The organism is Paenibacillus sp. N22P23, assembly GCF_059383735.1.
Genome location: NZ_JBXENT010000002.1, coordinates 1,038,089 through 1,095,759 on the forward strand (window position 1 = coordinate 1,038,089; position 57,671 = coordinate 1,095,759).

General features: G+C 49.6%; 45 protein-coding genes (1 of these 45 cut by a window edge). 4 read left to right on the top strand and 41 right to left on the bottom strand.

Annotated elements, in window-relative coordinates:
- From AC506A_RS15220 to AC506A_RS15235, 4 genes are all read right to left on the bottom strand, one after another.
- Nucleotides 1-406: the 5' portion of a YdcF family protein gene (locus tag AC506A_RS15220; RefSeq protein ID WP_495461828.1), read on the bottom strand. Its footprint begins 161 nt before the window's first position; 406 of the gene's 567 nt are visible here — the first part of the coding sequence; it begins with the start codon at nt 404-406; its stop codon lies off the left edge, out of view.
- Between the two features lie 153 nt (nt 407-559).
- On the bottom strand, nt 560-1,405 hold the full coding sequence (locus AC506A_RS15225; protein ID WP_495461829.1) for a DNA-primase RepB domain-containing protein: 846 nt from the start codon (nt 1,403-1,405) through the stop codon (nt 560-562).
- Nucleotides 1,406-1,550: 145 nt separating this feature from the next.
- Nucleotides 1,551-2,390, bottom strand: a complete 840-nt coding sequence (locus tag AC506A_RS15230) for a phosphotransferase enzyme family protein (protein WP_495461830.1) — start codon at nt 2,388-2,390, stop codon at nt 1,551-1,553.
- 421 nt (nt 2,391-2,811) lie between these two features.
- Entirely contained in the window at nt 2,812-3,648 is an 837-nt protein-coding gene (locus AC506A_RS15235; protein WP_495461831.1) for a GNAT family N-acetyltransferase, read from the bottom strand.
- Between the two features lie 259 nt (nt 3,649-3,907).
- Between AC506A_RS15235 and AC506A_RS15240 the strand changes: the two genes are divergently transcribed.
- Entirely contained in the window at nt 3,908-4,909 is a 1,002-nt protein-coding gene (locus AC506A_RS15240) for a LysM peptidoglycan-binding domain-containing protein (protein WP_495461832.1), read from the top strand.
- 65 nt (nt 4,910-4,974) lie between these two features.
- On the opposite strand, the gene AC506A_RS15245 is transcribed toward AC506A_RS15240, so the two are convergent.
- The 8 genes from AC506A_RS15245 to AC506A_RS15280 all read right to left on the bottom strand — a co-directional run bounded on the left by AC506A_RS15245 (nt 4,975) and on the right by AC506A_RS15280 (nt 12,631).
- Entirely contained in the window at nt 4,975-5,706 is a 732-nt protein-coding gene (locus tag AC506A_RS15245) for an AAA family ATPase (protein WP_495461833.1), read from the bottom strand.
- A 37-nt stretch (nt 5,707-5,743) separates the two neighbouring features.
- Nucleotides 5,744-6,406 (bottom strand): hypothetical protein, encoded by a 663-nt coding sequence (locus AC506A_RS15250; protein WP_495461834.1) that lies wholly within the window; start codon nt 6,404-6,406, stop codon nt 5,744-5,746.
- Nucleotides 6,403-7,089 (bottom strand): hypothetical protein, encoded by a 687-nt coding sequence (locus tag AC506A_RS15255; protein WP_495461835.1) that lies wholly within the window; start codon nt 7,087-7,089, stop codon nt 6,403-6,405. The genes AC506A_RS15250 and AC506A_RS15255 overlap by 4 nt, the downstream gene beginning before the upstream one ends.
- The gene (locus AC506A_RS15260; RefSeq protein WP_495461836.1) at nt 7,090-7,902 is read right to left on the bottom strand and encodes a VanW family protein; all 813 of its coding nucleotides are present in this window, start codon (nt 7,900-7,902) and stop codon (nt 7,090-7,092) included.
- 141 nt (nt 7,903-8,043) lie between these two features.
- Nucleotides 8,044-9,030: a phosphotransferase gene (locus tag AC506A_RS15265; protein WP_495461837.1), complete on the bottom strand. Its 987-nt coding sequence runs from the start codon at nt 9,028-9,030 to the stop codon at nt 8,044-8,046.
- Between the two features lie 115 nt (nt 9,031-9,145).
- Nucleotides 9,146-9,835, bottom strand: coding sequence for a hypothetical protein (locus AC506A_RS15270; protein WP_495461838.1), 690 nt, complete (start codon nt 9,833-9,835; stop codon nt 9,146-9,148).
- 83 nt (nt 9,836-9,918) lie between these two features.
- A complete protein-coding gene (locus tag AC506A_RS15275) occupies nt 9,919-11,040 on the bottom strand; it encodes a hypothetical protein (RefSeq protein ID WP_495461839.1) in 1,122 nt (373 codons plus the stop codon).
- A gap of 4 nt (nt 11,041-11,044) precedes the next feature.
- Nucleotides 11,045-12,631 carry a copper amine oxidase N-terminal domain-containing protein gene (locus tag AC506A_RS15280; protein WP_495461840.1) on the bottom strand — a complete coding sequence of 529 codons (1,587 nt, stop codon included), beginning with the start codon at nt 12,629-12,631 and terminating at the stop codon, nt 11,045-11,047.
- A 167-nt stretch (nt 12,632-12,798) separates the two neighbouring features.
- On the opposite strand from AC506A_RS15280, the gene AC506A_RS15285 reads away from it, so the two are divergent.
- Nucleotides 12,799-13,665, top strand: a complete 867-nt coding sequence (locus tag AC506A_RS15285; RefSeq protein ID WP_495461841.1) for an immunoglobulin-like domain-containing protein — start codon at nt 12,799-12,801, stop codon at nt 13,663-13,665.
- Between the two features lie 11 nt (nt 13,666-13,676).
- Here the strand turns inward: AC506A_RS15285 and AC506A_RS15290 are convergent, their stop codons facing one another.
- The 11 genes from AC506A_RS15290 to AC506A_RS15340 form a co-directional block, all read right to left on the bottom strand.
- The gene (locus AC506A_RS15290; protein WP_495461842.1) at nt 13,677-14,693 is read right to left on the bottom strand and encodes a phosphotransferase enzyme family protein; all 1,017 of its coding nucleotides are present in this window, start codon (nt 14,691-14,693) and stop codon (nt 13,677-13,679) included.
- Nucleotides 14,694-14,728: 35 nt separating this feature from the next.
- Nucleotides 14,729-15,646, bottom strand: a complete 918-nt coding sequence (locus AC506A_RS15295; RefSeq protein ID WP_495461843.1) for an aminoglycoside phosphotransferase family protein — start codon at nt 15,644-15,646, stop codon at nt 14,729-14,731.
- A 2-nt stretch (nt 15,647-15,648) separates the two neighbouring features.
- Nucleotides 15,649-16,221, bottom strand: a complete 573-nt coding sequence (locus AC506A_RS15300) for an AAA family ATPase (protein WP_495461844.1) — start codon at nt 16,219-16,221, stop codon at nt 15,649-15,651.
- 15 nt (nt 16,222-16,236) lie between these two features.
- The gene (locus AC506A_RS15305; protein ID WP_495461845.1) at nt 16,237-17,649 is read right to left on the bottom strand and encodes a stalk domain-containing protein; all 1,413 of its coding nucleotides are present in this window, start codon (nt 17,647-17,649) and stop codon (nt 16,237-16,239) included.
- 656 nt (nt 17,650-18,305) lie between these two features.
- Nucleotides 18,306-19,649 carry a DUF4179 domain-containing protein gene (locus tag AC506A_RS15310; RefSeq protein WP_495461846.1) on the bottom strand — a complete coding sequence of 448 codons (1,344 nt, stop codon included), beginning with the start codon at nt 19,647-19,649 and terminating at the stop codon, nt 18,306-18,308.
- Nucleotides 19,642-20,181, bottom strand: a complete 540-nt coding sequence (locus tag AC506A_RS15315; protein WP_495461847.1) for a sigma-70 family RNA polymerase sigma factor — start codon at nt 20,179-20,181, stop codon at nt 19,642-19,644. The genes AC506A_RS15310 and AC506A_RS15315 overlap by 8 nt, the downstream gene beginning before the upstream one ends.
- Nucleotides 20,182-20,315: 134 nt before the next feature.
- Entirely contained in the window at nt 20,316-21,119 is an 804-nt protein-coding gene (locus tag AC506A_RS15320) for a class I SAM-dependent methyltransferase (protein WP_495461848.1), read from the bottom strand.
- Nucleotides 21,112-22,011 (bottom strand): SPL family radical SAM protein, encoded by a 900-nt coding sequence (locus AC506A_RS15325; RefSeq protein ID WP_495461849.1) that lies wholly within the window; start codon nt 22,009-22,011, stop codon nt 21,112-21,114. Before AC506A_RS15325 ends, AC506A_RS15320 begins: the two co-directional genes overlap by 8 nt.
- Nucleotides 22,012-22,127: 116 nt before the next feature.
- Complete coding sequence (locus AC506A_RS15330) at nt 22,128-22,850, bottom strand: hypothetical protein (RefSeq protein WP_495461850.1); 723 nt, start codon at nt 22,848-22,850, stop codon at nt 22,128-22,130.
- Nucleotides 22,851-22,866: 16 nt separating this feature from the next.
- The gene (locus AC506A_RS15335; RefSeq protein ID WP_495461851.1) at nt 22,867-23,763 is read right to left on the bottom strand and encodes a phosphotransferase; all 897 of its coding nucleotides are present in this window, start codon (nt 23,761-23,763) and stop codon (nt 22,867-22,869) included.
- A 275-nt stretch (nt 23,764-24,038) separates the two neighbouring features.
- Nucleotides 24,039-24,704 (bottom strand): formylglycine-generating enzyme family protein, encoded by a 666-nt coding sequence (locus AC506A_RS15340; protein ID WP_495461917.1) that lies wholly within the window; start codon nt 24,702-24,704, stop codon nt 24,039-24,041.
- A 178-nt stretch (nt 24,705-24,882) separates the two neighbouring features.
- Between AC506A_RS15340 and AC506A_RS15345 the strand changes: the two genes are divergently transcribed.
- Entirely contained in the window at nt 24,883-26,394 is a 1,512-nt protein-coding gene (locus tag AC506A_RS15345; protein ID WP_495461852.1) for a peptidase G2 autoproteolytic cleavage domain-containing protein, read from the top strand.
- A 458-nt stretch (nt 26,395-26,852) separates the two neighbouring features.
- On the opposite strand, the gene AC506A_RS15350 is transcribed toward AC506A_RS15345, so the two are convergent.
- From AC506A_RS15350 to AC506A_RS15360, 3 genes are read right to left on the bottom strand one after another with little or no spacing between them, the layout of a single operon-like run.
- A complete protein-coding gene (locus AC506A_RS15350) occupies nt 26,853-27,230 on the bottom strand; it encodes a nuclear transport factor 2 family protein (RefSeq protein WP_495461853.1) in 378 nt (125 codons plus the stop codon).
- 37 nt (nt 27,231-27,267) lie between these two features.
- Complete coding sequence (locus tag AC506A_RS15355) at nt 27,268-28,191, bottom strand: ROK family protein (RefSeq protein WP_495461854.1); 924 nt, start codon at nt 28,189-28,191, stop codon at nt 27,268-27,270.
- 13 nt (nt 28,192-28,204) lie between these two features.
- Nucleotides 28,205-29,953, bottom strand: a complete 1,749-nt coding sequence (locus AC506A_RS15360; protein ID WP_495461855.1) for a class I mannose-6-phosphate isomerase — start codon at nt 29,951-29,953, stop codon at nt 28,205-28,207.
- A 208-nt stretch (nt 29,954-30,161) separates the two neighbouring features.
- On the opposite strand from AC506A_RS15360, the gene AC506A_RS15365 reads away from it, so the two are divergent.
- Nucleotides 30,162-32,252 carry a stalk domain-containing protein gene (locus AC506A_RS15365; protein ID WP_495461856.1) on the top strand — a complete coding sequence of 697 codons (2,091 nt, stop codon included), beginning with the start codon at nt 30,162-30,164 and terminating at the stop codon, nt 32,250-32,252.
- A gap of 103 nt (nt 32,253-32,355) precedes the next feature.
- On the opposite strand, the gene AC506A_RS15370 is transcribed toward AC506A_RS15365, so the two are convergent.
- The 15 genes from AC506A_RS15370 to AC506A_RS15440 all read right to left on the bottom strand — a co-directional run bounded on the left by AC506A_RS15370 (nt 32,356) and on the right by AC506A_RS15440 (nt 57,648).
- Nucleotides 32,356-33,504 carry an acyltransferase domain-containing protein gene (locus AC506A_RS15370; RefSeq protein ID WP_495461857.1) on the bottom strand — a complete coding sequence of 383 codons (1,149 nt, stop codon included), beginning with the start codon at nt 33,502-33,504 and terminating at the stop codon, nt 32,356-32,358.
- A 216-nt stretch (nt 33,505-33,720) separates the two neighbouring features.
- On the bottom strand, nt 33,721-35,214 hold the full coding sequence (locus AC506A_RS15375; RefSeq protein ID WP_495461858.1) for an arylsulfatase: 1,494 nt from the start codon (nt 35,212-35,214) through the stop codon (nt 33,721-33,723).
- A gap of 11 nt (nt 35,215-35,225) precedes the next feature.
- The gene (locus AC506A_RS15380; protein WP_495461859.1) at nt 35,226-36,488 is read right to left on the bottom strand and encodes an alpha-L-fucosidase; all 1,263 of its coding nucleotides are present in this window, start codon (nt 36,486-36,488) and stop codon (nt 35,226-35,228) included.
- A 40-nt stretch (nt 36,489-36,528) separates the two neighbouring features.
- The gene (locus tag AC506A_RS15385; RefSeq protein WP_495461860.1) at nt 36,529-37,401 is read right to left on the bottom strand and encodes a sugar phosphate isomerase/epimerase family protein; all 873 of its coding nucleotides are present in this window, start codon (nt 37,399-37,401) and stop codon (nt 36,529-36,531) included.
- 25 nt (nt 37,402-37,426) lie between these two features.
- A complete protein-coding gene (locus AC506A_RS15390; protein WP_495461861.1) occupies nt 37,427-38,431 on the bottom strand; it encodes an asparaginase in 1,005 nt (334 codons plus the stop codon).
- 61 nt (nt 38,432-38,492) lie between these two features.
- Entirely contained in the window at nt 38,493-39,185 is a 693-nt protein-coding gene (locus AC506A_RS15395) for a copper homeostasis protein CutC (RefSeq protein ID WP_495461862.1), read from the bottom strand.
- A gap of 64 nt (nt 39,186-39,249) precedes the next feature.
- Nucleotides 39,250-42,669 (bottom strand): endo-alpha-N-acetylgalactosaminidase family protein, encoded by a 3,420-nt coding sequence (locus AC506A_RS15400; RefSeq protein WP_495461863.1) that lies wholly within the window; start codon nt 42,667-42,669, stop codon nt 39,250-39,252.
- A complete protein-coding gene (locus AC506A_RS15405; protein WP_495461864.1) occupies nt 42,669-45,068 on the bottom strand; it encodes a hypothetical protein in 2,400 nt (799 codons plus the stop codon). The genes AC506A_RS15400 and AC506A_RS15405 overlap by 1 nt, the downstream gene beginning before the upstream one ends.
- An 84-nt stretch (nt 45,069-45,152) precedes the next feature.
- A complete protein-coding gene (locus AC506A_RS15410; RefSeq protein ID WP_495461865.1) occupies nt 45,153-46,802 on the bottom strand; it encodes an extracellular solute-binding protein in 1,650 nt (549 codons plus the stop codon).
- 57 nt (nt 46,803-46,859) lie between these two features.
- Nucleotides 46,860-47,756: a carbohydrate ABC transporter permease gene (locus tag AC506A_RS15415; protein ID WP_495461866.1), complete on the bottom strand. Its 897-nt coding sequence runs from the start codon at nt 47,754-47,756 to the stop codon at nt 46,860-46,862.
- A gap of 24 nt (nt 47,757-47,780) precedes the next feature.
- A complete protein-coding gene (locus tag AC506A_RS15420; RefSeq protein WP_495461867.1) occupies nt 47,781-48,746 on the bottom strand; it encodes an ABC transporter permease in 966 nt (321 codons plus the stop codon).
- Between the two features lie 174 nt (nt 48,747-48,920).
- On the bottom strand, nt 48,921-50,621 hold the full coding sequence (locus AC506A_RS15425) for a cache domain-containing sensor histidine kinase (protein WP_495461868.1): 1,701 nt from the start codon (nt 50,619-50,621) through the stop codon (nt 48,921-48,923).
- On the bottom strand, nt 50,618-52,183 hold the full coding sequence (locus tag AC506A_RS15430) for a response regulator (protein WP_495461869.1): 1,566 nt from the start codon (nt 52,181-52,183) through the stop codon (nt 50,618-50,620). Before AC506A_RS15430 ends, AC506A_RS15425 begins: the two co-directional genes overlap by 4 nt.
- 632 nt (nt 52,184-52,815) lie before the next feature.
- On the bottom strand, nt 52,816-53,385 hold the full coding sequence (locus AC506A_RS15435) for a TetR/AcrR family transcriptional regulator (RefSeq protein ID WP_495461870.1): 570 nt from the start codon (nt 53,383-53,385) through the stop codon (nt 52,816-52,818).
- 90 nt (nt 53,386-53,475) lie between these two features.
- Nucleotides 53,476-57,648, bottom strand: a complete 4,173-nt coding sequence (locus AC506A_RS15440; protein WP_495461871.1) for a S8 family serine peptidase — start codon at nt 57,646-57,648, stop codon at nt 53,476-53,478.
- Nucleotides 57,649-57,671: the final 23 nt, after the last annotated feature.

Sequence of the window (57,671 nt, forward strand, 5' to 3'; positions counted from 1 at the left end):
TTGGCGGGAAAACAGTCTGGTATGTCATTAATGCCCTCCTGGCAAAGAAGGACTTGCATACAATGACTGCATTCTTAACGTTTAGTTGGCTCTCATTTATTACATGCCAAGAATTTCTGGCATTGTCAAATGTATTTCTCGCTTGGTCTTCCTTCAGTATGGCGCTTTCAGGCACACCAAGAGACAATCCTATTCTCTGCAGGTGCTCCCATTCTGTTACCTCAATTTTTGAGTTTAAGCCACCAGAAGGTAATATGTAAGGCGCAATCCCAGCAAGATACAATTCTGAAGCCATCTCCATTGGTTTAATATGACTTCCACCAGGCACCAAGATAATATCGGATGGAAATATCTCTTCTTCTTCAACAAATACAAGGTCGGTTATGCAATCAAATGGATATTTCAAGAAAAATCCTCCCTAAGCAAATAACTCCGTTCCTCGCTTGCGTAATTACTTTGAAAACACTCCATTATCCATGAATCGATAAGTCGCATACTTCGTAATATACCGTTTTTTCATATGTAAGACGGCAAGGCCGTCAGTCAAGTCAATGGTTGCTCATAAGGATAATGCTAAGCTCCGGATGAGCTCGGCCTGCGTAAAAGGCTGCTTCCTCCCCCAGCGCTTCACGCGAACGAGATAAGGGCTTGTCGGGTTCTTCCGGTGATAGAAGCCGGGAACGCGCATGACGCGAGCGAGGTCCGTGATTTTGGGATCGGAGTTGAATTTGCGGACGAGTGCTTGCTGAATGGGCACGAACCAGCCGATCGATCCTTTTCGGATTGTCCAGTAGATATGGTAGCCGTTTTTGGTTTCGATGATCATCGAACCGCGAATGAGCTTCCGATGCTTGGCAAGAAACTTGCGTTTCAGCTGCCACACTCTTCGCCTGCCCCGCTGGGCGAGCAGCCGATAGAGTCCTTGCTTGGTGCGCGTTACGCTGATGGATTCAATCTGCTCCACGGGGTCCGCTTGCAGCTCCTGCTTGCGGCGCTCCACCTCTTCGCTCGTATGCAGCACTTCGGAGATCTTGTTGAGGTCGACATCAATGAAGTGGGCGCGAACCGCCTGGAAGTCGCCACGAGCCTGCTCCCTATAATTGACGGTCATGAACACCGCATAACCTTCACCGTTTTTGCGCAGCAGTGGAACGGGCCGCTTTGCACGGGTCAGCAGCGTAATCCGCGACAGCTGGCGCTCTAGCTGATTCATCGGCTTGTGCAGCGTCATCGCCCGCGTCTTGCTCTGCGAAGTGGGCTGAGCGGGCTTGCGCGCCATCGTATCGTGGACTAGCGTAAAATGTAAAGTTTGGCTTCTTTTGCAGCCGAGCTTCTGGATAAAATACCGGAATTGACGGGAACGCAACCGCATGCGGCTGGCATGCAGGATCAAACGCCGCTCCATTGAATCACACCTCTCTATTAGGCTGACATCACACGCCGCTTCTTTACCTACACAATCTTATTCAGCCGATATGCCGTGCGTGTGGTTACTCGTACCCGCTTTAAGAGGGGAAGTGTGAATATTGGTCGCAGCTATGAGGCGGTTTTCACCTGAATTCGGCTGAATCCTGCCCCATCAGTGGAGAACGTCTCCGTAAATGCTTGATGACCCATCCGTCGCAGTCGATGAGAATGCCTTTCGCTATATCCCGGCAAGCACCTTCAATGAGCCAAGCCCACCACATTGGCGTAAGCAGCTCCCACTCCTCAGGTTCAAGTGGCGAAACATCATTATATGCATTAACGACCTCGTCATGCGCGCCACGCCACGAAAGCGCAAAGTCGCCGATTCTATGATTCCAATGGGCGAGTTCAAAATCAAGGATACCTGAGAGATGCCCATCTTTGAAACGTAGGTTCCACGGCGTAAAGTCTCCATGGATAATGATGCCTTTCATAGATTGAGGCTTTAGTCCAAAAACCCGCTTGCGTGCTCGTTCAAGGTGCCATCGTAATATACGAGTTTCCTCTGGTCGCTTCCGCTCATGCTCAGAAAGGATACGATCCAGTGTTAAGTCCCCAAGAATCTCTTCACAGCGGCGCCAATCGCCGCGCTGCCCGAACCCGGTAAGTTGTGCAAGATGGGTGTGGAACTTCGCCAGAAGTCGCCCCCGTGTCCTTTGTTCCGTACTCCGGTTTTCTTCTGATGGCGGATCACCAGGCAGATAAGGAAAGAGGCACCAGAAATGACCGCCCAGTTCAATGGGCCCATCGACAGCGGGCGCGACCGGCCACCCCAGCCTAGCAATACTTGTTAGCAGGCGTATTTCGTAGTCGATATCTTTAGCCGACTTGGACGACCAACGGCGCAGGACAAGCTGTTCTCCCCGAAAGTGTACAAGCCAGTGCTTATTGAGACTCCCACCCAAGCAGGCGACTATACTCACTCCAAATCTCTCCAATACCTCGTCACTCGGCGAAATTGTCTCGAATCTATCATCCATCATTCTTCCCTCCTATACCGCGAACCACGATATTAACTAAAAGAAAAGATTCTGAATTGTACAATGAAATAAACGGTAATGAGTACATTTGTTGCTAGTATAACAATTGCACTTAGACTAACGGAGTATTTCAATAAAACTCGACGATACACAAACGATAGTAAGGTCATAATTACACCGTATGCAATTGGGACAACGAAACTATAAAATATTTTCTCTGAATCGCCAATGTCACCTGGAGGAGCATCAGCTGCTGTGAAGCGTCCCATTGCGATCCATATCCTTAATACCCAGTAAAATAAAAATGATAGGGTCAAAAAAACGAATAGATACGCTGCATAACTGAGTACACTAAGGCCATTCTTCAAATGACTACCTCCTCATCACAGTGATAGCTATAATAATCCTGCGCATGAACCACTTTGAATCCAACCGATTCATATAATCTTAGCGCATGGTCGTTTTTCGTTTCCACTTCTAAATGGACCGAGTATCCGGCCGCACTTTGCTCTTTAATGACTCGGCGCAATACTTTGCTGCCAATCCCTTTACCTTGACGTTCGGGTAGAATGGCGAATCCATAAATCCACGCTTGCCCCTCTTCGCGGCTTACTCGAATTTTTCCTACCGTTGCTTCGTTCACGTCAATCATGAATATATCCGTGTTACCCGAATAATTGTTACTTTCCATCGCTCGGGCATCTGCTTCGTCATCTCCAAAAGCCAAAACGGATATGCGTACACGCATTTCGTAATCTTCAAGCGTCGCTGGCCTCAGCATAATCCCCTCCGTTTCGCCAAGGGGCTTTTCCTGCCACTCCATTTGATGCTCCGAGAATGCGTACTCAGCGCCTTGCTTCTTCAGAAAAGCTTTTGCCGATTCAGATCCCGCAGGTGCGTTCAACAGGATTCTCTTGAATCCGTTCTGTCGGACTGTCTCCATGGCTTGCCGGAATAAACGCTGGAAATGCCCCTTCCGTCGTTCACTAGGTTTCACCATGCCGCATACTTCGACTGTAGAACCAAAAGCATACAAACCTACAAATGCTGCAAGCTGATCATTTTCATAATAAAACAAATCCAGTTGGTCCGATTCGCGTTCTCTAAGCATTTCCCAGTTGAGCTTCAGCTGTACATGATCATGTGTTTCACACTCGTTCTGCAATTGTTCAATATCTTGTAATTGTTTAGTCGTTAACATTGATTTCTCCTTTGTAGAAAATAATAGCCGCCGATCAATCTTTCATACCCAATATGACTACTTCAAATGCCCGAGTTGCTTCCTTTTGTCACATGATTATCGGCTTCAGAATCAGATGCCCGCTTAGAATTAGGTGCATTCTCCTGCCCCGGTATAGTGCCAATCACCTGATTTCCCTGATGTTTCGTTTCGAGGCAGATTCTTATAGTAAGATATAGGAAATGATAGAGAATTCTGAACACGAAAGGAAGAATGCGCTTTGAACAGAAACTCATCCAGCAACAATATGCAGCCCCGAGCCGCTCGTACGAAGAAGAAGAAAAACACCTTGTTGATTCTCCAGGCAACAGCGGGCATCCTAATTATTAGTGGAATCCTGTATAGCATATATGCTGCACAATCCGGCTCCGATCCGAAACAAGCTGCGACAGGGAACGATCCCGTTGGCATGCAAGTGATCAAGACCGATACGACAACCAAGAATGACGGAGACAAGGTTGTTCATGAGTTAGCACCTGCTCCAGGCAAATCCTCCAGCAATACCACGAAGCCCGAAACTTCGGTCGAAGGTGATCAAGACGCTGCTGCGGACCCGGTTGTCACTCCGGAGAAACCGTCCATTCCGAAACCGGAGATCAAAGTCGTCCAAGCTAGTAAACCAGCTAGTAAACCATCTTCCAACACAGCTGCCAAACCTGCAAAGTCCCCGATCAGCTACGTTGTCAAAGAAGGGGACACACTGTCCTCTATATCGATGAAATTCTATCATTCGAAGCTGCACGTCGCTCGTTTGGCGGAATACAACCATATTGTGTTTATCAATGATATGGTCGCAGGGGATATCATCAAGATTCCAGCGTTATCTTCTGCTGCCGGTTCATCACCTGCTAAACCGCAGAACATGGACTACTCCAAGGTTACACTTCCGGCAACCTATCTGGTGCGCACAGGCGATACCTTGTATAACATTTCACTGCAATTCTATCAAACGAAGAACTATGTAGAGTTGATCGCGAAGCAAAACAAGCTGGACCCTACCAAGAATCTTATCGCGGGAAGCTCCTTAATCATTCCGGCCATTCCGGTCACAAAGCCGATTGCCAATCATACGGTGAAGCAGGGAGAGACGCTCTCTAGCATTTCCATGAAACACTACGGTTCCGCTAAATTCGCAGTCAACATTGCACAAAACAATCATCTGAAAAATAACGACGACATTAAAGCCGGCGATGTGTTGAAAATTCCTTATCTAAAATCGTAATACGAGTTAAAGTACGAGGGCTGCCAGCTATATGGGCAGCCCTTTCTTTTCATATCGGAGCACCATTACTCATCGTAATCTTCATCCGAATCCGAAAACAACTCATTCAGAACCGTCTTTCTATTCTCAAGAAACCGCCTTGTGAGAATATAGTGCAGCGTATCCTCATACCTGATTTCCTCAATCGGATGCACATCAAAGTTTACAATCTGCGCATCCGGGTATCCAAGAAGGATCGGAGAGTGCGTCGCGATAATGAACTGAGCATCCTCTTCTAAATCCTTAATCACTCGCATTAAGGCCAGCTGCCTTGCAGGTGATAACGCTGCCTCCGGCTCATCGAGCAGATAGATCGCCTTCTTGCCAAAACGATGCTGGAACAGCGATAGGAACGCTTCACCATGTGATTGCTTATGCAAAGAACGACCACCATAAGAACCGAAACTATCCGGCATCGTATCAATATGGGAAGCGAAATGATAGAACGTTTCTGCTCGCAGGAAGAAGCCATTCGTAATCTTCGGCATCCACGACAGGCGAATATGTTCCCCAAGAATCGAATGCGAGGCATCCACATCATAGTTATTGTTCCGTCCGCCACCGGCCGTATTAAATCCACATTGAAACGCGATCGCTTCAAGAAGCGTGGATTTCCCCGAACCATTCTCCCCCACCAGAAAGGTCACGTTTGTCCGAAAAGACAGTGACTTCAAATATTTCAACGCAGGTATGGAGAATGGATAGCGCTTCGGATCTGTTTCCTCATTCTTGATCAGTTCGAGACTGCGCAGGTACATCGATTTCAACTCCGTTAGATTTCGTTATTTCTATGCTCTACGAAGAACTACCTATAAAATCCTCGGTCGAGAACCCCTCTGGTGATGCGCTGCTGTAAACTTGCTTATAAGCGTCCCGCTCCCAGCTGCTTAGCACCGGTGCTTCGACAACAGTTTGATCCAACAATTGCAGAAACTCCGGATGATGCTGCTGCACCCATTGCCGCGCTTGTTTGAGATCATCAGCATGGGGAATGACGATGGATTGCGGGACAATGTCAGCAAGGTTATTATAGACTTCACGTTTCTCAAGCAATCTCGTGAATACAGAAGTATCATCGTTTATCGCTTCAAGCGACTCGTCCACTAGCCGATAATAGAAGCCTTGGACCTGTGCGTTTTGTTGTTCTGGAAATGGTCTCTCAAAGCGGAGGATCTTCACGATGTGCGGATTCTTGTTGAACCATCTACTCTGCTTATAAACGACGGAATATGTAATGTTCACATAGGAATCATCACTTAGTGTGTTGAGCTGTTCATAGCTGCAAGGTATTGCCCGTTCACCATAGGGGCCAATTAATATACTGTTCCCATCAGGAGATGTGCCAGAACCATAAACCGTAGCTACCTCTATTTCTGTCTGCTGTAATGCAACTATTATACCCGCTGTAGCAATAACAAGCGCACAGATGAATCCGATCCCGTATAACCACTTTTTCATGAATTGCTCTCCTTGTTTGCCTCTGCTTTACTTACCCTTCCCGAGAAGTAATCCCCTTCGTATATGCCTGTTTTCCAAATGACTTGACCGTCAGCTCCGTATGCTTCAATTTTCAGAGGGTCTGGTCCATTCACAGGGGGAGCTTCGAGCTCGTCGAAATAGACGAACCAATAGCGTCCTTGTTGGGCTGAGATGATTTTAGCCTGCTTACTTACTGTTATCTGCTTAACCACTACATTCTGTATATCGTCATCCGTAATGACCCCTGCAAAAGTAAGCTTAGGTATATACGGAGCATTAATCATTCCCCAATCAAACCCTTCTACAGGGTTTACCTCTCCATTACCGCTACTATTCCAATCATTTCGTTCATCGGAGTAGAACGCATGCCGGAAACCTGTTTCATCACTGTATAGGAGCAGTGTTCCTAATGGTATTTCTTCCTGGTAAATAAATTCAAACGACTCCGGATTAGACATTTTCACAAATAATCTATCCATCTTCTCCTCGTCAGTCTCCGTACATCCCGCGCAGAGAAGCATTACCAGCGCCATGAGACATAGCTTTTTCACATGATCACCTAGTACACTGGGCCTGATAAAATCCAACAGTACCCCCGCGAGAAACACCAGAATCAAAATAACAACGAGCACCGTAACAATCATTAATCCAATGCTCTCCATTTAACGGTTTGGACCTCCTTCCGCTAATAAAGGTGCGTACATCATCAGCGCATGATTCTCGGTGATATACTCATCGTTTATCATTTCACGTTCAAGATTATAGACACGCCGATGAAGCACGTTACGCCGAACGTAACCGCCCCAATACTGCTGCTCGATCCGATGCTCCTTCTCATAAATTTCGTAGGTATGCAGCGGTCTCTCGCTCGCGCGCCACTCTCCCTTTAGAACATGGTCCTTCAACTCAAGTACGAGTTGATAGGGAACTGATGTCGGATTCAAAATCATAAGGTCTAAGTAATTATAAGAACAAGTCGCCCCACTGCCGAAGGGCTGGGTACGGTTCGCATCCGGAAATACATCATAGCTGTGTCGATGACGCTCCACGACAGTTAGCGGTGTATGCAGCGTCATCCAATAAATTAAATTCGATAGCTGACAAAGTCCTCCGCCCAGCCCCGGCTTGAATGTGCCGTAATGCAGAACCATCCCCGGCACATAGCCTTTTCGCGCGGTAGTTCTTCCGATCAGCTTCCAATAAGACATGGTCTCACCCGGAGCAATGACGAGCCCATGAAGTCGTTGAATCGCAAGCGCCAAATTAATCTCTTTATTATGCTGCAGCCACATATCCACGTCCTTAAGCTTCCGCAGCGTTGGCGTTGTATGATGGAATACAACATGTTCCAGCGGTTCCACTGCGAATGTTTGCGCGAATGAGATACCTCCGAACAGCCACCGAGCATATCTTCGCCATGTAAAATAGGCAGTCCCAACCCTAAGCCGCAGCCTAGATCGCTGAATGGGTTTCATCCAAACTGCCCCTTCCTTAAATGGTCTCAGTTTCTATATTTTTACACTTACTTATGACGTGCGACACAGCAAAAAGTTGCAGCGCAAAAAAGACTGCCGAGCGGCAGCCTTCAGCTTAGGCGCACAGATATCCGTTAGAATTCATGCTTGAGTTCCAGTGATAGCATGATGCTCGCACCAATTTCGTAGAAACTTCAGGTTCGTATTAAAATAATGATCGTCCTGCCAAGCGCCCCAGACATGCGCGTTACCGGTATGGAGACCCATTAACCATATCTCCCGAATCGCTATGAATATTGGGATCGCTTTAAGATCGAATTCACCCAGTCCTTTAACCTTCTGGTAGGCTTCAAGGAAACCAACCCATTGTTCATTCTCATAATGTTCCTTCTCTTTCCCTCTAACTTTGGCCCACAAGAACACAGACACATCGTAAGCTCTCCATCCGAAGCCTCCGCAGTCAAAGTCGAAATGGGTTAAAGCGTTCTCATGAAAATGCACGTTGGCTCCATGAAGATCGCCGTGACATACACCCCACTCCAGCTCGGATGAGATTTCATCGATGCGGCTCGACAATACTTGAGACAATGATTCCAGATAATTCATATCCTCCGGCTTGTGGGATAATGATTTTCGAATGTTGTGAAGAGGTTGCTTCAACAAATGCTCCAAGTCAATCGTGAATCTTTCCTGATCACTGTTGAAATCATCCATTGCCAGATGCATCTTTGCTACCTGCTCCCCATACAAATCTGAGCTCGCTTTGGTATCGGAGTAGCCGCCTTCTGCAAAAGTAAACAGAACCGCGAAGCGTTCTCCCTCAGGCGCATCTAGTTCCATAACGTACCTTCGATCCTTAGTAAGGACTGGCGCCGATACAGGGATTTCCTTACTCTTCAAGTGATTCAGTAATTCCACTTCGAACTCGGCGTCATGTTTATTACGCCAATGCTCTTTATAAATCCGAAGAACGTATTTGCTTGTACTGGTCTTCAGACTATAAGTATCATTGAGCCCATTCGATAGAAACCGGCATTCCAACACGTCCCCTATTTCATAAAGATCATTTATTACGGGAGCTAATGCATCAGAAGATATTACAGAATGATAGACAGGAAGTTTTAGCATACCGATCCCCCATTTTCATTGTTCTTATCATAGACGATAGAACGTATCCGGTCCTCACTTAGACCGAACTGCCGTGATAACTGCTCGAATGTTTACGACTAATTGGTCTGCATTATTAGTTTAAGGAAGCTATCTTTTCAAATAGAAGATTAGTTAATTCCGTTGCCTTCTCTTCCATGCTAGACAAGAAGGTTAATGCTTCTTGATGAATGACAACAAAAGTTTTCATCTCAGACGTATCTTGAGTTTCCGCATAGTTCTTGAGATGACCTAATGCTTGAATGAATAAATCGCAGACGTGTTCGGTGTTGTATAGCACATAGGGAAACTCAAGTCCTACTTTAATTTCTCTAAGCAGTCCATACATTTCATTACTTTGATTAAGTTTAAATAAATCAATAGCTTTCACAATTGAATCGATTTGTTTGGTGTCCGAATTATTAAGCAGTAACTGTTCAAGTATCGAAGAAATATCCTGATCAAATTGATGCAAACGTTCAATATGATCATGCTTTAATCCGCCTAATGTCCCGATCATTCTCAAGTAATCCAACCGTTCATCTGTAATTTTTACAGTTGCTCCTATTTTCTCCGCATGAATGCCTACCTGGCTTAGGAGATTAATTGGCAGCATCGTACGATTGTTCATAATGATCGGAGGCACATCTTGATCAGTATGTAGTGCTCTGGATTCCCATATTACGTGTACAGTTGAGTAGCTTTTATATGTGTTGCCCTGGGCCGTGGCGGTTGTAACAAAAGCTAGCCATAATACTGAGAGTATGACTGCTACTTTTCTAGACATTTACTCACTCCCGTATCGAATTAATCTTGAACATTCTCAGCAACCACTCTTATCCCCCTTGTATTACAAGGCTGCCGATTTCCTCAGGTTGACGTATTTTTAGCCCCTTCCTGAATCTCCACCTGAATAGGGAATGATCTCCCTGCTAGTTCGTAGATCTCCTGTTTGAGCTTATTTACACTTTCTTCTATAATCACCTGAGTGTTCCCGGACTTCTTACGCATGATAAGAGTAACCTCATCCGGTTCGACGCGAAAAGAAACTAAATCTAAACCATCATACTGGGAGATATCTATCCTTTCGAACACCTTCGCCAATGCAATCGTCATCGCCGTTTCAAGCTTGTAACCGGTAGGATATACAGGCTCGTCTTTGAAGATGGGATTCGCTTGTGCAAGCACATAGGAGGATCTATTCGGTACATCGAAGACAACGGTTCGAACCTGTCCATCCTCAGGTGCAAACTCCTTCTCCACTCTGGTAGCTGCACCATTCTTGTCCACGGATATAAGCTCCAAGGTGATAGCTTCCATTAACTCGCCCAATCCATCGCCTCGATCCAAAGTCATCGTCATGCGATACGCTGCTTTGCCTCCATTCGTCTTGATTTCTCGCTGTGTTAGCGATGTTGGAATGAGCGGATAAGGCGTATCGGATAAAATAGGAGGATAACTAATTTTCTGAGCATCCACTACCTGCTCTAACAGGCGGTGTACATGGGGCTCCATAATGGCGAGCATCTTGTGCCCCCTTACTTGTCTTAGCTCATACTGAAACTTACGTTCACTCATCCCCCACAATATTGGAGTAATCGGAATGAATAATTCTCCGGCGCGATGTTCAGGGGCAGCTCCGATGCCCCATCCCATGTCTCCACCAAACACGGCCCAGTCCACACCTGGTCTCAGAAGACCGACGTTCTGCCCAATAGTATAGTAAGGTTTGTTTTCATATTGCTTCTGTTCCACGAAAGAACCAATTGTATCCGCGAATGTCTGCATAGGAACCATCAGTCGATTGTTCTTGAAGAACGCCGCCTTCTCGCCCGGAAAGAGTACAAAATAATTGTTCATAAGCAGTGGCATCACTTGCTTTCCTGCCTGATCAGGTTTCGCCTCAGGCGCGGCCGCTCCTACAGATGAAAGCGATAAGGTTCCTATCAGGAATAGTACAGTGAGTAATAGAAGTGTTCTTTTGCTCCACACCCATTCAACCCCCGTCTCTTGGCGGTAATATCTTCAGATGCATGAAATCCTTATAGGCCTCAAGGTCGTCCAGTACTAACTGTTTGCCCCGTCCTATTCCTGTTCCCAGGCTGCTTTGCCCCGCTTCGTACACTTGTAAGTAACTCCCGTCAACGAAACTGATCGCCATGCCGTGAAAAAACGTCTCGACCTCTGATGTGGGAGCAGGCTCTTCGACGCCTTTTGCAACGAATAGCTTCAGCATCCGGCAGACCTTGTTAATGGATTCATGATCGGCTTTATTGGTATTGTTCAGTGGGACGTATGCAAGATCCCCGTCTGCTAGATTCACGGACGATACGGTTTCCGGGCTGCAGATAGGTGCCAGCTCGCTTAGATTCTTGTTCTTTGGCAGTTGGCTTCGTTCCTCCTCGTAAGAGGGCCGATCATAGGTTAATCGAACCGTGCGATTCGTCTTATCGAGGGGACTGTAGTAGATGAAATCAAGCGATCCATGTCCCATATCGCCGGCGTATTTCAACCCATCGACGCTATACGGAACCTTATTGTTCAAGGCGTAAGTCCGCTCTTCCCCAGTCAACAGCTTATCCGCCAGCACGACGGTTGAATGGTCCTTCAAATCAATTAACGTCAGAAGTCCAGTTTGATTCGGCCGAACGATCAAATAATCATCGCCGACTGAAACTACGGTATACACCCCGTCCTTGCCGACAAGCGCAGGCAAATCATAGTTGTTAATCGCCTCGCCTTGCTCATCAAATACAGTTACGATTTTGCCATCTGTCAGTACGGAACGCTGAAGCCAACCTCCTGGTCTTTCCACTTGAAAATAGGTCGTATTGGACTCATAGCGCTGAACATAGGTCGCTTTCTTCTGACTCACAATCTTATTGTTCAGGATAAGTAAGCTATACGCATCATAAAGTACGTGATACTCTGCATCTATGTGCTGGTCCACGATTGTAAGGACGTTGCTCGAACTGCCCATTCCCCCGCTCAGAGTAACATTACCCACTAGCGTGCCATCCAATTTGCCGATGAGCATGACGGGATATTGCTCATTTCGTGCCATATAAAGGTCGCTTGTTACACGGTTAAACCAAATCGGACCAACACCTAATTTGAGGTATGTATCCTTGCGCGTAATTCGGACTGTTTTGTTCGTTTCATCCCATACGACCTCTGCTTTCGTAGCCTCAGAGAAGAATCGAAGCGGAGCATAAATTCGTCCTTGTAAGTTGAGCAAAGGTGCTGTTAATGCAAGTTGATGATCATTAACGGTTGCGTTCATAGAACCATAACTCAGTTTAACGGCGAGCTCCGGGTATTTCATGCTCACTATCTTCGCTCCAGCGTTCCAAGACACGATTGTTCCGAGCAGTTGACCCATATCACGTACGGACAGGTAAACATTGCCTCTGGAAATTAGTGGATCCGAGGTCAACTCGTACATGTAGCCGTTCATCATAACCTTAATACCGCCTGCCTTAGGCGTGTCTTCTGCTGAAGCTGGAATGGGGATATTGAGCAGCATCGTTACAACTACTATTATCGTAGTAAGATAGGTAAGTACTCTTTTATGAAGAAGCAAGGGATCATCCTCCTGTTTGTTTTGGAGCCGGATGACCATTAGACGATCGAATCTGAGAAATGTTGCGTTAAATACCTAAAAATGTATAATTTAATCACCGACCATTGCTCATGCTCCAGCCGTAACAAATCCTGGGTATTATGCGTCATAGATAGGGGGTGTTACCAGTGCGAATCCTAGTACTTATGTTGCTTTTCGGAGTTTTTTTGACAGCATGCGGAAGCAAATCAGAAGAGGATTTAGTCCAAGGGACTGTTAATCCTACCATTGCCGGCCTCAAGGATACGATAGGGAATCCCGAAACAGTGCGTGTGTCCTCGAAGCTTTCTCGGCTGCAAGCATTAGCCGCTGCAACCGATTATGGCGCCAGAACCGAGAAATGGTTTAAGGGGGATTATGGTTTCAATATGCTCACGTCTTACCCTTCCGATATGGCTGAGGCGGGGAGCGATGCAGGAATTAAACTTGTCCGTATTCCGAAACAAATTTCGGTTCGCTATCAGATTACAAGCCGCGATCAGGACGGTAAGCGGAATAAACTGCTAACCGAAATCGTCGCTGATCGCAGCAACATCAAGGATGATCAATTTAATTTTGCTTATAAACTGCCGGAGCAGCCCAATACAAATTATTTACTTAGCTTGGAAGCTCTCAATACAGAGGGAGTTGTCGAGGATACGCTGCTGGCCACGTTTTATGTACCTCCACATGAACTTAACGCCCGCCTTTCCATCGATCCGCCGGTACAGGGCGCCGACCGAACGGAATTAAAGCTCTATAATGCGGGGCCGACTGATCTGTATTTGGGGTACGGTTACACGATCTACCGTGATCTACCTGAGGGATGGACGAATGTACCTGATGATTCAGCTGTAGACTCCATCGGCATCCAGACAGCCCCACGCCAAACCTTCTCCGAGACAGTTGTATTTCCGCAGAAGCTCCCACCGGGGAAATATCGTTTGGTTAAAACCTTCAGGGGAGCCAATACGGATTTAAAAGCAATTTTAGCGGCTGATTTTGAAATTCAATAGTCGCCGCCTGATTACCAAATATCCACGATAGGTACATTGTTCTCCAACCTGACCCTGCTTTCTGCAATCCAATCCTTAAACCATTGATTATCCGAGCTGCTGAATGTTTCATCCCCGTCATAATTGCGAAATGCCCCAATATAAACAATCAATTCTCTCAGCATTAAGAATAACGGAATATGCTTCAGGTCATCTTCACTTAATGTGTTTTCGAGGCTATAGCCTTTCATAAAAGAACGCATAAATCGGCGGGCCTGATCCTCCCTCAGCTCGCGCCCATCCTCGCCACCGTATACATAAACCAGGTAGTACAGCTGTACCGCGATATCTTCTACAAACCAGCTGTACTGCGCTTCGTCGAAATCAAAAAGCGTGATTTCACCTTCGTCATCTACTACAAAATTACCGACTCCCATATCCCCATGAATAAGTCCAAAAGTATCAGAATCCGTTGGCAGTTTAGTAAGCCGATCCACCATCAGGCTGTAATTCTCTTTCACACGCTGATGGGACGGAGGAAGGATGTCAATGTCTATCAAGTAATCGTTCTGACACCATTCTATTCTACGATTGCCGCTATCCTCATCAGGCTTATACAGCTTCGATAAAGCATGCATTTTACCCGTGATTTGACCCAAGTTCTCGTATAGCTCATCGTCATCCAGACACGCCGGATAATTCACCTTCTGTCCAGGCGCTTTCTCAAAAGAAACCGCAGTAAAGAACATTTCTGCTGTCACAATTACTTCGGTCCACTCGCCCGTCGCGGATGGGATGGGCAGCGATGCTGAAATGCCGTTGCTTACCAGATACTGGATCCATTCCAGTTCTGCCTTTACCACACCAACTATACGACGGCTTCCAGGCGTAATTCTCAATATATAGGCATGCCCGTTATGCTGGTACTCGTACACAAAGTTTTGAAATCCGCCTATAGAAATGACATCTTCATCGCTAATCCCATATCTCTCCGCGGCACTTGCAAGGACACCATGACGATGAAAGAGGTCCGTAATGGCATTTTCCATATTTAATTCCCCCTAACCTTCATCCAAGTATGCAATCAACCCTTCATGATCGCCTCTGCAAAAGCAACCTGTTTGACGAGATCCGAGTACTCCTCAGCTGTTGCGCCATCCTCAGCACTCCAGCATGAACCCATTGCTGTTTCGACGAAGAGGCATTTTTTTAAGATCTCGCTGGGAATGCCCAGTTTCTGCTCGAGTACGGCAATGATTTCATTGATTTTCGAATAGCCCTTCTCCGAATAATCATCATCAAATTCATTTAAGATAAAGCGCGGAACGTCAAACACCGGATCGCCTATTACGCCCTTCGGGTCAATGATTTGGTATATGCCATCCTGTCCAAGCAAAATATTATCGTGATGAAAATCGCCATGAAGCAGCATCTGCCCGGTATAAACCGCAGCCACCGATAAGCAAATATCTTCCGCTTTCTTCATATAGGCTGCTAATTTTCTGCAATCCTGCCTCGTACTCATGTACTCGGTTATTTTGCTAACCCACCCTACGTAAGTCGGATAGAGCTCTGCATTAGCAGCCGCGATGTGCAAGCCTTTGTATAGCGAACTAAATACGTCTAACCTCGTCGCAAGCGAAGTCTCTTCCCTTAGCGGATTCCCCGGCTTCACGCACGCTTCAAGCAAAACTCCGTTATCCAAATCCGCATCATACACGGTGCAAAATCGTCTGCCTTCATAGTGGAGCAATGTCTGATATTCCATCTTTATCTCTAGAGAGGAAATTCTGCCTATCTTGAGTACTGCGCTTCCGAATCTAGCTGATTCGCATGTAAACACCAGGTTTGCGGAATAGGAAGGAATGAGCTGAAGCGCGCTCAACTCCCATTGACCGGCAAAGGTTTCGAGATTGCTGAGCATCTTCTCATAGAACGCTTGACCAAACCCGCTCATTATTTGTTCGATTTCATTGTGCTGGAATTGATAATGCTTGCTCATTCTTAGACTTCTCCTCCGCTCCGCTCGGCTATATTCACAATGGCTTGGATCACGTACTGAACCTCATCAGCATGTTTGATTTCGAACAGATAGTCAGCCTCACCATGAATCGGGTCTACCGCTTTACCGTGAAGAGACTCTGTCTGCTGCCGCATTAGTACCTCTTCGAAAGTAGAAGCACTTCTAAATACAGCGGTGCTGCGCTGACTTTCAGCGACTCTCGCTTGTAAGACAATATCAGGATAATCGAAATGAACGAGTATAGTAGTAAAACCTTTGTTTTGATAATAAGCAAGCATCTCCAACCGCCCCTTACGATAACGGTTCGCATTGCACTGAATGAGATGATAATCCGTTTGATGAACAGCATAATCGACAATCGTTTGTGTCACGGCATACTTGATCGTATTTGGACCACTTTTTGGACGCAAGGCGGGATAGTTCGAATTGATGAATGCAGCATGGTTATCTTGATCAATCACAAGTGAGTTCGGCAATTGTTGCTCCAACGCCTTGGCGAATGTCGTTTTCCCGCTATGCGTTTTCCCAACCGTAATAATCACTACCCTGTTCATTAACGCAGCTCCAATCTACTCAGTTACTCGTATGGTGTAGGCTTCAGGTTCCCATGCCGTCGTGAAGCCAAAGGCCGCACCAAGCTCACGGACAGGAGCAAGCAATTCCCCTCTTACATTGTATACTTCCTTACCCACTGTGACCGGAAGTCCATTCACGTAAATACCGCCTGTTTCTTCCAGATGAAAAGAAAACTCCTTACCATCCTTAAGAGCAACCGCTATTTTTCCATCCGGGTTCCACTCCATACGGTAACCCATCGCTTCCATCATCCCTCTAACAGAGGCATAAACGCTCCCATCGATCTGCATCGCCCACATGACTATCTGCTGCCCATTCACCAGCACACGAGGAGCTTCCAATACGGGTTCATATTTTGTAACGGAGAAGGTCCCCCATGAGTACGGCTCATACGAGTAAGGTGGAACGCCGAAGCCTTCCTCTCCGCCTCCTATGCCTAATAACCCATGGCCAATTTGACCATCGCCGTTTAAACCGGCCCCCCACAATGTGCCATCCTTTTTAATGAGAAAAGAAGTCCGAAAACCGCTTACACCCTCTACTGCCTGCTGATGTCCAAGCTTTACGGGGTGATCGAACCTATGCGGCTGTAAACCGTCTCCGATTTGGCGGTAAGAGTTATTACCCCATACCCATACCCGGTCAAGCTGATCAAGCGCCAAACATTGCAAATACGAGCATGATAGATCCTCTATCGATTGAAGCTCCGGGATCTGTTCCAGATGGAGCGGCCCCTCCAATGGATCCCTGTTTCTACCCAGCATACCGCCATAGTTATCTCCAAAGGACCACACTGTGCCGTCCGAACGCAGCAATAGAGTAGATCCTCCTGAACCTGTAATCGCCTTAATATGATCAAGCTTCTCGAACACCCGTGGTTTCGTAATTACAGCTTGATTACCGGTCTGGCTATAATACCAATACGGTGAGCCCCAGAACCAAAGCTTGCCACTCTTGTCGATGGCGAACGCAGCATTACCTTCTATATGTATAGACGATATCTCTGGCAAACCCGCTACTTGAGCCGGTGCGGCAAGGGACTTCACTTTGCCAGTACCCAATTCGCCATACTCGTTGCTTCCCCAAGCCCAGACCGTTCCGTCCCTCTTCAGAGCCAACACAGAGTCATAGCCTAATTGAACATCTTTCACATCACGCAGTCCTTCGATTTCTTTCGGGATTCTCGTGAATACCGAATGATCTGAGGAATAGGTTACACCATCATAAGTGCCATAACGTAATTGCCCAAACATCCACGCTGTCCCATCCTTCTTCACAGCAACGACCGTATCCCCGTAAGTAGAAGAAAGTCTAATAGAATCTACATCCGTTAATTCCGGAACTTGAACGGCTGTCGTTGTTAAACGCGTCGTGATGTTGCTTCCCCAGGTCCAGAGTCCCATCATTCTTCAGTGCCAGTGTACTTGCATACCCTGAAGCAACCTGTTTGACATTCGAGAGCACTTTTCCTTCAAACGTCATTGATTGCTCCTGTGAACTTTCCGCCGATACACCTATTGGAATCAGTAAACTAGCCATACATATGAGCACGATCAACTTTAGTAAACGAGAATGTCTCATTTCTACTCCACCCCAGTACCATTAATTAGGATATCTTCATAGATCATAGACGTTTACTCTGCTAAAAGGTTACTAAACTACTGAAAAGACTGCCAGGATTGGCAGTCTTCAGGCTGTCGATACAGTCTCGACAGCACACGCACTCCTCATCATGCATGCCGCGAAAATCTAACGAACCGTAGAGGCCTTATTGGGCCGAATTTCGAGGCTTCGAAAATCTAACGAACCGGAGAGGTCTTATTTGGGGATAATCGGCTCCCAACTACGCCATAACCATCAAATAGAGCCCCTACGGTTCGTTAGAATATTTTCGGTGCCAATAATGGGCAAATAAGCGCCGTACAGTTCGTTAAAGCATCTGATCAATTGTTGGTTGAAGTGGGCTGGCCTTTCATTTCTTAAGCCCATCAACAGACAAAGCCCCAACGAGGGGCTTTGTCATCAACCTGAAGATTGCCACGAATGGCAGCCTCACTGTTAGTTACTTAATTCTAAGGTTTATGTCACCCTGGATCCGGGTTGGATAATCGGAAATGCGTAGCGTTAGCGGGCTTTGGTAATTCGTCTTCTTAATAAAATACTGGAACTCGTCACCAGACGAACCCGTCATATGCGATTCAAAGGATTTACCGGATGCATCCTTAAACGTGCTGTCTAGTAAGCTGTACGAACGGTTTTCATCAAGCGGGTTGTCATTCTTCAGCTTAAAGACAACAATGCTCTGACCATCCTCCTGGCTGGTGCCGACATCACTTAACGTAAGGTGATCATCGGGGCTTGCGAGCAGCTTCTTGTGATCAAGATCCACCTTGAGTTCCAGCTTGTTTTTGTCCAGTGCACGAATGCTGCTGGCCTTTAGATATAGCCGGTCCGGCTTGCGGAAATAGTTGCTCTGGAAGTAAAGCACCTGCCGATACTCACTTATGGTTGAACCGGATACGCCGTTGGTAATTGTCCCAAAGACCTCACCGTTCTCATCTTCGAACCGAAGATCGTCAAAGTAAAACAACTTCTTAGTATTGGCTGGATCGTATGCTACCTCCACGCCAATCCGGGTCGGGTAAATGGTTATTTTGCCAAAAGTAATCCGCTGGCCCTCAACGGTAACCGTTTCATTGAGATCATAGGTCTCCTTCAATCCTGCAAACTTGGCTTTATCTACAGGAACCACAAACTTCCACACCGGACCATCAGTTGCCTTCTCGTTATCCTTACCGACCTTAATCTCCAGATTAAGCGTATCCGGGACTTCTGATCCCTCCTGGAAGTTAAAATCAATCGTGCCTTGCTTACTTAACCACTCTTCATCGAAGTTCGAGGTACCTTGCGAGATTCCGAACTCTTTGCCATTAAGCAGGTTCACTTGCTGTACATTGATGACTCGCTTCCGTCCGTCCGTGTTGGTCAACGTGTAGAAGACGAGAACCCTCGATTCATCTGCAATTACGCCATCCACCGTCAGCTTAATGCCGTCATGCTCCTCGGATAGGCCGACCGGCTGCATAAAATCATTTTCCAATGCGAGCTCCAGCCCTTTGTCATAATTAATAAGTTCAACAAGTGACCGAAGCCCCGGCAAATCACCAACATAGGCCGCAACAACGGGCGAGAAGCGGACAGATGCTACCGTAATGAGGAGCAGTAAACATGCCGTATAGGAAGCCATTCGAGTGACCAACCGGCGCCTTCTGCGCTGCCGGCCACGCCGCATGCCATTCCTAATCCTCTCATCAACCGCTTCGGGAACCGTAATCTGATTAATCCGTTCCTTCATTGCCTCCAACTGCGGCCAATCCTGCTCGTTCGCATCACGAAACTCATTCATGGGGTTCACCGTCCTTCTCCAGCCGCTGCCGCAGCCCGCCGAGTGCTTTGTGCAGCCATGTTTTGATCGTACCTTCCGGCTTCTGTAACGTTCTCGCGATTTCGGTGATCGTTAGATCATGATAATATTTCAGCTCAATGACGGTCCGATAGTTGGCATCTAGCCGTTCTACCGCGGATTCGAGCATTACTTTCTCTAGTAATTGGGATTCGCCGCTCCCCACGTGCTGTTCTCCAGCCACGGCCGCCACCTGATGCTTCTCATTCCGGCGAGACCGCCTCTTGGTTTCATCCGCACAATAGTTCATCAGAATGCGAATCAGCCAGCTTCCAAAATAACCAGGTTCTTTCAATCGGTGAATCTGCATGTATGCCCGGCAGGTCACTTCTTGCACGGCTTCAAGCGCATCGTTCTCATTCTTCAAATACGAATACGCAATCCGGTACATTTTATCTTTGTGCTGCGTAATGAGGCTGTAGAAGGCCGCATCGTCACCGCGTTTAGCTGCGTGAGCCAGCAATTCGTTATCCATGCGCTACCTCTCCTGCCATTATGCTTCTTCTACAAGTTAGACGCTGCTGAGCGGCAAACGGTTTTTGTTTTTCTCAAATTCGTGTACGAATGACAAAAGGCTGCCAAACCGGCAGCCCTCCTCGTCACGATCATCTATGCGTTCTTCCTTCCCATGTACATGAAATGTTCGGCAAAACTCAATAGCTCCTCGCGTTCACATACTTGCTCCGCCAAGTCGAGCCAAGCCGATATTACCTCAGGCGGCTGTGTAAGAAGCTCCGGCTCACGCAGGTATAGGAAGCTTTCGCAGTTGATCACGTGCAGCTTCTCTAGCTCGAATTTTTGGAAGAATGGAACCACATCTCGCGGACGAATGTAATAGTTGTCCGTGAATCCATGCCCGGCAAAATTCGCATCCTCAATCATCGTATGAAGCTCAGACCTGCGATCAGCAGATAGAATGAATGCAGGATTACGGATCAAGTAATCCCAGACAAATGAATATGAAGAGACAAAGGATACGAATAGGATTCCGTTTGGTTTTAGCTTCTTCATACATTGCTGAATAGTCGCAACTCTATCCTTCTCTTCTTTCAGATGATACATCGGCCCCATGCACAGTACATGATCAAACTGCTCATCCGCAAGGCTAGATAAGTCGCGGCTGTCCACACATAGACCTTCTAGTGGCAGCTCAAGCTCCTTCGCTTTGCTCAGCGCAAAATTCACATTGTTGGGCGAGAGATCAGCCAACGTCACCTCGCAGCCACGCGCCGACAGGTGAAGCGAATACCTGCCCGGACCACCGCCTAGATCCAGCACTTTGTCGTTCGGCTTGATGTAGCGGTTCATATACCGTTTGCTAAGCTCAAACTCAACTTTGTGACGCTCAAGACGATCCCACTCGTACTGCACCGTCTCATCATAGAATTGTCGAACAATCTCAACGTCATCCATAGGAACACTCCTCATCGTCGAACAAACTCATTTGGAACGAGTCAGCAGCAGGCGGCTGATAATAGGGCATTTCGGTGGATATCCCATGCAGCGAGCAGGCTTCACGGAACCGAAGCTCCAGTTCTTTCTCCTTCTTCGACTTACACTCATAGGCAAGGCCGAATGTCCGTCTATATTGATTACTCAAACCTGGAAACTCTTCATCCAGCTTTCGATAGAAATACTCCCGCTGCCGATCTCGCAACGTAACGCCGAATGCCGCCATGATATGTTTGACACCTGCTGCTGCCGCCCTCTCGACAAGCTGATCAATGTTATCCAATTGATCTTCCAAGAAGGGGAGAATAGGCATCATCAGCATAGTCGTCACCACACCAAGTTTCTCGAGCTCAGCAAGCGTTCTGAATCTCTCTGTAGAGGAAGCCGCATGGGGTTCCAATTTACGAGCCAGCTCATCGTTAGCGGTCGTAATCGACACCGCAACGGAGGCATATTTCGTGCTCAGCTGCTGCAGGATATCGGAGTCTCGGAGAATGAGATTGCTCTTCGTAGTAATATGTACCGGGAATCGGAACTCCGCAATCATCAGCAGCGCGCGCCGCGTCATCAGCAGCTTGCGTTCCATCAGCGTATACGGATCACTCATCGAACCTGTGCCGATCGTGGACTCTCTGCTTCTTTTCGCTGCGAGCTCCTTACGAAGAAGCTCCAACGCATTTGTTTTGACCGTAACATTGTGGAATTCATCGATACCGTACCGCTCACTTCGTGAATCACAGTAGATACACTGAATGTCGCAGCCACGATAGAGATTCATCGTATATTTAGTCCCGAACCAACCGGCAGGGTATTTAGTAGGGATTAGGATACTCTTAGCCTGAGCGGATTGCATTTCACTTTACACCCCCACCTTCAAACAACATGATAAGAACATTTGTTCTTATCTCAAGAATAACATTTCTTCTTGTTTGTGGGAAGTGAATTTGATGAAAACAAGCACACTTGAATTTAGATGTCCTTAACGAGGTTCCAGGTCCCTTTTGAATATGCGAGCCAAGTCTTGTACTCACTCATTTCGTCCCTAATGCCATAGACTTTGTCCATGTCCGTGAAATGACCAACAGCCGCGATCGGGATCTTATATTCGGCTGTATTCTTGATCGCTCTCGATAAGCCAATGAATAATCCATCTCGGGCAGACTCTAATAGTACTGCAGATACTTCCTTCGGGATTGGCTCAAATTTCCTCCCTGTGATCTTCCGCAGCTTCTCTACAATAACGTTTGCCAAAAGCATTTCATAATCACGCCGGTCCGTCACATAGAGCTTGTTGAACCAACCGTCATCATGTGCATAATAGGCAAATCTCATCATTGGCACTAGGTGCAAGGGTCTAGCGAGATGCCCGAAGAACAATAATTCAGCAATCTGATTGTTGCTTAATGTGTCCATATCCGCTTCTTGAGCGAAATCCACCCAACAAAAATCCCCATAGCCGTAAACATCATCCTCGATCAGCTCATCCAGTTCTTCCCGCGCCACATAATCAAATCGAGTATGTGGATTCCATTGCGCATTCGAGAAGTTATGTTGGAGTAGTAACAAATTCTCCGGTCTATTAGGTACACCATTCATAAATTCATGAAATTCAATCCCATACGAATAGAAGCAGTTATTCGCACTCTCATTACTGACATAGATCAAATCCCTGATTTTCTTCTTTTTGTTCATGGAGCCATTCTCCGTTTCACTGAAATAATGCCCGCTGCGCAAACCATAGACCCAGATCAACTGACCCTTGCACGCCTAGCAGCCGATAGAAAAAACGATAGATAGTGCGATAATCAGTTAAATCGGGAGGGGCGAGGATCGACGAATACCCTTTGAGGAAAGAAGCCGCCGATCTCTCATCAAGCACATACTCCAAACCAATAAAATCAAGCTCACGGGGACCTACCGCATAAGCTTCAACATCCACTACCGCGGATAACATCCCGTCATGAATTAGAAACTGCGATGAATCAAGATCTATAAAAACAGGACAGAAGTGAGCAGGTACCGGAAGATCTTCAAGGTCACGAAGCATCGCATCAAGCTGCACCTTTATCTTGTTATCATTCGCATAATCGCGATCAACGAGCTCTCTCATGGTGTGAGACAAGCGAGTATGGAAGGATTGTTGTGGACCAATTGGAGTTCCACCAAGGTTGCCAAAATAATGGCAGCGCTGCAAATGGACTCGACCCAACCAGACACCTAGCTGATGCAGCAGTGCATCGGACTGCAAGGAGAAAGACTGGAATGTCTGACCGTTCATTTTCTCGACGACAAGATACTCTCTGCCCTCGATTATCTGATGCTTATGTATTCGCGGCGCTGGAATATCTGCAATAACACTAAGCATGGCAGCATTCGCAGCGAAGAGACGCATTCGTCTGGGGTCAATCCCAAACAGATCATAACACCCCCACCAAAACTCATGGGTCGGCGCTTCCTTCCATCTGGATGAACGTACGACACATTCCTCTGATGCGGTCTTCACCAGCCAGACATCGCTCGCATGCCCGGAATAACCAGGGTCGAGCACCGTAATATGTTCAATTGGTTCATCAAAGAGCTGCTGAAGCTCAGAATCAGTAGTCATCGCTGGAACACTCCCATTGGTATCAGCTTCCGATCTCTAATCTACCTATTAACTGTTCCAACTCCAGATCTATCATCGAATAGCACTCCCGAATACATTTTGCGCTAACGAATCCTGTAGGCCTTATTCGTGCAAAATTGGCCACTTTTCGATTCTAACGAACTGTAGAGGTCCTATTGAGGAGAAATGATACGAAAAAGAGCCATTTAACACCAAATAAGGCCTCTAGGATTCGTTAGCGTTTCAACCCCCGTCTCTTTGTTGAAATAAGGCCACTAGGATTCGTTAGCGTGCTGTCTCGCCATAGATCGCGCCAAACGAAACCCAAGATCATCGATGCAAAATGTCGGGTGACTGCGGCGGCGGCATGTTGCCCCACAGCCTCTAGCCTCTTCTGCCCAGCTCCCTCCCCGAAAAATCCGATAAGAGCCGTACACTTCCTCGTCATAGAGATCCCAGCACCACTCCCACACGTTCCCGAGCATGTCGTATAACCCCCATGCATTCGGCTCCTTCCCACCTACCTCATGGGCGTTTCCCCCAGCATTTTCTTCATACCAAGCAATTTGATTAAGCTCGCCATATCGATAGCCAGTAGTCCCTGCTTTACATGCATACTGCCACTCCGCTTCCGTGGGAAGTCGATAGCCGTCTGCCTCCCAATCACATTGGACACCTTCGGAACGAATCGTGTAACAAGATTTCAGTCCTTCTCTCTCTGACAGCAGATTGCAGAACTTCACGGCATCCAGCCAAGAGACGTTCACGACCGGTCTCGAATCCCCATCAGAATGAGCAGCTGCATGACCCATAATCGTCGCACCGTACAGCCCCGCTGTTACCGGATATCGCGCAAGTAGAAAAGGTTTGATCTTCGCCGTCCATTTGCTTTTCACGCGGTCGTCCTTTAACTCGATTTCTCCACCAGGGATCTCCACCATCGCAATTTCGAGACTACTTACTCTATCATGTGACACACTGCCCGCCTCCTTGCTATGACTCCATTCGTTATACGTTTCAGAAAAAGAACTCTATCATCCAATCACAATCTTCCACATGTAATATTATGGAAATAGATTCACCATCATCATTATGTCTTACAAAAGGAGATGTTGCAATATGGCACCATGTAACGCACAAGCCACGGGGACATGCTCCGAGGCAGAAGGTTTGGATACGTTAGCAAGCGGAGATGCCTCGCACGCGGAAGGGTTCCAATCCACTGCGAGTGCTTTTGCCGCTCACGCGGAAGGATATGCTAATACGGCTGGGGGACCAGCCTCTCATGCGGAAGGTGGAAGTACGCTTGCAGAAGGCATTTATTCGCATGCCGAAGGCAGAGAAACAGATGCCTCCAACGAGGCTTCACATGCGGAAGGGTTTCTATCGAATGCAAACGGATTCGCAGCGCACGCGGAAGGTTACGCTACGAATGCGATTGGCCCTGCTTCCCACGCGGAAGGAGGCGGTTCGATTTCTTTCGGTATCTATGCGCATGCCGAAGGTGAGGTAACACAGGCCACCGGCGACCGCTCTCATGCGGAGGGCATGAATACGCTGGCCAATGGGATGAATGCGCATGCCGAAGGGGAATTGACTCAAGCTTCCGGCTTAGATTCTCACGCCGAAGGACTTGAGACTTTCGCTACCGGACAAGGCGCGCATGCTGAAGGAGAAAGCAATACCGCAAGCGGGAGAGCATCGCATGTTGAAGGAAACTTGAACCTAGCCAGCGGCATGTTCGCACATGCGGAAGGACAGCGCACAGTTGCAAGCGGCGATGTCTCGCATGCCGAAGGAAACCTAAGCATTGCAAGCGGACAATCCTCTCATGCCGAAGGGGCTGTGACCACGGCAAGCGGCTTTTCCTCGCATGCACAAGGCGTCAACACGATCGCTGACGGATCATTTTCCCACGCCGAAGGACTGAACACTTCCACAAACCTGCTAGACGGGGTACACATTATGGGGCAATTCGGCTCGGCTAACGAACTGTCCTACTCGTGGTATTTGGCCAATGGAACGAGCGAGGCCGCACCTGGCTTGGCAGCGAAGATATTGAGCAGTGGCGATGTGAAGATTGACGGAACGATGAGCAGTCCTGCTGCAGACTATGCGGAGATGTTTGAAACCTTCGACGGGCAGCCGATCGCACCAGGCTACTTCTTGGCCTTAGTGGAAGACAAGGTGCGAATTGCTACTTCTGCAGATCACTATATTGTTGGCATTACCAGCGGCAAGCCTGCTTTCCTATCCGGTAACGCTGAGCTCGGCTGGCATCGCAAATTTCTGACCGATGAGTGGGGACAAACCCTCTATCACGATGTACAGATTCCGGAACGGTTGGATGCTGCGGGACAACTGCTTTCACCTGGACGCGCAGAACGCCAGCCTCTACTGAATCCCGATTGGAACCCGCTTCAAGAATACGTACCGCGGCTAAATCGACCGGAATGGGTAGCCGTTGGCATGGTAGGCAAATTGCTTGTAAGAGATGACGGCTCTTGCCAGCCAGGCGAACTATGTGCACCGGACGATAACGGAATTGCCACTCTCGCAAACAAAGGATACTATGTACTGAGAAGAACTCTCCCTAATCAGATCTTAGTATTGCTTGGCAACCGCTACTAGAGGTGCTTACTGCATCTGCTGATTCGCAAGTTATGAACACAAAAAAACCGCCACAATTTAATTGTGGCGGTTGACTATACATCATGAAATAAAATTGTAACGGTTGTCAGCATGGCTATTTCATGAAAAGAAGCCTATTTGAACCTCTAACGGTTGTCACTGACGTTATTTGTAACAAATTGGTCGATTCCTAGTGGAAAACGTTCAAATAAGCTCGCTGGCAACCTTTAGAAAAAAAACAGGGTGAATTTATGCCAAATAACAACTGTCACAACCGTTAGAGTTGGCATGCGACAAAGCATGCGCTCATCGCGGAGGTACAGCACATACGATAGATTGCCCTCGTGCCGTACCGGAAGCTAAAAAACGACTTTGTATCAAACGTCTGTTTCTCGACACACTGCCCGCCACAATTTAATTGTGGCGGTTTTTTTATCTTACTCGGTAATCTGTTAAAGCTAGAACATTCCGTTCTCATTAAGTGATTGCTCTGGTATGGCCTGACCTAAATCCCACAATTCGATGATGCGGCCGTCCTCGAAACGAAAGATGTGCACCACAGCGGCTCCGAGGTCTTCTGGCTTTTGTTTCACATGAGAGTGAACCATAACGCAATCCCCTTCTTCGATGGTGCGTTTGACAACAAGGGTCTTTTGAGGGTTCGACGCCGCGTTTTCTTCCATCGCCAGCATGAGCGAATCTGCATCGCCACGGAAGTAGGAATTGTGATGACGGAAGCCCGGGGCTACATAACTCTTGTAGGCCTCGCGCACCTTCCCCGCGGCTACCAGACTTAAGAACGTCACAGCCTTCTCTTTAAGTGGTTCTGTATTCATTGCAATCATCCTTTCAATGAGAATGTATTTGTCCTGTTCACCTTACTAATTCATAGATCCCCCGAAACGTACTCGCGAACGTATCTCGGCTGATGCGTACTTGTGCTTTCAGCTGCTGTTCCGCCAGCCCCGCCTGCAAAGCCCCCTGAAACAAGCTGGCACTCTTCGAGATCTGCCCGCCGAGGATGATCACATCCGGGTCGAACTGCCGCAAAGCCGGTCCCAAGATGAGCGCCATCCGCTCGCCGAACGCCTCGAACAACTCCTTCTCCGGTTCGCTTCCGCCAAGCGCGTCTTCTGCCAGCTGACGCACATCTCTGTTGCCAAGTTCGAGGCCAAGCTCCTCTGCAAGCTGCAAGACGCCGCTCTTCGAGATATACCGGTCGGCGATTCCATCGCGATAAGGCGTCTGGTACAACCAGCCGTTATCCGGCACATCTTCGCGATGCTTCACCAGACTACCGTTCTCCAAGAAGCAGGAGCCGAGGCCGGTGCCAATCGTGAGGCATACGACCCGCTCCCCATGACCTGCTTCCGAACCGCCAACTTCCCCGAGACCAAATAAAGCGGCATCATTCTCGAAGGCAATGCGGAACTGCGGCGCAAGCCGCGCTCGCAGTTCTTCATTCGCGCGAAGCGCCTCTTCCAGCAGCTTTCCTACGGAAAGGCCGTACAACGACTCGAATTTGCCTAATCCACGAATTAAACAGATCCCATTCTCGTAATCGAATGGGCCGGGGAAGGCGAGCCCGAAGCCGATGATCGACTCCTCAACCAGTCCGCCTCGCTTCAGCATGTCCTGCACAATGGCAACGAAATGCGCCAGGATCGCACTCGCTCCTAGATCCGATTTTGCCTCATATTGCCCAATCGTCTGCTCGATTATGGATCCGTCACGCATGACAGCTGCTTTAATCTGCGTACCGCCAACATCAAATGCCAGAATAACGCCCGGATTCATTATGGATGCCCCCCTAGGCTCTGACAAATGCTTTGATCGTGCCGATTGTTTTGCCAACACTCGGACCGCTTGGGCGAATCGTATACGCAGAGACAGAAGCGGGAACGATGAACGTTTCCGCATACCGGATGACGAATGGCTCAAACGCGCCGTCCGGACTTTCCACCGTCGCCTCTTCCCCTTCGATCAAATTCAGCATATGAACACTGCCGTTAGCCTCATGACGAACCGGTGCCGAGAACCAGTGCCTCCGCGTCTCGATAAACTCGAGATCATGCAGTCCTGTTCGTTCTTCCTTCCAGCCTTCGCCTTCCGCAACCGGTTCAACACGGCCGACACAGCTCTTCGTCCATTCCGTAGTCCGATCCCACTGAATGACCTTCTCGCCATGGTCCACATGCACAGGACGCGGTTTGCCATCCAGCCCGAGTCGATCCCAATCCCACAGCTTAAAGGTGAAAATATACGGAGTAGCGCTAATCTCAAGCACCATGCATCCTTCACCCGAACAGTGAACCGTCCCTGCCGGGATGAGGAAATGATCATGCTTAGCAGCCGGGTACACATTCACATATTGCTCTGCAGGGAACGTAAATTCACCCTGCTGCGCCTTACGCAAATCAGCCATCATCTGCTCCGAATCCACGTTGTCCTGTAGGCCTAAATATACTTCCGCACCTGGAACCGCCTCCAGAATGTAGTAGCTCTCATCTTGCGTATACGGCATACCGAACTGCTCGCGAATATATTCAGTCGTTGGATGCACCTGCAAGCTTAATTTCTGACCGCCAATCGTATCGAGGAAGTCGAAACGGATTGGGAACTCAGCCCCGAAGCGCGAGTACACCTTCTCACCGAGCAGTTTAATCGATTCGAAGAAGACCAGATTAATCGAAGGCAGCTCCAACCGAAGCCCGCCATATTGAAAATAAAGACTGTTCTCCTCAGGCACACCATCGAACCCCCATGCATACGGATGGTTCCGCTTCGGCAGGTCGATGTTGGCCTCCAGCCAAGTTCCACCCCATACGCCGGGATCAAAATACGGCACGAGCCGGAACGGCTGACTTACCGTTTGGGCAAGACCGGCAAACAGCGCTTCCCGGGAGAGCATCTTTGGAGCATCTGCTGCATTCGTATCCAGGTAGTAATCGATACCGCCTAGCAGCGATTTCTTCAGTCGATCGGCCATCCGCCATTCGAAGAAGAAGCCACGCTTGTAGAGACGGAGAATATCCGTTTCCACGACGTTCGTTCTCCAGTTGCGATAGGTCTTCGCACGATAACGCTGCTGGATTTCCCAGCGCGCCAGGTCTGCGTACAGCAGCACATCACCGCTTGTCACAAGTGTTGCACCGAAGCCGATCACGACAATGACTCCAGACTGTACAGCATCGATTCCATCACGGAGCTGCTGCAGCTTATCCGCATCATAGAACTCTTCAATTCTAAAAGGCGTCATATAGCCAAACACGCGATCATCCGTCATATAGCGCTCGACTTTGCGGTCAACCTCATCAGGTTCCAGCGCTGCGTCTTCCGCATTTACGATAAGTGCAGGCGCCAACGCAGCAGACAGCCCCGCAATAATTTCCTCTTGTCTTACGCCGGGGTAGCATTCCACGACGACAACTGTTTTCGTTTTGCTTGTGTTTGCAAGTGCTGCTCGTACTGTACTCCCGATTGTTTCATAACCCGACCATGCTTCATGCTCCCAGCCCTGAATCGTCACAATCGGTTCCTTGTTGTATCCTGACTTCATTTGAGTAACTCCCTCTCTTCTTGCGTCTACATCCACCGGATTTTTTCACCTATTTTAACACAAATAAGCAGGAACCCGAACCTGATTCCGATTATTCCATTTCCGATTTCTATATTTTCTTTTCCAAGCATCGCAACTTTATGGTAAATATAGTCGTTTAAACAGTGGTCATCCAAATTATCGATTCGAAATAGAGAAGGAGTCGCGTATGAAACCACTGAAGCATTATCTTGTCTGTACTTTGGCACTATTAACTTTATTTCAAACTGCACCGCTATCAGCAGAGGGAACGGTCGATGCACCTGCTTCTACGACCGATGCACCTACAACGACAACGACGACGACAGGCGACTCAACAGCCGCTAATCCGAATATTGATGTCGCAACGATTAGCGGCGCACTTACACCAGTAGCGCCTCCGGACAACGAGCTTGTGCTGAAGAAGAACAGCACCGCGATGTTGTTCAACAAGAAGCCGCTTAAAGCCGCGCAGCCATTAACGATCAAAAGCGGTTCCTCATATGCCGCGCTGAACGGGATTGCGGGGCCTTTCGGCTACAAGCTGTCCTATAATGCGAAGACGAAGGAATCCATCGCGAAAGCCGGGGACATCGAGCTTCGATTCAAGCCAGGCAGTGACATTATTATTCGCAACGGTGAATCCGTGAAAGGTCCGGGTCCGACTTTCATCCTGAAAGGCTCGCTCATGGTACCGCTTCGCATGTGGTCAAATTTGACCGGCAGCCGTATTACAGCCCGCGGCATCGATACCGTTATCAACTGGGCAGCACCGCCATCGGCGGAATTTACCGTACAGCCTACTGAAATTTTCGCAGGGCAAACGCTTGTTGATTATTTGGTGAACGGCGTTCCTACAGTAGTGGATGAAACCAACACACATGAGCGCTGGGAAGGACGACAGTCCATCTTCCTAGAGGCCGGTATGCATGTTGTAACCCACTGGGTTCAAGGTGAGAACGGCGTATGGAGCGAGCCATTCAGCGTTACAGTTAATGTGCAAATGCCGAATCAGCCGCCGGTAGCAGATTTTACAACGGATAAATCTACTTATCGCATGGGTGAGCCTATCACGTATACCGATCTGAGCACCGACGACCGCAATGACATCGTTTCAGCTAAATTTACGGGAAATGCTCCTGCTTTCTTCAGTGAAGGTCAGTATCCGGTCACGCTTGAAGTAAAGGATGGCGGTCAATTGATCGGCACCGTAACGAAGATGATTACCGTCATCCCGGAAATGTTATACACCGAAGATGAGTTTAACCTGCTCTTCACGCCGGTTGGACGCAAGTATGATATGGACGGAGCGGCCGTGCTTAACTACCCGACCATCTCTTATACCTATATGAATGAACCGGCAAGACTTGTACACAGCAACAGTCCTGAACGTTGGATGACGACAGGTCTTGTTTACGACACTGTGCTTTCCGGCGCTACACGCTTCCTCTTCTATAACGAGAATGGAGCAGGCTACCCACTCAAAATGTTCTTAATTGCGACAAACACAAGCAGCACTGGCATGGCCTCTGTCGGTATCGGCGCATGGGGCAAGGGCGGTCCGGACAAATCCTCCATTATGGCAGGCAAAATGGCTACGATCCGCTATATGGATGCGCTCAGCAAAAATGTACCGGCTTCCTACGTTACCCTCGCTCCGGGCGAATCCAAGGTACTGCTTCCTGAGATGTCGAATGTTCCTGTTAAACCGGGAGACGTGTTCTCGGCTTATGCAGATGTTGTTTCGTCAACGAATATTCAATACCGAATCGTTGTCGTGCCGGATAAACAAGAGCCGCTGCCGATTCTCGATTCCTTGACCGTCATGCCTCGCGATAATAAGCATGTCCGCGGCACATTCGATTACGCAGACCGCGTGATCGATCTCAGCACCTCCGAACCGCTCGGCACCAAGCCGCAGCGTATCGTACTTGGCGACAGCAAGATCGACAAGCTCGTGGACGGGATTGACGAGATGACCGGCTTGCTCGAATACGATTTCGGCAACTTTGGCGTCTTGTACAAAATGAAGGTGCATGTCGCGCCGAATACGCTTGTCGGCATCAACGCCAGAGGCGGCCACTATGCAGGCGCGTTCATCGTTAACGGGCAGCTCACTCCGGTTACAACCGACAGTGCACTGCTGGATCAACATGAATCCGCCGTGCTATACCGCACCGGTGCAACGTCTGAAACACTCGACATTGTCTTCACGCTCGCATCCGGCAGCTACTTGCCGATTAATATGACCTTCCAGCCATTGCCGCAGCTTCGCCAATAGCAGCTGAGGGCCAACTGAAGGCATCACAAAGAAACGCCGCACCGCGAAGTAACTTCGTGGTGCGGCGTTTTCTCTTTTTAAATGCGATCTCGTTGCCATGAAATCACGCTAACGAATCCTGAGGGTCCATCAGAATAAAGCCGCCCATATCCCGCAATGCACCGCCGCTCGCAAGATGTCCAAGTACGGCACGGCGAAGCGAGGTGTCGGCTGGCGCTTGTGTCCAATCTTCGTACAACGTACCGAATATGCGGCGCAGGCTTTCTTTGCCGTCGCCGCCTACCGGATAGAGCCGGAATTCGCGCTGGAAACGGACGATGTTGGCGGAATCGCTTAGCAGCTGCTCGAACTGCGGATCAAGCAGCCAAGAGGTGCAGACGAATGCAAGCCGCGTCTCTTCCGGGAAATACCGGTTGAAGAACCCGACTGCATCTTTCATCGAATCCAAACACTGCGCATGATCCATCTTGCCATCAGCGGCAATGTGGACATCTAGAACAGGATCACCGGCGCGCAGCACCGTTTCCCACTCGTCCGTGCGGAATGTCTCCAACTGACGAACCGCGAAACCACCATCCGAAATCCGATGCCCGCGAAAACTTCCTTCGCCTTCTTCGAGCACAGATTCCCATGCTTCCGCTTCGTCGAAGCGATCATTCGTGCCGTCAATGAGTCCATCGCCGCGGAATCGAATGCCGTTCTCAGCCAAGACGATCACCTCGTAAGTAGCCAGGTGGCGAAGCACGCGTCGGCCTCCGCCGAAGCGGCCGCGCTCAAATTGCAGTCTTCCGATTCGGAACAATCGGAAGGACAAATGGTTGACGAGCCACTCGTTGCCGAGTCCCCAGCGATTGTGCCTGCCATAATAATCATGCATCCACAGCGCCATGTCGCTGAGCGTATGCTTCAAGATTTCCTGCGGAATGCCTCTCTCCGCATAGAGCCCTTTAAGCCGATTCAGTCCGCTGAGCAGAATAAGCGGCTGATAGAGTTCTGCTCCTTCACCCATCTCAGCAAGAATGCCGGAGAACGTCTCCCCGCTTGAAGCTGCACCATTGCCCGATTGAAACAGCAGTCGATGCCCTCGCACTGCCAGCGTACTCAGTCTCTCGTCCTGTCTCACCTTTACAGCAGCTTGCTGCAAGGCATCCCATGCCTCGAGTGGAAGCTCTGCGACAAGGTTGGCCTCCCGAAGTGCGTCATCTTGCAGAAACCATCGCTCATCCTGTGTCATTTGCCCTTGCCCGTTCATGTATACTTCTCCCCTTATAGCGCGCGGTGCTTCGGCATCCCGCACATTCTGCACTCGGATTGCGTTGTTGTTGTCGATTATAGCATAAGTCTCTTGCTACTAATTTACCTCATGCTAGATTCATCTGACTAGATGACGAATGGTTTGCGTGTTCAACCATGATTTTGAACATGCAGCACGCAAAAAACGGGAGCCCGACAGCTCCCGCCTTTCCTCTTACATTTGAAACACACTCGTTAGCAGTTGACGCGGCGGACGTCCGACAATAAGCCGACCATCTTCCACATAACCTTCTTCGCGTCCGTCCAATTCCGCTGCCAAGCGCTTCCTCCACTCGGCTAACCGGCCACCCCAGTTCGGCGAACCTGCGAGGTTCACCATCTCCTGCGGATCGCTCACTAAATCGAATAATTGCTCCTCACCTGACTGCGAGAACCAAAGATATTTCTCCCGGCCATCCGTTACAAAATGGTTCGACAGCGCTCCATACGAATGCTCGCCGTGCAGATATGGCCGCCAATCGGCCTGCTCTCCCCGGCATAGCGGAAGCACGCTGCTCCCATCTACCGTACCCGGTATCGGAACACCGGCGATGTCGAGGAGGGTCGGCATGATATCGCGCAGCTCAATCACTTGCGAAGCTTCACTGCCTCGACGTAACCCCAGCTTGCCACCCGGATCGCTGACGATAAACGGTACCTTCGCGCTTCCTTCATACGGAAGCGCTTTGCGGTAATAATGATGATCCCCAAGCAGCTCCCCGTGGTCAGAGGCAAACAGGATGATTGTATTACCCGATACACCATATTCCTGTAAGGCATTCACCAACCGGCCAATCTGATCGTCAAGATGCGTAATTAGCGCATAATAGGCCGCTCGAGCACGATCCAGCCTGCGCCGCGGCACAATGCCAAAATGCGTAGTCGGATCAGACCCATTCGCCATAGCCGCATCTACATCCACCCAATCCCCGATTGGAGGATCGGGCAGCTCCAGGTCCTTGTACATATCCATATAGACCTGCGGCGGATCAAGCGGCGAATGCGGGCGGACAAACGATGTATATAAGAAGAACGGTTTGCCCGGGTCCCGGCGACGCAGAAAATCGATCGACTGCGTCACCGTCCAATTCGTCGGATGCAGCTCCTCCGCCAGATGCCACGGCCGCGCGGCTGCCGATGCATTGCAATCGAGGCCATTATCGGTGATATCGACCTGCGCGCCTGCGCTCTGACGCAGCCAAGTCAAGTAATCGTCCACTTGATCGAAATGCCCATCGACCGTGTTATCATGCTTGCTGCGGTTATGATGCAGATAGCCGTCATGCAGCACGATATTGTGAAACCCGCATAGATTGCGCGCGGGATAAACATGCATTTTGCCGACGCATTGCGTATGGTAGCCGGCACCGGCAAGCTCGCCTGCCAGCATATGCTCGTACTCCCATGGCACGCAGTCCTGATACCCGACGCGTCCATGCGAACGCTGACTCATGCCGGTTAAGAGCGCCGCTCTGGCCGGAACGCATGTCGGCGTAGCCGAATACGCATTGCGGAACAGAACGCCGGATCGCGCTAAGCGATCCAGGTTCGGCGTCTCCACAATCGGATGACCGACAGCACTCAAGCAGTCGCCGCGCATCTGATCCACCGTGATTAATAGAATATTAGGCCGTGTCTCGGACTTAGAGTGAGATAAGCCGCTGCTCATGCGAACCCTCCTTATTCACCGGAATAATGAACAGATAATTCGCGAATGATTGGCTCCCCGTCGCTTTCCGTAACCTCAAGTATAACCCCAGCTGCTTTAATCGTAGGAATGCGGATAATCGCTTTATGACCGATGTTTCTGCCCTCATACACCGTAATCGCATTGTGCGACTTGGACGTAACAACTTTCACAACGAACTGCTGAACACTTTCGCCGCGAGTGAGATCCTCTTGAATGATGATATGATCAATCAAATGCGACTCTTGCGCTTTATACGTCCACTTCGATCCTTCCTGCGTGCACGAAGAAAGCGTCGCGATCGGACGTTCAAACCGACGACGAATTTCTTCGCCGAATTGCGTCAGATGCTGGGTATCCTTGTTCGGAAGAAGTCCTTCGCGGTTCGGTCCGATATTCAGCAGCAGGTTCGTGCCGCGACCGACGGACAAATAGTACAAGCCCATCAGCTCATCCACGCTTTTGACCATATGCTCGTCCTCATCACTGTAAAACCAGCTGATCCGGTTATACCGCAATTGCACGTCGCATTCAGCAGGCAGCCACATCTGTGCACCAAGCTTCTCTTTCTCATCCGTCAAAATCGAGAAATCAGTAGAATCCACCACGTTCCAAGTTGGCGTCGAAGCTACGCCGTCTTCATTGCCGATCCAGCGGAAATCCGGATCACCCATGTTGAAGATCAAGATGCCCGGCTGCAAGCGGCGAATTTCGCCAATGATCCGGTTCCAATCGTAGGTATGGCCTTCAGAGCCGCAGCCATCGAACCACAAGATATCGATTTCGCCGTAATTGCCCAGCAGCTCCGTAATTTGATTCACGAAATAATCGTCGTAAGCTTTGGCATCCTGGGTGTAGAAATTGGCAGAGCCGTCATAAGGCGAATAGTAAAGGCCAGGCTTCACGTCGTACTTCCGGCAGGCATCAACGTACTCGCGAATGACGTCGCCTTTTCCGTCCTTCCATGGGGAAGCTTCCACCGAGAAGGAGCTGTATTTGGACGGCCAGTTGGAGAATCCGTCATGATGCTTCGCAGTCAGTACCGCATATTGCATGCCCGCTTCCTTCGCGGTACGGATCCACTGCTCGCAATCCAAATTTACGGGATTAAAGTCAGCCGGCGACATGGGACGCTCGTCGAAATCGGCATACCCTTCATAGAACGTCCGAAGCCCGAAATGTAGAAACAAGCCAAATTCCATATCCTGATAAGCCAGCTGCTTCGCCGAAGGTACCGGCTTCTGAATCGTTTGCATCTCTTATGCCGCCTCTCTTTTCATACGTTATTTCCTGCTCTTATGCCTCTTGCCACAGCGTGCGCAGATTGTCCATCGCGATCCGCGACGCTTCTTTGCACTCTTCCATACCTTCGAACTCAACCGTAATATAACCATCATAGCCGGATTGCTTAATCAGCTTCGTGATTTTGCGAATTGGAATTTCGCCATGACCGACAATGGCACCGCGCAAATAATTGTCATGGCTCGTGCGGAACCAATTGCCGCCACCCGGCGGCTCATCGAACGGACGGAAGTAGAAGTCCTTGAAATGAACCAACGATGCATAAGGAAGGTTCTTGATCACGCCGATAACCGGATTTTCGTCTACGCACATGAAATTACCGATATCCAGTGTTGTTTTAAAATTAGGGCGATTAACGGCATGCAGCACGCGTTGCACGCGATCGCTCGCTTGCGCGCTGAAGCCGTGATTTTCGATAGTCGTCGTGATCCCATACTGCGCTGCATAATCAGCAATGATCTGGCTGCCTTTCACCATCAGGTGCAGGTTCTCCTCGAACCAGGCAATCGTCATTTGTTCCTTCGGAATCGTAAAAGCCGTTACATCATGACGCATATGCTTCATGCCAAGACGGTGAACAAGATCGACATGCTCCTTAACGCGTGCCATCTCCGCTTCGAATGCCTCTTCATCAGGCTGCACGAAATTGGCAGGCATCGAGTAGTTGGAGAGTGCAATGCCGACTTCCGCTGCCTTATTGCGAACCGCATCGGCCAATTCCGGATTATCTACGAGCGTAAAGCCGTACGGAACGATCTCCATATGCTCCCCGCCGTTATCCGCTATCCACTGAATCGCATCCAGTACGGTCATTTCGCCCGACTTCAATGCGTTTAACAAACTGTATGTGCTTAATCCGATTTGCATCCTTTGTACTCCCTCACCTGCGTAATTATTCGTATCGCTGCAGTGTAAATACCGCCTCATTGCGGCCGGCAACGATGCCGTTGTCATTGAGCATATCGGCAGGTGCCAATGCACGCAGCCGGTCAATCGTTTCCTGGCGGGAATAGCCGATCTGCTCCAGGATCGAAGCGATAATGAGCGGCCATTCTTCCGACGAACCGTCTAGCACTTTCAAGGCGAAACCGAGCCCTTCCTCTCGCAAACCGAAACAATAAACGCCTTTCGCCCCGCCTTTGGCAACAATATTGTCGTCCATTAGCAGCACCGAGCAGATTTGTCCCGTTCCGGATACCATCTCGGGATGGCGGTTCATGAGTCCCGCAATCTTAATCGCTGCACGGCGTACCGCTTGATCCTCGATAAGCTCAGGCAGAGCCAGCTTCAGATAAGCCGTCGCCAGTCGGTCGAGCGGAATCGCGAATACGGGACAGCCGCAGCCGTCCACGCCTGTCACGACCTCTTCAGCCGGCATAGCTGCCAAATAAGCAAGCGTAGCTGCGATCTCTTGCTGCGCAGGATGATCGGTATCCGTATAACCTTGCACCTCGTAGCCTTTATGCTTGCATAGCGACAGAATGCCGAGATGCTTGCCGGAGCAATTGTGATAAATTCTCCGTTTCGGCGAGCCGCTGACGAACAACTCATCTCTGGCTGCGCCGTTTAGCGGGTACGTTGGTGAGCAGACCAACTGCTCCTCGTCCACGCCGATTTTCACCATCATCGACTCCAGCTCCGAGACATGGAACGTTTCCGCCCAGTGGGAGCCCGACATGATCGCCGTTTCTTTCTCCGACAATCCGAATGCTTCATCTGCGCCATGTATAAGTGCAGGAAGCGCCTGAATCGGCTTCCCGGAAGAGCGTAGAAACGTCAAGTGACGAACATTCCCCGTACCGTATCGGATGCCGCTCGCATCTACTCCACAAATATGACCGCAGTGCACATTTTCTACATAACCCCCGCGATACTCATTAACCAATACCTCAGACATCTGATTACTCCTCCTACCTCTTGCGTTAGCCTTCACACCGGAATCTTGCAGCAAAATAACCTTATTGCGGTTTGAGAACCGCCAGAACAGCAGCGAGCCTCACCGGATCAATCGGAGCTTGGGACAGTCCGTTCTGCCTCACGCCTGAGCCAAAATGAACGGCACGGACACCTGTTTTCTTCACGAAATCAGCTGCTGATTCCAGCGTAAGCCCGCTTCCCGCCATAATTTCCGGACCTCGGCCGTTCTTGCTTTGCCGGACGAGTTCCATTATGGGATCGACCGCATCCAGTACGCTCGGTTTCCCGCCGGACGTCAGTACAGTGCGAATCTGTGGATAGCGAGCGAGTGTCTCATACGCCTCCTCCAGATTGCGCGTCTCATCGAACGCCCGATGAAATGTAACGGGTACGCCATCTGCCGCATCAAGAAGCCGCTTCAGCTTCTCTTCGTCGACCCTCTGCTCTGCGGTCAATACGCCAAGTACGTAAGCGCCGATACAAGAGAATCGCAGCTTCTTCATCTCAAGGAGCATCTGCCCCATATCCTCTTCTGAGTACCGGAAATCCCTGCTATGCGGACGAATCATGACATGAACCGGAATCGTAGATTCCGCTGCGATTTCTTCCAAACAGGCCAAAGCAGGCGTAAGCCCGCCTTCCTCGATAACCGAGACAAGCTCGATGCGATCTGCGCCATATTCGGCAGCAATCCGGGCATCTTCCGGTGTTAACGCTATAACTTCGAGTAGCATCGCGAATCTCCTCCTAGCGGGACTGCTATAGTCACTTACCATTTTTCACTCTACAATTTTCGTGCTAATAGATCCAATTCACCGCAAAACGATCCAGTACCAGTGAGCCTGTTTCCGTGTCATTCCTCATGATAGCCAAGTAGTAATCGGTATAAGGCCCCGTCGATAGCTCCATCGACCATTGGCATTCGCCATTACATAGAGGCTCCACGATGTCCTGAGAAGGACCTCCATCTGTCGTCCGCAGCGCAATGGAGTACTGACCGTCATGATCTGACTTATAGTCAAAAGCAATCCGATAGCGCTGATTCGCCAGCAGCTTCAGCGTCGAAGGCAATGTTCGAAGCAGTTCCCCGGTCAACTGATCCATCGTCTTGAGTGACCAATCCCCTTCCAGCGTATCCTCCGTGAAGCCTTCATGCCGCTGCGACAGATGCGTCTTGCCAAGCTTCGGATTGGCGCTGACGAACAGCCCCCAACCTTCATCGACTTGTTCGAAGTCTTCGTAGACCTCATGATCACCGCGTAAGCCTGAACCACCGCTCACTTCACGAACTCGTACATCGTCAAAATGCACATAGGAATCCGCGGCACCTTGTTCAGCTAGGAGAGACAGCATCACTTCCTGCGATTCAAGATTCGTGGCCGGAAGCTGGAAGCGAACCGCAAGCCGCTGATAATAGGTGCCTCGCTTATCTGAGTCAGGAGCGCAGTTGACGACCGACGTGCGGTTAATCGAATGGCTGATATCGGGACCGCCATAGCCTGACACGCGGATCGTTGCCTCCCGGCCATCCGAAACCTCTACCCATACGGATGCCGAATAGGTCCGGCCCCTCGCCAGCCCTTCCAGTTTCTGAACAAGCTGTGCATCGGCTCCCTCATTGCCGCTAATGCACAAATAAGACTGGCCGTAGCTTGTCTCCTTGACGGCGATATGCTTCATACTGCTGCCAGTGGACGATCGCTTCCACCACGTGAAGCCATGGCTGTCAAACCCCGGATCCTTCACAGGGCTGCCTTCACCCCACTCGATGTCAGGAATTGGAGGAGCCTCTTCTTTATATAACACATATGGCGTGCTTGCGTCTGCCGCAATGTTGACGTATCCGGAAATAATCGGGACATGCTGCACGAATTGACGTCCTTGGTTCGTCAGTCGGTACAGCTTGACGGTCCCATTCTCCGGCCAACTGGACGGAAGCTGCCATATCGTCTCGCCGCTGCCATCGTTCCAGTAATAGATTTTGGTCTCTTGAATCGGATCCCACGGGATGAACACGGAATTCCCGATTGCAACCGGAATCCCATCTCGCCGAACAGTCGTTATCCCATCCTCTAATCGAGAAGTAACACCATCGGTGAGCACGATCTCATCGTCCTTCCAGCTCATAATCGCAAAATGCATCAAATACCGGTAAGGAAGCTGCTTCGTGTAGAACGAACGAATAACTGCCGGTAAATCCCGCTCCCGCTGCCAACCCATAAATCCGTTATCGCCATAACGCTCGTATCCGCCTTTCAGCATCGCATCCTCAGCATAGGCGTCTTTGTCCTGATGGCGGATGAACCGGGATATCCGGCTGTCACCGGTGGAATCATGCGTCCATACGGCATCTGCATCCAGCGCATCGGCTTCTTCCGTCCAGATGGTCCATCCGTTATCGCGCAGCTGCTTCGTTAGCCGCCATGCCGCCCAGTGCTCATCTCGATACGTATCCACGTAGATAAATCCGAGATGAGGCGCCTCTTCTTTGAGTGCATTCAAACGCCGATCGAATTCGCCGGACCGAATATCCGCTTCTCGATCGATATAATAAGACTGATCGAGCCAGCGCCAGCCAGGTGTTGTCGTCACGAGCGCATCCGAATAGGCTCTCGCCTCCGGATAGGCTTCACTATGATTGATATGAACGCCAATGACCGCGTTATAGCTTCTGGCCTGCTCCGATAGCAGATTCAAATGTGCCAAGCCGCCTGCCCGCTCGTTATAATTACCGCTGTAGTCGGGATGACCGCTGTCATGACCTTCGCTTTGATACCCTTTCAGCTCCAGCATTTGCCCGAAGCCATCGGTATATAGATAGAACTTCTTCACATTATCGAGAATACGCAGAAACGGAAATTGCGCCATACTGCCGAAATTCATCGCGATATGCGCGTAGCTTCGGCGAAGCACCTCGGCGCCGGGAATCGCGGGCAGCGCCTCGCGAACCGCAATAGCTCCATCCTGCCAATCCACGATTCCGTCACCGTTGCGGTCATCTGTCAGGATTACTTTCGCCCACGGCTCCTCAATAATCTCCATGTCCGGACCTCTGTAAGTCCAATACGCATGCCAAACAGCCGTCCGCAATTCTCCCTGGCGCATAACGGTTTGAACACATAAGCGCTTGCGGTTATGCAGTGAATTGCCGATCACGCTGGCAGCCAGCTCTGCGGTATTCAAGATCGCAATGGCATGATACTCTGGCGCGGCAGCCGGTTTCGAATCCGAGACCGTTTCGAACTTATCGCCTTTAATCCCTTCGGCACAGGCTATTGCCGCTCCTTCTTGCGACTCCCGAACGGAAACAAGGCCATGATTGGGGATGGCAATCGTACGAATCCGGAAATCTCCATTCTCTTGAATCTCGGAAATGCGCAGTTCTAGCGCAGCATCCGAAACTGTGAAGGCAACCGACATTTCAACACGCAGCTCAGCAAAATCCAGTCGATAGGCCACTGCAGCTTCATCACTCAGCAAGGATTGCAATGTAATAACAGGCTCGTAGAAACGCCCATTCAACTCGACATAAGAAAGACGATCCCCTTGACCGAAGAGAACCGCTCCGCTCGCCTTCCAGCGATAGTGCAAAACACGCGGAAACGCGGCATCCAGCTCCACCTCGAGCAGCTCCGAAGACAGGACCACGGTCTGTGCTGCCTCATTGTCGTTGTCCGTTGAACTCTCGCCCGTGGAGCGATAACACTCCGCAAGCGGACTCAAGCAAGCATCGTAGAATCGGCCATGCCCCCCTTGCCCGCCAAGCTCGCCATCACCATCTTCACTGCCCAAGGCGCAGAAGCCAACAGCCCCTGCACCTGTCTTCCATTCCGGCAGTTCGCCATGATAGACTTGATAGCCGTTCATCGCAACAGTAAGCACCGATTCACAGAACCGAAGCTCTATGCGATAGTCCTTCCCTTCATAGAGAGGATCGGACTGAAACAAGACGCCTTGCTTCCCGCAGGGCATCGACCAAATCCATGTGCTCTTCCCGAAGGGGTCCATCGGCTTGTCGCAGCCAATGAAGATCCAGCTGTCCTTCGATGTATAGCGAATAACAGCTCCAACTTTCCCGGCAAGGCTAAGAGGAGTCAGCGTAAACGCAAACTCCCCATCGCTAAGCTCTTCCGCCCCCTTCAAGATAGCGAAGGCAGTATCAGAAGCGTTAGCGACTAGCACTAACGCCTCCTCTTGCATCCAAACCGTATTCGTCATTAAAGGCTCCCCACTTTCGCAGCTTCTGCCTGCACAGTTTCCGCTTCGCCCCATGTACTTACCGTTACGCTAACGACCGGCTTCGGATCGCCTTCGAACTTGCAGCTGAACGAAACGGTCCCGCCGCCTTTCCGAACGATCGGCGCATCTGCGGAAGCCTGAACCGTCCGCAGCAAATTCCAATTCACATCATACACCTTTCCGCTTCGTTCGCCATCGCACACGAGGTATTCATTCGCGCGCACATCCGTATCGAATGTCATATACGCACCATTCGTATAGAAAGTCGGCCTGCGAATAAGTGCGTCGGTGTTGCCATAAGAAGGCGATACGCGCAAGCTGAAGCGCAGCGGCTGCTCATCGAACTTGTTATAGAACGCCCAATCCGCGCCGCCCGGCTGTCCGGGCTGAAGCTCCTCCGGGTTGCACTCCAGCGGCTTCGACATGCTGACCGGAATGAGGCGCCAGCTATCATCGCCGGCTGTTTCCAGATGCCAGTCGCTCTTCGGGTCGCGCATCCGTTCGCGCTGCTCATCCGAGAACGCTCCGGCATTGCGAGCCGTTTCCCATTGACGCACTTGTTCCAGAAGCGCATCGACATTGCCGTTTCGCTTCAGAACGGCCATATCCGCTGCAAGCGCGAATCCGGCTCCGAAGCCGGCCGCTTTAGAAAGCACCCATTCGATCTCATCGATCGTGGTCGCTTCGAATCGATCGGAGGTCGAGCGAATCAGGAACCAGCCAAGCATCGGCGGGATGAAGTTGCGTTCGAAATACCGCTGATTCGTGAGCCGCCATTCCAGCTGTCCCTCTCGCGTCGATACGCCCCACGGCTCTCCCCAATTGAAACGAGTGAAGATATGCCACAGGTAATTCGGCACGACAATGCTCGCATCATTAATAATTTCCGTGCCCCATCCGTCGTAACACTTCTGCACGAAGCGGTTTACGCCATAGCCATCCTGGCCCGTAGCGAAGCAGCCCTCCAGCCCGTCGAAGGAGATCTGCTTCAAGCCTGTAGCCAGAAACAGCTCCGCAATCCGCTCGCTATATTCATCCTGCAGCTCGATATTCGGAAAGAAGACATCATAAGGATGATCCCACAATCGGCCAATCTCGGCGCCGGCCTCATGCCCGGTCACTGCAGTGCCGTTGACACCGCGTTTCACGCCAAGCAGCTTCCAAGGCTCTTGCTCCGATACGGAGTCATATTCAATGATTTCGGTACCGATCAACGCGGATTTCCGAAAGAGGTTTTCCTTGAATGGCTGCGGTTGATCAATCAACAGTTCTACCGCTTCAGCATCTATCGCCTCTACTAAGTGAGCAGAACCTACCATCTGCAATCTAGCATCCGGAACCGGCGCGACATATGGATCATTTAGCGTCGTAAAGTTAGAAAGCGTGTGAACGCCAACATGCACGCCTTCCTGCTCGGCTGCCTCAACACAGGCGCGCATACTTTCATCGCCGCGTGGAAATTGTCCCTGCTTCAAGACGAAATGGCCCCATTTGGTGAATGGGTCCGGATGATACACGTACTTCAGCCCGGCCTGATTCGTATATCGTACTGCCTCAGTAATGGTCGCCTCGGAGAAATCGGTGATCAGATACGACTGGTTGGCAGCAGTCGCAGTCTTCATCCACTCCCCGTCAATCGTCGGATGAGGCAAGCCTTCGCCGAGTTCAACCGCTTCAATGGCAGGCAGCACTTGTTCCACCGCGCAGCCGAACAAGGCGATTTGCGACCCGATCATAGTCGCATCCTCTCCTTGCAGAGGCTTAACCTCGATATCATTCAAATTCCAAACCGGCCTGCGGCCGCCCCTCGTCCGATCCCGCACGAATGCCTGCAGCAGACTGCCTCCGCTTGTCGGCCATGCCGTGCTGGATTCATAATCAAATTTACTGTCCGCATACGACTCTCCTGCAAATGCCAATCTATCCAACTCGGCAGGCCATCCGCCGATTGTTTTCATATTCAAGGCTAATAAGCCAATTGCAAATTCACCATCGTGCACAACACCTATCGACTCACCGATGGAGCCTGCAACTGTAGTTGCGTACGGTCCCCATACAATGGCATCAATGTCAGACTTCCCGCCTGCTGCAGCAATTTGAAGCAATTCAAACGTCAAATAGGTTTCCTTCATCCGAACCGCAACATCCACCTGTGCTCGGCCAGCCTCATAATAGAAGCTCAACAGACCCGCACGCTCATCATAAACGGCCGAAGCCGGAGCTTCGATTCGCGTCCCGACGACGATTTGCAGCAGCGGCGAACGATGTCCGGCAGAAGCAAATTGTTTACCGCCCTCCACATCTGTAAGCGCGATAATATCCCCTAGACTACTAAGCTGAACCTGCAAATTCCCTGCCTGAAATTGAAATTGTTCCATCCGAAACCTCTCCTTCTCCCCTTAAAAATGGATGTCCTTCCCAACGCAAGATTGGAAAGGACATCGTCATTACTTGCTATTCGATTATTGTTTCAAGTTGGCATCGTACACTTGCTGTGCTTCTTCAAGCACCTTGTCGCCGCCCATGCTCTTCCACTCGGATACGAATTTGTCGAAGTCATCCAGCGATTTGCGGCCTGTGATGAAGTCGATGAAGTTTTGCGTTGTGAACTGCTTCAGTTTGTCTTGTGTTTCGTTATAAACCGGCTTATTGAACGGAGCCAGAATATCGATGTTGCGCGTACCTTTTGCTCTCGTATCTTTAGCCAATTGACGCAAGCTTTCATCAGACGTGTACGAGGTTTGGAAATTATAGTCGTTGAACGAGCCGCTCATCGAGTACCCGCCAAGACCTAGCTTCTTACGCTCATTCTCATCGGTGTACGGCGCAATGTATTCCACCGTTCCTTTGTCGCTCAGCTTCCAATCCTTGTCCTTCTCCCCGAAGTTCAGCTTCTCATAGATAGCCGGATCGAATTGCGAGGCTTCGAAAATTTGCATATATTTAACCATTTTCTCTTGATCCTGCTCCAACTGTTTGCCGAATACGACGCCGGAAGCATAAGCCGGATTGTATTGCGAAATCCCATACTTGCCATCCGGACCTTTCACGCCGCCCGTAATCGCGAAGTTAAAGTCAGGGTGCTTCGCCTTCAACTTGTCATACCACTGTTCGCCGCCAAGGAACGCGTTGCCCGGCAGGAACGCCCACCAGTAGAACTCGATGGCACCTGATTTATCGGTAAGCACTTTATCTTCCACGTTATTGCCCTTGTTAACGACAAACTCAGGATCGATTAGCTCGTTCTTGTACCAGCGATTCAGCACTTCAAGCGCTTGCTTCGCGCCTGGCTCGATTTCGCCGCGGACCACTTTGCCGTCCTTCTCGCGGAAAATATTCGGGTAAGCATCGTATGCGCCGAACACGGAGCTGAACATGCTTTCAATATTTTCACCGGAAGCCGTCATGCCGTACGTATCTTTCTTGCCGTTGCCGTCCGGATCATCATTACGGAACTTCGTCAATGCAGCTTCCATCTCTTCGATCGTTTCCGGTGTCTTGGTAATGCCCACCTTCTTCATCCAATCCTCACGGAAAGCAAGCTCCATACCGTCGATCCCGATATCCCAGATAACCGGCAGCGCGTAGATTTTACCGTCTCTTCTCACATATTTGAACGGATCGTCGCCAAGGAAACTCTTCAGCCACGCCATGTACTTCGGCATATTCGTCTCAATCAGATCTTGCGGAATTTCGGAAATGATGCCTTGTTGTAAATATTTATCGTAATCCGTGAAGGATGGCTCCTTCATCCAATCAGGGATATCCCCCGAGGAAATCATCAGGTTTACTTTCTCTTTGAAACCTTCTCCGCCTGTAGGTACGAATTCGACGTCGACGCCGAATTGTTCGCGAATGGCTTTGACTCCAGGCGCATCGGCTTTGGCAACCTCAGGGCTTCCGGTCCAAAATTTCAGCAGCTTTTTCTCGGCCGGCTTATTGTCCGCAGCAGCTGTATTGCCGCTGTTTGCACTCGTATTCGCATCCGATTTAGCTGGTTCGTTCGTTTGTGCATTCTCATTCGAACCTGAACTTCCACAACCCGAAAGTACGGAAACAACGAGAACACTTGCTAGAGCACCTGTAACTAACCGTTTTTTGCTACCTTTCACTTGAACCAACCCTTTCTCCCTTTTGATGTTTGTCTACTTTATCTATTGGAGGGATTCTCATCCCTTAATAGCCCCAATCATGACGCCTTTGACAAAATACTTCTGAATGAACGGATATACGATCAGCATTGGCAGAATCGAGAACATGACGACGGTGGCCTGCAGCTGACGGCCCGAGAATTCCGTGTTCTTGCCCAGGTTTTGAATGAGCAGCGTAATGTCTGACGTATTGTTCTGGATAATGATTTTGCGAAGTACCACCTGCAGCACCTGCTTATCCGGATCCGTGATATAGATCAGGGAGTCAAACCAAGCATTCCAGTGACCTACACCAACCCAGAGTGCAACGGTTGCCAGTACCGGTTTCGAAAGCGGAAGCACCAGCTGCGTGAAAATTCTGGCGTAACCTGCGCCATCGACTCTCGCCGACTCTTCCAGCTCCTCCGGAATCGACCGGAAGAAGTTTCGCATGATAAGTACGTTGAATGCTCCAATCATGCCCGGTACGACAAGCGCCCAAACAGTGTTCATCAGATGCAGCTCTTTAATGAGCAGGTAGGAAGGAATTATCCCGCCTCCGAACAGCATCGTGAACAAGATCATACTCGTGAATCCCTTGTTAAGCGGCAGATCCTTCTTGGATAGTGGGTAAGCCGTCATGGCTGTGAACACGATAGATAAGATAACGCCCAGCACGGTACGCAGCAATGTGTAGGCGTAGCCGGACCATAAGGCATCGTATTGCAAGGCTACTTTATAGCTTCCGAACGTCAGTTTCGACGGCAAGAGCACGACCCCCGAAGTGTAAGCGGCGCTGTCAACGCCTGCACCATCCAGCGAGATGACCACCTGCGTCCAGAACGGGTACAAGGTGACGATCATGATCACTGCGAGTATGGAATAGATAATGATGTCGATGATTTTGTCTGCCGCTGATTTTTGTACATTTAGCATCGTCTGCTTCCTCCCCGGTTCGTTCTACCACAAGGCATGGTCTTTCCCGCCGATCCACTTTACCACTCGATTAACGGCAAAGATGAGAATGAGGGCGACAACTGACTTGAAGAGCCCGACTGCCGTGGCGTAGCTGTAGTTCATCTCGACAATCCCTTTGCGGTATACGTAGGTGTCGATAATGTCCGCGACGTTATACACTTGCACGTTGTACATATTGAATATTTGATCGAATCCGGCATCGAGAATGCCTGACATCGAGAGGATCAGCATGATCGCAATGATGGGCACCAGCATCGGAATGGAGATGTAGAACATCCGTTTAAACCGGCCCGCTCCGTCGATGACAGCCGCTTCATACAGCTGCGGGTCAATGTTCGAGATCGCCGCGAAGTAAATGATCGATCCCCAACCGAATCCTTGGAAAATACTCGTAATGACGAGAATGGACCGGAAGTAACGAGGGTCCGCCAGAAACAGCACCGGATCGCCTCCGAACAGCTTGATGATCGTGTTAACGGGACCTTCCAGTGCGAATAGGGAGAAGAAGATCCCTGCGAGTACCACCCACGATATGAAATGCGGTAAGTACGTAACCGTCTGAATCAATTTCTTATATTTGGCATTCATCACTTCGCTGAGCAGCAGCGCGAAGATGATTGGTACCGGGAATCCGAACACGAGCTTGTACAAGCTGATGATCATCGTGTTCTTAAGCACCGTGTAGAAGTAATCGTCATGGAATATTTTCTCGAATAACTCGAAGCCTACCCATGGGCTGTTCCATATCCCCTGCAAAATCTTGAAATCCTTAAAGGCTAGCAGAACGCCATACATCGGCAGATAATGAAACACGATGTAGTAGATCATGGCCGGGATCATCATGATCAGCAGCACGCGGTATTGTTTATATTTCTTCCATTTTTCTCGTCGCTGCCTCTCCTTCTTGAGAAGCAAATCCGCTTTCGCAGCAATAACGATGTCACTCATTTTGGGGTACTCCCTTCTGCATGTAAGCGCTGTAATCTTCTTACTCAAACTATATCAGCGGGGGTCCCAAATTGAATTATCAAATCCTTTCGAAACCATTCACTTTTTTACGCAATTGTTCATTTAGAGCGAAGAAGATCAAAAAAGAAGCCTGTCCGCAACTCGGACAGACTTCTAGGGTCTGACATACAGGGGGATCACAATTTGCATTTGCGTGCCTTCGCCTAGGATGCTTCTGACCCCAATGCTGTACTCGGAGCCGAATTTGAGAAAGAGCCGCTCGTTCACATTTTTCAGGCCATAGCCGGAGGATTGGCTCTCCAGAATGGTTTCGGCTATTTCCCGTGGCATGCCCGGTCCGTTGTCTTCCACCGTAAATTCGATCTTGCCCCCAACCAGTTTGGCGGTAACTTGGAGCATTCCGCGTCCGGAATCCTTCCGGTTAATGCCATGCAGAATCGCATTCTCGGCAAGCGGCTGCAAAATAAAATTGATCGTCGCGTAGTTGAAAACAGCTTCATCGATATCGTAGGTCACGTCAAAGCTGAAATCCTTCGTAATTTGAATGATTTCGATATAGGATTTGACATGTTCCAGCTCGTCCCTAACCGGTATCATGCTGTCGCCGCGATTAAGCCCCGTTCTGTAGAACTTGGACAGCGTCGTAACGACCTTGCTTATATCTTGATCATCGCTGCGAAGCGCTTTCCAGTTAATAAACGATAACGTGTTATAGAGAAAATGGGGATTCATCTGCCATTGCAGCGCTTTGAACTCCGCTTCCTTCTGCACGATTTTGTTGCGGAACAATTCGTCGATCAGCTCGTTCAAGCGAATCAGCATGCTGCCGAAACGGTTGGTCAGTTCGCCGATTTCATCCTTCGACTCGCTTCGTACCTTCATGCTCAAATCTCCGATTTCGACCCGCTTCATCATGGAATTAAGCGAGTAAACGCGGCGGATCATCGTCCGTGAGAACACCCAAATGATGATCAGCACGATGACCATGCAAGCACCGATGATAATCAACGTCGCGTTAATGATCGATCCCGCGTTCTGCGACATTTGGGCAGCCGGCACAATACAATAAATCGTCCAATTCGTCTGTTTCACCGTCTTCTTGACTAGAAACGAATCGACTCCGCCGAATTGAAAAGCCCCTTCCTTCGAGCGCTGCAGCTCCAGCGGATCGACATGCGGGTAGAACTGACTCTGGTTCGAGTAGATGATCCGCCCCTGACCGTCCGTCAGCACAACCGTGTAATCTTTTGTTAATTCGGCAACATCTTTGAAGATGTTCTTATCATTAATCCGCATATAGAGGAGATTGACTTCCTTATCGGAGAAAAACTGCGGAAATTTGTTCACGACGATGAGCCCGTCCTGGAAGAACCACTGACTGCCCTTTCCTTTCATGGCTTCCTTGTACCACTCTTCATTCTTTACCCGATCCGCCGATAGTACGGATTCTCCATATTCCGGCACATAGGTTTGCGTATAGAAGGTGACTTTCTCGATCTCTCCGTCCATCACCGACATCATGTTGAAGTACGGCGTCAAATACTCCTTCAAATCATACGAGAGATTGACCAGATCCAGGTAGTCGTTCGCCACGATTTTCTGAAATGTTTTGTTAAATACGACAGACTGCGTCGTTCGGTTGTACCGTTCAACGGTATTATCAATGCTGCTTGATATCGTATCAATATTCTTCTCAATCCCTTGAAGTCCTTGAATATTCAGCATCTGCTTCGACTGATTGTAGGCATAGAGACCAAGCACAATGATCGGAATGAAGATGACAATCAGATAGGATAAGAACAGTTTCTGCTTAAACCGCATTTGATTCAGCAGCCGAATGATCAGCCTTGTCATAGCACAGTCTCTTCGCGAAATTGGGAAGGTGTCTTGCCGTAATGGTTCTTGAAGAGCGAACTGAAATACGGGAAGTTGCTGTAGCCGACCTCTTGACCAATGTCTACGATTCTACGGTTCGTCGTAAGCAGCAGCTCCTTCGTTTTCTCCATCCGGTAAATCGTCAAATATTTATTAAAGCTGATGCCCTTATGCTTCTTGAACAGATGGCTCAGATAACTTGGCGATAAGTAAACACGTTCCGCGAGCAGCTCCAGCGACAGATCGGCCCCATATTCTTTCTCGATCATCTGTACGACACTCTCAATAACCTTGGGCATGGAATCAGACGAACTTGTACCTGTTGTCTCCTGCTCCTCCATGATTGTAAGTACGATGCGCCGAAGATCACTCAGCTTGGCCGCTCTGTAGATCCGCTCCAGATTTTGTTTGAATATCTCTGCATTCTTCTTCACGGAAACATCGAATACCGCTTTTACAATTTCCGTGCAAATGTATTTGATATAGTTAACGGGGAAATATTCGCTGTTTTGCAGCTCATCGAAGAGCTGTTCAAACCGCAGCTTCGCGCCGTCGTACCGGGAACGACTGATATGCTGCCTCAATTCCTCCAGCGCCTCGTCGATCGCCACCGTTTGCTTGTCCCCTTCTACCGAAGCAGGATGTGCAAGAAGTACTGTTCCTTCCTCGAAGAAGAACTTATACTCCAGCATCGATTCCAGCTGATGAAATTGTTGATACAGCTGACCTGCATCATCGACAGATCCTCCAATGACAACGCTCACATCTCCGCCATAGGTTTCCCGGAACCAATGGATCAGTCCTCTTCCCTGCTCGACTAGCTGCTCCCGAGTCAACTCTCTATCGGCATCTACCACTAGTAAGCTTTGGAACTCGTTGAGGTGAGCAACTTCGAAGCTGCTAGGGATGATTTCACCCAGTCTGCGTTCAAAATCCTGATCCAACAAATCAAAGAAACGATTACGCGAATCGATCATGATCAGCCGTATGCAGGAAATACCCGCTAGTCCTGCGATCGGAAACGGCGAGGCCGCTGCTTGCTCCGCGTCGCTTTGCGCAGGCAGCGTGTGTCCCATGATCAGATTGGAGAGCAGCCTTTGCTTTGTATAATGCGCGTTGTTGCGGTAGGCCTCTTCCATCCTAGTTTGCTGAGCCTTGGCTTCCTGCTCTTCTCCGCATAGCTGAATAACCTGCGAAACGACGCGTAGAAACTCTTCCACCTCGACCGGCTTGAGAATGTAACGGACAGCCTTTAAGTCAATTGCACGCTGCGCATACTCGAATTCACCGTACGCACTCATAAAGATGACTTTAACCGGGATGTTACGCTTCCGAAGCTCCGCGGCCAGCTCTAAGCCGTCCATTCCTTTCATCCGAATATCCGTGAACAGAATATCGACCGGATTGTCCAGCATGAACGCAAGCGCACTCTCTCCGCTGTCCGCTTCATGGATTTCCAGCTGCAAGCTATATTTATCGATGAGGAATTTTACGCCTTCTCTTTCGAATTGTTCGTCGTCTACGATGAGCATCTTGAACATGGGCACTGACCCCCTGGTGAGGATAGACTTTCACTTTGTTAGCTGCTGTCTGGTTGCTCTCTGGCTGCTCTCTCCAAAACTTATTTCATCATTGTAACTGAATCGCGTGCTTGCGCCAATACGAAACGTTTCCAGTTGGACCCGTCTGTATAGTTTGCGCTTGCAATACGCCCCCGCCGCCCTGATATTCCACATTCCATATCATCAGCCCCGCCCCCCAGCTTGCATTCTGCATGTGCCGCGAGAATCTAACGAATCGTACAGGCCTTATGTGGCCGGATTTCTGGGTTCCAAGAATCTAACGAATCGTAGAGGTCTTATTGTGGGGCAAATGGCTCCCAAACACTCAAAAACTGTAAAATAACGCTTCTACGATTCGTTAGCGTTTTTTTGGAAGTGTTTTTAGCGAAATAAGCCCTGTACGATTCGTTAGAGTATTCGTCATCCCGTGTGCTGGGTCGCTCGAAGTCAATGAGCGTGGAAATGGCTTGCCTGCACATTCGGAGCGGCATCAGTCCGCCTCGCCCTTTGGAAAGGGAGAATAGGCGCACAAAAAAACCTCCCATTAGCCCTTAAATCTAGGGTTGCTACAATGGGAGGTTTATATAGACAAATGGGAGGATATTCAATTTCTATTGATTCATTAGTATACGGCTGAATCCCATCCAAGTATCCGTCAGGGAATCTCCACCTCTAACGCGGCGATATTGAATTGAGCCCTTAATTGCCGACAACATAGCCAGCGCTATCGCATATGATTTGGTTTCATGGCCAGAGTCGTCATCGTTTACATTTAGAGTAATCAAGTCATGCATGACTGTAAGCTCAAATTGACTAATCTCCTGAATTTTTTGTCTCATCGTTTCTGGCAACAACTCGAAATCGGATTGCAGCGATGAAATCGGGCAAATCTCATTATCGGCTAACTGTTCGGATTGCAAATGGCAGAATTGGATGAACTTTGCTTCGACCGAATCCTCCGAGTGTTGCATCTTCGACGAGAAATCGACTAGTCTTTGATAGATCTGCTCTTGCACGGCCAGACCTAAGTCTTCCTTTTTCACAAAATGATAATGAATGCTCGCTTTCGATATGCCGAGATGTTTAGAAAGGTCGTCGTAACTGAAAGCCGCATACCCTTTTTGTCGAATCAGCGATTCGGCTAGATGTAGTAGTTGCTCCTTGCGTTTTGCGGTTTCCATATTGCGTACCTCCCCATCCGAAAAAGTGGACAAAAATATAATGGAACTGCCGAGTAAATCTCGGCAGTTCCTTTCGTTATACAGGTTAATCTAGATCCGCCCAGATGCTAGAAGCAGCTCGTGCAGCACTTTCGCCGCAGCTTCGCGTGTCGTAGCGCCGGTCGGTTGGAAGTAGAACTTGCCTTTCGATTCGACGCCTTTCATCAGTCCGGCATCTGTTACGACTTGAATGCTTTCTTTCGCATAACCGCTAAACTGCGCAGCATCAGCGTAAACAAGGGTAACAGGTTGATTTGACTGCTGCAGGCCGATCAGCTTGATCGCCCTAGCCAGCATGACCGTCAAATCTTGACGGGAGATGGCTGCGTTCGGGTTAAACTTGCCATCCGAACCCGTAACAAGTCCGGCCTCGTAGGCACTCAGCACGTCGGATGCAAACCAGTCGCTGCTGCGTACATCGCTGAACGGATTGACCGCTGCTTTGGATTGCAGTCCCAGCGTTCTTGTGAGCATCGACGCGAATTGTGCGCGAGTCACGTTGGCCTTCGGCGAGAAAGCATGCTCGGAAGTGCCATTCAACAGGAATTTGTCTGCAAGCGATTGAATTTGATCCTGCGCCCATGATTTATCGATATCGGTGAACGTTACATGCCTCGAAGCAGCTGCATAGGTCGAGAAGCCCGGTCGACGAATCGTTACGATGGACTTGCCTTCGCCTGCAGCCGTTACTTTAGCAGGTACAGGATATACATGACCGCCGTCAAGGTACAACGCGCCTGTCGTGCTGGCACCATTCTCGACAAGGAACGATCTGGTTACGGCTTGGTCAGCTTTCAGCTTAAGCGAAGCGGTAACGCCGTTCTTCAAGCTGCTTGCTTCGAAGACATATGGTGTTCCCAGTATAGTGGCATCCTTCACTTGTTTCGTAAATTCGGATTTGCTGCCTTCATCCTTCTTGATCGTGATAACGATATCCGTGCCATCAGCCACTTGACCTAAGGCAAGTAGAGGTAAAGCTACGGATGCATCGTTCCAGGTGAAGACGATTGTCCCCTTCAGCCCAGCTTCTTTAACCAGCTTCGCCTGCGCAGCCGTTAATTTCAGCTGTGCGGAGGAAGCGTCCTTGGAAGCTGCTCCAATAGTGAGTGCGACAGACTCCTTTGCGCCCTTAAGCGCTTGTTGCAGGTCGGCATCCGTGATGGACACGGACAATTGCGTGCCTTCCAAACTCGATTGCGGTGCGATCGCAATGCCGGTTTGCCCCTTCTCGATTACGGAGGCAGCGACATCTTTGTTGTACACCGCATCGTTAGGGGTAATAATAGGTCCCCCTGTATAAGGTGGATTTGTCGGCGGGTTAGGCTCGTCAACGGCAGACTCATTCGTCACGTAGAACGACTTGAATGCGACGGATTCATCGACGAGATTATAGTCTTTATCATAAACCGAACCTACGACCGCCAGCTTATATCTTCCTTCCGGGAGATATTCATTTACTTTACTGCCATCTTGCACAAGGATACCTAAGTTATAAGAGCCATCGAATTCAGGGATGATGATGTTGGACGGAATCGGCTTTAGGATGTCCGCTTCATCACGATCATAGATTTCGGCCATGAAGCCTAACACTTCGTTATTCAAGTCGAGTATCATCGCATAGAAGTGATTAATTTCTCCTGTCGGAAGCGATGCTGTAATGTCGATTGGCGCGTCTTTGGACACTGTCGTATTGCTGAGTGTCAGGTTCTGAATCAGGAAGTCGTTATCATCAGACTCATCGCCAATATGAATGACGAAGGGCAGATGCAGGGAAGGCAGGTCCTTGCTCTCCAGCAGAACTTCACCCTCATATACGCCGACTTTTGCGCGCGGGACTGACTTCGCAGTCAGGTTGAAATTGAACTCGCCGCCGGCTCCTACCGTAATTTGGTTGGATGTGATCCCCTCAAGTCCCATGATGATCTCGCCGGAATTCGGCGTTGGGATCGGATGATGCGGATCGGATGTAACCGAAGGGTGCATTACGATTTTCGCATTATACGTCACGGAGGCATCCGAGAGGTTCTTGACGCGAAGCGGCTTCTTAACTGCCTCTTTAGCGCCTGGGTTCATCATGCCGAAGCTCACGCTGCTGCCTTCGCTAGGCATAACGATCGGGTTCATCTTATCGTCGTGAAGCGTTATTTCGTCCATCGATTCAATAATGGCATGCGTGTCAATTGCGTTCATGACATTGACGCGCCCTGCGCCTTGCGAATAGACATCATACATAGTACCCTTCTCATCATGGATCTCCTCCGCCGTATTCGCCAGCGCTGCGCGAATGTCAGTCGGTGTCCAATCCGGATGAGCTTGCTTAATCAACAGAGCAAGTCCAGCCACATGAGGAGTAGCCATGCTCGTGCCGCTTAGCTTGGCATAGGCTTTGTCATAGTTTGCATCAGGATTCGCTTGTCCATAAGCCGGGATCGAAGAGAAGATCGAAACGCCGGGAGCACTCAAGTCCGGCTTAATGCCATAGTTGCCATCCGAGTTCGGCCCTCTGGAGCTGAAATCAGCCATGATGTCGCCGGCTACTTTAACCGTTTTGAAATCATTCTTCATCGTGAACTGCAAGGTTTGATCCGGATGCGCCTTCAACTGGCGAGCCAATGCACGCCCCATCTTGCCTGGCATGTCGAATGCCGGGATATAGTCGTAGCCGTCACCAAGGAAAGCAAGCGGACCGATCGCGCCGTCACGAGACGGGATTGCTTCCGATAAGTCTGGGACATTCTGGTCACTGCTAGAGAAATTGCCATTGAAGATGACTGCCGCTTTCGCGCCGTGCTTTGCAGCCAATTTCACTTTCTCGTCGAAGCTGGAAAGCCCTCGGGAGATGAAGACGATTTTGTCAGCCAGGAACTCCGGTTTAAGGCCTTTATAATCATCTTCCCTACCCAGACCGACGTAAACACCTTGAATCGGATTGGTGCCGAACATGGTGTTAAAGCTATCTTCATCCGTCGTCCAGCTCATCAAACTCATATTCGTGTCATAGACCTCTGACCCCACTGCACTATGAATCGTCCCCTGGACGCGGTTGCTATCGCTTGTTACCGCACCGACGGAGATCGCCATTTGCGAAGCGGCCGGTGATCCCATGGAATAGTAGTATTGATTGCCGCCGCCGGCATTGCCATTCGCGACCACCGCTACAACGCCAGCTAAGACGGCATTGTTCACAGCGATGGAGTCAGGCGAGTCTGGATCCTTCTCCAAATCACTCCCTAAGGAGAGGTTGATAACGTCCATATCGTCATCGACGGCGTGTTCGATCCCGTCGATAACTTGGGAGGACGTACCGCCTTCCGGACCGAGCACTTTATACGCATACAGATCTGCCTCATAGGCAACACCCTTCTGCACATGCACGGACGTCGGATTGGAAGCCGTTCCGGCTATCGTGCCGGATACGTGCGTTCCATGGATAGAGCCTGTTGAGTCTTCATAGCCTTTTTCCGGAATATCTTCATACGGATCATCGTCCTGATTGATGGCATCGTAGCCGCCTTCGACGTAATTGCCCTTGAGATCAGGATGCAGGTAATCGATGCCGGTATCAATGACGCCGACCTTCAACCCTTTGCCTGTCAATCCGCGATCCCACGCCTTCAGAACACCTATTTGCTCGAGCGGAACCGGATCGAAATCAGAGGCTCCGGCAATACCTTGATAGCTTTCGGGCTCGTCAATCGGGTAATAGATCACATTCTTGTGAATGGCTTTCACGCCTGGAAGCTTGGCCAACTGCGGAATAAGATCAGCCCGGATCGTAATCTCCATTCCGTTTAGCACCGTATCGAAGCTGCGGTTGATCTTAAACGGAATGTTGTTCGCCTGAGCACTGTGAACGAATGTATTCTGCTCCGATTGCACGTTAACTTCGCTTGCTTCCGCGGCCAATGTTTTATAGCCGAGCTTCGCGGCATATTTACCAACGGCCGCAGGTTGGCCGCTTAGTTGGATGATGACGTTCATTTCCTTCGCAGAAGTGGTATCGATGGCATCGGAAATGTAAGCTTCGCCCGGGATCGCATTGATCCCGGCCTCCGGCTTAGCTTGCTGCAGCAGCCGGGTTACGGCTTGCAGCCCTTCCTTGGTTATGAAGGACTTATCTCTTGGAGCGGCATCCACGGCTGGCAAGCCGGTCGTGACCATACTTCCGGCCAGCACCGAGACCGTTGCGAGCGAAAGTGATTTTTTGAGAAGTGATCGTTTCACGTTCAGGTACCCCATTTCGGTTC

Excerpts from the sequence above, each read along its gene's own strand:
- AC506A_RS15370 (WP_495461857.1), bottom strand. The coding sequence starts at position 33,504 with ATGAACGGGCAAGGGCAAATGACACAGGATGAGCGATGGTTTCTGCAA.
- AC506A_RS15425 (WP_495461868.1), bottom strand. The coding sequence starts at position 50,621 with ATGACAAGGCTGATCATTCGGCTGCTGAATCAAATGCGGTTTAAGCAG.
- AC506A_RS15225 (WP_495461829.1), bottom strand. The coding sequence starts at position 1,405 with ATGGAGCGGCGTTTGATCCTGCATGCCAGCCGCATGCGGTTGCGTTCC.
- AC506A_RS15330 (WP_495461850.1), bottom strand. The coding sequence starts at position 22,850 with ATGAACAAAAAGAAGAAAATCAGGGATTTGATCTATGTCAGTAATGAG.
- AC506A_RS15235 (WP_495461831.1), bottom strand. The coding sequence starts at position 3,648 with ATGTTAACGACTAAACAATTACAAGATATTGAACAATTGCAGAACGAG.
- AC506A_RS15395 (WP_495461862.1), bottom strand. The coding sequence starts at position 39,185 with ATGCTACTCGAAGTTATAGCGTTAACACCGGAAGATGCCCGGATTGCT.
- AC506A_RS15260 (WP_495461836.1), bottom strand. The coding sequence starts at position 7,902 with ATGAAACCCATTCAGCGATCTAGGCTGCGGCTTAGGGTTGGGACTGCC.
- AC506A_RS15315 (WP_495461847.1), bottom strand. The coding sequence starts at position 20,181 with ATGGATAACGAATTGCTGGCTCACGCAGCTAAACGCGGTGACGATGCG.
- AC506A_RS15385 (WP_495461860.1), bottom strand. The coding sequence starts at position 37,401 with ATGCAAATCGGATTAAGCACATACAGTTTGTTAAACGCATTGAAGTCG.
- AC506A_RS15415 (WP_495461866.1), bottom strand. The coding sequence starts at position 47,756 with ATGCTAAATGTACAAAAATCAGCGGCAGACAAAATCATCGACATCATT.
- AC506A_RS15360 (WP_495461855.1), bottom strand. The coding sequence starts at position 29,953 with ATGAAGTCAGGATACAACAAGGAACCGATTGTGACGATTCAGGGCTGG.
- AC506A_RS15295 (WP_495461843.1), bottom strand. The coding sequence starts at position 15,646 with ATGAGCAAGCATTATCAATTCCAGCACAATGAAATCGAACAAATAATG.
- AC506A_RS15400 (WP_495461863.1), bottom strand. The coding sequence starts at position 42,669 with ATGACGAATACGGTTTGGATGCAAGAGGAGGCGTTAGTGCTAGTCGCT.
- AC506A_RS15340 (WP_495461917.1), bottom strand. The coding sequence starts at position 24,704 with ATGGTGGAGATCCCTGGTGGAGAAATCGAGTTAAAGGACGACCGCGTG.
- AC506A_RS15270 (WP_495461838.1), bottom strand. The coding sequence starts at position 9,835 with ATGTCTAGAAAAGTAGCAGTCATACTCTCAGTATTATGGCTAGCTTTT.
- AC506A_RS15365 (WP_495461856.1), top strand. The coding sequence starts at position 30,162 with ATGAAACCACTGAAGCATTATCTTGTCTGTACTTTGGCACTATTAACT.
- AC506A_RS15335 (WP_495461851.1), bottom strand. The coding sequence starts at position 23,763 with ATGACTACTGATTCTGAGCTTCAGCAGCTCTTTGATGAACCAATTGAA.
- AC506A_RS15380 (WP_495461859.1), bottom strand. The coding sequence starts at position 36,488 with ATGCAAACGATTCAGAAGCCGGTACCTTCGGCGAAGCAGCTGGCTTAT.
- AC506A_RS15420 (WP_495461867.1), bottom strand. The coding sequence starts at position 48,746 with ATGAGTGACATCGTTATTGCTGCGAAAGCGGATTTGCTTCTCAAGAAG.
- AC506A_RS15430 (WP_495461869.1), bottom strand. The coding sequence starts at position 52,183 with ATGTTCAAGATGCTCATCGTAGACGACGAACAATTCGAAAGAGAAGGC.
- AC506A_RS15245 (WP_495461833.1), bottom strand. The coding sequence starts at position 5,706 with ATGTACCTGCGCAGTCTCGAACTGATCAAGAATGAGGAAACAGATCCG.
- AC506A_RS15305 (WP_495461845.1), bottom strand. The coding sequence starts at position 17,649 with ATGATGGGACTCTGGACCTGGGGAAGCAACATCACGACGCGTTTAACA.
- AC506A_RS15375 (WP_495461858.1), bottom strand. The coding sequence starts at position 35,214 with ATGAGCAGCGGCTTATCTCACTCTAAGTCCGAGACACGGCCTAATATT.
- AC506A_RS15300 (WP_495461844.1), bottom strand. The coding sequence starts at position 16,221 with ATGAACAGGGTAGTGATTATTACGGTTGGGAAAACGCATAGCGGGAAA.
- AC506A_RS15320 (WP_495461848.1), bottom strand. The coding sequence starts at position 21,119 with ATGGATGACGTTGAGATTGTTCGACAATTCTATGATGAGACGGTGCAG.
- AC506A_RS15435 (WP_495461870.1), bottom strand. The coding sequence starts at position 53,385 with ATGGAAACCGCAAAACGCAAGGAGCAACTACTACATCTAGCCGAATCG.
- AC506A_RS15310 (WP_495461846.1), bottom strand. The coding sequence starts at position 19,649 with ATGAATGAGTTTCGTGATGCGAACGAGCAGGATTGGCCGCAGTTGGAG.
- AC506A_RS15350 (WP_495461853.1), bottom strand. The coding sequence starts at position 27,230 with ATGAATACAGAACCACTTAAAGAGAAGGCTGTGACGTTCTTAAGTCTG.
- AC506A_RS15355 (WP_495461854.1), bottom strand. The coding sequence starts at position 28,191 with ATGAATCCGGGCGTTATTCTGGCATTTGATGTTGGCGGTACGCAGATT.
- AC506A_RS15255 (WP_495461835.1), bottom strand. The coding sequence starts at position 7,089 with ATGGAGAGCATTGGATTAATGATTGTTACGGTGCTCGTTGTTATTTTG.
- AC506A_RS15290 (WP_495461842.1), bottom strand. The coding sequence starts at position 14,693 with ATGGAAAATGCCATTACGGACCTCTTTCATCGTCATGGTGTCCTTGCA.
- AC506A_RS15345 (WP_495461852.1), top strand. The coding sequence starts at position 24,883 with ATGGCACCATGTAACGCACAAGCCACGGGGACATGCTCCGAGGCAGAA.
- AC506A_RS15325 (WP_495461849.1), bottom strand. The coding sequence starts at position 22,011 with ATGCAATCCGCTCAGGCTAAGAGTATCCTAATCCCTACTAAATACCCT.
- AC506A_RS15265 (WP_495461837.1), bottom strand. The coding sequence starts at position 9,030 with ATGCTAAAACTTCCTGTCTATCATTCTGTAATATCTTCTGATGCATTA.
- AC506A_RS15250 (WP_495461834.1), bottom strand. The coding sequence starts at position 6,406 with ATGAAAAAGTGGTTATACGGGATCGGATTCATCTGTGCGCTTGTTATT.
- AC506A_RS15405 (WP_495461864.1), bottom strand. The coding sequence starts at position 45,068 with ATGGAACAATTTCAATTTCAGGCAGGGAATTTGCAGGTTCAGCTTAGT.
- AC506A_RS15390 (WP_495461861.1), bottom strand. The coding sequence starts at position 38,431 with ATGTCTGAGGTATTGGTTAATGAGTATCGCGGGGGTTATGTAGAAAAT.